The following is a 46,727-nucleotide window of genomic DNA, read 5'->3' on the forward strand; positions in this document are numbered from 1 at the left end:
TTTTCCTACACAAGGGGGCTTTTTGTCTATTGTCCGTTTTTTCTGGGGCAGTTCAAAAGCAGCCAGGCTTTGAAAGTACACCTCTATATATTAAAACATCCACCTGGCGCCGATATTCCATTGCCAGTCTTTCTTAAACTCGCTGCCGCCGCTGCGTTCCACATCAAAATAGATCTGATTGTTTTTGCCGGTCTGCAGCGCCGCGCCGATACCATACTCAAACCAGGTATCACGGAAGCTTTCGCTTACAGTCACAGCGCCGCTGCCGTCGTGCATCGCCACTTCATAACCGCCGCCGAACTCGTGCAGCAGGTTTGCTTTAGCGTAGACAACGCCCTTGCTGCCTACTTCCCTGCCAATATTGAAGCCGATGCGCCCTACAGCGCTCTTGATTCCGCTCTGGCTTACTTCGATACCATTGCTGGCTGTATAGCTGTCGCCGCCCAGATAGCCCAAAGTGAACTGTGCCTGCGGCTCGATATACCAGCCGTTGTGCAGCGCGTTTTTCCGTCCATATTCAGCACTTAACGCCACGCCTGTATTATTAAAATCGCCGGTGATCTTCTTGCTGTCAGTATCATACACAGCAAAATCACTATCCATATTGCTGATTTTTAATACGACGTCCAGATAATGGCCTTTACTGCCAAGCTCTGTATTATAGAAGCTGATCCCCTTACCGCTGTTATCGCCGCTGCCCCGGCTGTAGCCGCTGCTGCCGTCTGTATAGCTTAATGCAACGCCCTGATAACGGGTCACAGCCTCTGTCCGTTTTGTAACCTCGTCATAACCCAGCTCGTAGCCAGTATACTTATTGGCAAAATCAAACCTGCCGCTGCGGCCGATCTTACTGCCGCTGACCCTGAACCAGGCTCCTTGGGCATTCTCGCCGTTATTTCTCAGCTCACCCATACGCTGCAGCAGCTTGTCGTTTTCCGTCCGCCAGGTATGATAATTGAGCGCGTTTGCCGACAAAATCGTTTCTACGCTGGTCGTCGGCCGGTCATCCGGATCAAGCTTGATAATTTTGTCCAGATACCAGTCAAAATCATAACCGTTTGTTTCACTGGCTTTCTTCGCCAGATCGTAATGAGTGTAGAACAAATTCCCTTCTCGGTCTTTAGCCGTAAACTCACCGGCACCATTCACACTGGCCAGAACAAGACCATGCCCCTCTGTGCTGCTGCCGGCAGGAATATAATTATCCTTCTGATAAATATCGATTATCTGGCTGCCGCTGAAATTATCTTTGACCTCTATCTTGTCGCTATCATCGCTGCGCACATCGATGTCCAGCTTGATCACGCCGCCGGTACCGCTAAGTTTATTGGTCACCAAAGTACTGTAAGTGTTATTATCCGACCGCATATCGATAACCGCATTATTATTTAAAATCAAATTTCTCACATTACTGTCCCCGGCAACCTTCCATTGAGCTGCATTAGTGAAGTTCAGCGTAGTCTTACCGGTAAGCCCTTCTTTTACTGCACCCTCCAAAAATGAGTCATTAGTGCTGAAGTTGATATCCAAACTGCTTTTATCATTAGCAATATCACCCATAATCTGCACCTTATTGACAGCATTTTCATTGATCACCACCGTACTGTGGACATTACCTCCAGCATTTGAACCTAATAAAATCGCATAATTATCCTTTTTATATACAAGACCAGAACCACTGTCCACACCAGAGGCCAGTAAAGTATCGCCATTAAATTTGACTGTAGAGCCTAATACTTTCAATGCGCTGCCACCATCCGCATTGACAATTATCCGGCTGCTGCCATTAAAAACAGCATTATTTTCTCGCGAACTATTTGCTACCAACAAGCCTGCATCCTTTATGCCGGCACTATTTCCTGTATGGCTGACATTAATATTCGTACTGCCTTCAACTTTCAAATCGCCGTTCATAACTTGTATCCCAGTGTTAACTGCATTACTGCTGACAGTAACGTTAAGCGCGCCGCCAACATGAATAGTCTCTGATGAACTGCTCTGCACTCCATATACTTTGGCTGTATCAACAATATTCTCAGCAGCTACTCTAATATTGACATCCTCAGCGGCATTTAAAGAACCCCTGCTAGTCAGCGCCAGACCGGCAAGGGAACTGCCGCTTACAAAACTGCCGTCATTAACAACATTAAGATTTAAATTCCCTTTGATATCGGCATTAGCAACACCGTTTAAAGACATCCCATATACAAGTTCAGTCCCGCCTTCAATATTTACTGTTACATCATTGTTTACCAGCAATTTTCCGCTATCCTTATCGTCACTCCCTGAGACATATATTCCATATGCTTTATATTTATCGCCGCTCAGATCGATTACGATACCCTCAATATTAGCTGTGGCCTTATCAACAGACATTCCGTAAGTAGCTTCCACATTTTTTTCATTAGTATTTAAATTCTGAACACCTAGATGCAATACAGAATCTGTAATATTCAGCAAAGCGCCGTTTCGCACAAAGAGACCCTGTGAAAAATAGGTTCCTCCGGCATGATAAGCAAATATTTCTTTGCCTTTACTGCCGGTTATATTCAGCGCAGAACCAGTTCCATCAATATCTATTATCGCATTGAAGCCCGCTCCTGTGCCAATAAGTTCCAAATTTCCTGCTGCTTCAATATTTAATATGCCGCCCTCAGCAATCTGAACCAGATAATTGCTGACGCCTCCATTGGCATCCAGTTTTTCATCAGCGTCATATTTTATGGTTGTCCCGGAAGCATGGTTCTGCCCGTTTAAGACAACTTTGGCCTCAGCCACAGGACAAACACAAGTCCCCCCCATATATACACATGACATTGCCAGCAGCGACACTAATACTTTATTATTCAAACTTTTATTTTGCATTAAGTCACCTCGCATCCCTTTTATTCATCTTCAAAGATCATAATAATTGACTGTAATTCTTGCAGCGTCGGCATTTCTTCCAAAACGTTCCAACGCACTCCACCCGAAACAAAGTCCGCCTTCTTGACTATTCCTAAACCTGCCAGCTTATTGATTATCATAACTGTATACAGCATAGGAACTCTCAATACCGCATTCAGCTCCCGATAGGTAACGTACTTCTTTTTGATCAGCAGATAAAAAACAATTTTCAGCGCATAACACGATATAACTTTCACTTACAGATCATCCCCTGACTAAACCGTTTGTAAGCCTATCTTTTCTCTCTTGGATTAGGTCTTTGCTTATAACAAGAATAGCTGCAATAATATTGCCGCTTTCTGCCTATCAGAGCCGTATAAACGTGATATGCCTTGTTGCAGCCAAATTCACGGCCGCAAATCGGACAGGTCACTGTCAATCCGCTCAGCCCTCTTTTGCTTTCAATACTCAGCATTTCCTCCCCAGCCCAACTTTGCAAGCCAAACATCTCCCTTAAAACTACTCTATACAACGTATAAGTCTGTTTTTATTAGTTCCCCCGCAATAAATCCTGGCTGAAACCAGCCAGGATTTAAATGTAAAACGCTATTTATTAAAACATCCATCGTTAAAACTAATCGTCACAAAGTACGATTCTGTACTTTTTATCCTGCACTTTCGCCTCAGCCCTCTTGCTGCCGCCATCAGGCTCTACCAATTCATCTAAGGTACATTCAAAAATAGCCTTCAATCTCAAAAACCCCTTCAAACTCAGCATCACACGCCCATTCTCAGCATTGCTCAAATGAGTTTGCGATACACCGATCTGCCGCGCCAGCTCCGATTGAGATATCCTTTTCTGGATTCTCTTGATTTTGATCGTCTCGCCGATTCGTAAAATATCCAGTCCCTCCATCTTTACCACCCCCTTCTGCAGTACTCTGCCTTTTATTTTCCGCTCTGATTTTTCAGTAACGCTGCGATAGTTATCGCCTTCAATTTAGTCTCCAGCTCGTCTTGCAATAAACAATAAAAATTTCTGACCGGGCAATTATCAGCTGCAAAACGATTGCAATACTTATCCGCTTCCAAACAGCGATTGATTTTTGTCGTAGGCTCCATTAAACTTATAATTTCATACAAGTTAACGTCCTCAGCTTTTTTCGCCAGCATAAAACCGCCCAATTTCCCCACAGTTCTTGTAAAGATCCCTGCCTGAACCAGCTTCTGCGTTATTTTCAAAATATAACTTTTGGGTATCCCCATCGCCGCAGATATCTCACCGGCTGTCACAAGCTCTTGCCGCAATGCCAGATATAGCACGGCCCTTATTGCATAATCCGTCGTAATATTAAGCTGCATCATGTCCCCCTTTTTCGAAACCTTACCTGGTAAGGTTTCTTTTGCTGTAAAAAAATATTGCCTGTTTATAGCCAAAACTAAAGTATTTTGATCCCCAGCGCATCTTTTATAGCTTTTAATTAATCTTTTTCTTTATATTATCACATTTGTCCCCCCCGCAAGACATTTTGTTCTGTTTTTAAAAAATATTTGTTCGCAGGTCTTGCAACCGGGAACCTTTTATAAACCCTCTGAGGACACAAAAAAGCATAGATCTGAAAATCAGTTCTGGGCTTAAAAGCTTTCTCTGCAAAAATAAAAGCCTGGCTGTAACCAGCCAGGCTTTTGTGGGGAATATTTTCAAACAGGGTAGAGGGTTTCTGATCCCTGTTGAAAAACGAAAGAAAAATAAACTATATCTTCATGTAAAAGGAAATCCACGGCGCACTATGTTCGTGACTAAACGGCGCTCACTTAAAATTCAAAACGTACGCCGGCATTGATCTGCCATTTCTTTTGGATGTCAGCGCCAAAGCTGCGTTCAATATCGCCGTAGAAACTGCTGTTTTTACCCATTCGAATATTACCGCCCAGCCCCAGCTCAAACCAGGTATCGCCATAATCGCGGCTGTCGCTCAAGGTCTCGCCGTTAGCGGCCCGCATATAGATATCACGGTCACCGCCAAACTCGTGCAGCAGATTGGCTTTGAAATACACATCGTTACCGACAGAGATTTTCTGTCCTGCAACTATGCCCAGACGGCCAATATAGCTGTTGACTCCGCCCAGATAAACATTATTGCCCCGATCCGTGGTATAACTGCTGCTGCTCAGCCGGCCCATAATAAACTGGGCCTGCGGCTCGATAAAAGTGCCGCGCTTTTCACTCAATTCTATAGTTTTACCATATTCTATACTCAAACTGTAAGCGTGGTTTTTATTATTAGCTTTATCCGGGTAATCCCCATAAGAATTGATATCGGTATCAAAATGACCATAACGTGCCACCACGTCAGTATAAGTCCCGTTACTGCCATACCAGGTACCGTACAGGCTGCCTGTCCACAGCTTATCCTTGCTGCTTCCGGCTGCATAATCGCCCCGGCCGGTGCCGCTTTCCACAGCAATGCCATAAGTGCTTCTGGCATCGACTGCCTTATCATAACCCAACTGGTACATATTATAACGGCCATCAAAATTACCGCTGCCAAACTTGCCCCCGATATAACGGGCCCAGATACCGTCGCCGTCAGTCTGATTGCTGCGGTAACGCAAGTCGCCCAACCGCTTACGCAGAGTATCATTGCTGTTACGCCACAGGGCATAACTGTTATCAGACGCGTTCAGCAAGACTTCGGTATCGTTATTGACATTTTTCGCCAGCTTCGTCAAATACCACTCTTCCTCGCTGCCCCCTACGGCCAGACCGTTTTCGATCGTCGGCATCACGTCCCACAAACCGCCTTCATTCAGCTTTTTACCAACAAAAGTCGCATTTTTACTGGCATCAGTTATCAGCAGCAGCTTTTTCTCACCGGTCACAACCATGCCGCTGCTAAGGCTCACATCGGCAACCTGCACCAGCTGGCTCGTCCCTGCCGCCGCATCTGTAATATACAATTTATCGCCGTCTGTTTCGCTGGCCAGGTCAGTTTTCATAATAAACTCGCCGCCGCTGCCGCTCAGCTCAGCTACATCAAGCTGCTGATACGTGTCATGCTGCGACATATCGACTACTGCCCCGCCGCTCAAACCCAGTTTAGTCACACTGCTGTCGTCAGTCATCTTCCATAGGGCGTCATTAGACATAGTAAAATTGATGTCGCCGCCAGCCGCGCCGATCAACGCTGCGCCCTCAAACAGTGAACCGGCAGTATCCAGCACAGCATTGATCTTGGCGCCGCTATTGCTGTACATATCGCCGATGATCACCTTATCCTTGCCGGCAGCCACTGCATTAACAGTAGCTCCATCCGTGCTGTACAGCGAAAAATCTGTTCCATCCACGTATAAACTGCCCTCAAAATCAACTACTGAATCACTCTGATTCAAAACCGCTACGGCTAAGCCGCTTTCAGAAGTACGGGCCTGGATTTTTACATTATCGCCAAAAGTCATCTGTGAATTATCCTGATTGATAACGGCCCAGGCATTAACGTCGCTGTTAGCGGCATTACCGGCGGCAGATGTTAAGATCACAGTATTAGCGCCTGCCTTGAACTGACTTTGATAATTATATACAGCAAAACTTTTGATCTCTCCCGTAGTACCTTCAGCCTTCGCCGCTACTGCCAAATCATCACCGATCGTTGTATTTGCTCCGTACAGATTATTGATCGCATCGACCCGTGCCCTGGCACCGTCAGTCTGCGTCGTCGAAGAAGCCTCGATGTGCAGCTTGTTGCCAGCTGTCACCACATCACCCGTCTGGTTATTCAAACCCGAAACATGGTTCCTGACGCCCAGCTGTCCATCAGTTATCTCGGCCAGCAAGGCAACATTATCACCGATCTTGACATTGCTCTTAACAGCATCGCTGCCATCATGCATGATCGCGTCAGCACTGCCGCTGTTATTTTTAACTGTTACCACCGAGCCATCACCCAGGGTAATATCGTTTTTTTCATAGTTATAAATTCCGTAGACCCAATTATTGACACCGCCCTGGGCCTCGGCACTGATTACAGTATTTTTACCCAAAACGATCGTAGTCGGATAAGCATCACTGCCAATCAGATCCACGCCAAAAGCCCGCAGGTTCGCTCCATTCTCGCTTTTAATAAAAGTGGTTATCCTGATCCCGTCAGCCACCTTAACCTCGCCGCGAATAACACTCAAACCCTCGACGATATTGGCATTATCGCCGATAACAGTCGCCTTCAGCTCCTTGCTGTTAATAGTAATATCACTGCAATTACCAAGACTGATCACAGTCGCCGAGTTTGTATGGGTGATATCATAATCATCATTGATAACCTGATGGCTTTTGTCATTCCAGCTTACCCCAACTTCGTAATCCGCCGCAGCAGCTACGCCATAAGGACACGCCAGTATCAACCCTAATACTACGGCCTTTTCCAAACCCAATTTTTTTAAAACCACTCTCATCACTTCCCCTTTTCGATTTATATTGCTTTATTTAAAACTGAATTAAAGAAACTCTTCCAGTTTTAAAAACTAAAAAATCCTGCACAGCTCAGCTCACAACTTCCAGTCAGATAACGGCAGCCACCGCTTTCAACCAGTTATATCTGCGCACAACTTATTACTTTCCATAATAATTATTCCCAATATTTTAAATTTAATTATATAGATAATTTTATGCTTTATCTTTAATTTTAGTCATTATACATCATTTGTCCCCCCCCGCAAGACATTTTTGTTTTGTTTTTAAAAATATTTGTCTGACAGTCTTGCAACCGGGAATATTTACGAAGCCTCTGAACACACAAAAAAGCACAGACCTGAAAATCAGGTCTGTGCTTTTTCTAAATTTACTCTATTTATTTTCCCTTAAAAAGAAATCCACGGCGCCACTTAAAAGCTCCACCTTACGCCGGCATTAAGCTGCCATTGTTTTTGGAAATCGCCGCCAAAAGAACGCGCCACATCAAAATACAGGTCGCTCGCCTTGCCCAGCTGCATATTACCGCCCAGCGCCAGCTCGCACCACGTGCCGCCATACTGCTTACTTTCGCCATAGCTTTCGCCAGCCGAAGTCATCAGCAGATCACTGCTGCCGCCAAACTCATGCAGCAGCGAAGTTTTAAAATAAACATTGCCCTGCTTATATTGCTTGCCTACCGCCATGCCCAAACGTCCAACAGCGCTGTTGATACCGCCGCTGCGCACCGTAATACCTCTGTCGGTCGTAAAATCGCTGCCGGCGATATGAGTCAGCGTCAGCTGCACCTGCGGTTCAATAAAGATATTTTTTGTCTGTGCCAGCCGTTTATTATATTCCACACTCAGCGCCGTCGCATTGGTATCATAATCACCGCTGTCAGCGCCAATACCGTAAGTCTTGATATCGCCCTTGATCCGGCCGTGTTTCAAAATTATATCCACATTATCGCCCGACCTGGTATGTTTGGTTCCATACAGCGCCAGCGCCGTCATTTTGTTTTCGCCGCTGCCGACACCGTAACCGATACTGCCCTTGGTATATTCAAAAGCCGCGCCGCCGCGCCAGTTTTGAGCATTTTCACTGTCAGGACTGCCCGCAAAAGGCAGATCATAACCGATCTGGTAGGTCTGATAATTTTCGCTGAAATCATCACCCTTCAACCGTCCGCTATACACCCGTGTCCAAACGCCCTGCTCGGCATTATCGTCACGCAGCTCGCCCAGGCGGCCGCGCAGACTGTCGTTACCTGTTACCGCCAGCGCATAAATACCGTCGCTGACCCGCGACAGCGCCCGAACATCTTCCGTCACCCCGGCAGTTTTAAGACTTTCCAGATACCACTTAATGCCGCCGTCAGTTTCGTTAGAAATCTCAGCCTTATAATTGTAGATACCGCCGCCGTAAGCATCCTGTGCGGTAAATGTATAATTGCCGCTGGCATCGTCTACTAATAGCAAATGCAGATTATCACCAGTGTTATGTCTGGCGTCCCTGACCTGAATATTATGATGCGCGGTTCCTGACGGCGTACCGTCAGCAATAAATACCTTATCACTCTGAGCCTCGGCAATGTCAGTTCCCAAAACAAACGTACCGCCGCTGCCGGTAAATTCGGCAACCTTCAACTTCTGATAGCCGGCCTGCTGCTCCATATCGATCCTGGCATCATCGCCAAACTCCAGACTGGTCAGGTCGCTGTCAGCAGTCACATTCCACAGCGAACCCTGACGCAGTTTCATATGCAGCTTGCCATCGTTAGCAGTAGTTGCAGCGCCTTCATAATATGACTTGCCAGTACTCAGATCCAGCTCCAGTATACCTTCATTGATAGCGGTAATATCGCCTGTCAGGTAAACATCGCCGCTGCCGCTGCTGTTGACTTTCAGGCTGCTGCCATTTCCGGAAACATATAAGCTTTGGCTGCGGCCCTTATTATCCAAAACCAGACCTTTGGCAAATTCGATACTGCTGCCAGCATGGGCATAAGCGCCCATAGTGCGGTTGCCGGCAGCAGTGCCTGACGTATCGATCACCGTATCACCGGCAAAATTCACCTCGCTGTTATTACGCGCCACAACGCCAAAGGTTTCTCCGGCAGCGCGTGCTTTGCTGCCGGCTGTATTGTTGCCGACTTTGATATAAGCCGTAGCGTCAAAATTTATTGTACTGTGGCTGACCGCTGTATCATCTGAATTACCGGCAATAACGCCGACTACTTCCGTACTGCTGTCGCCCCGCACATCTACCAAAGCCGCGCCATGCAAATCGATACTGCTGTTTTTTATGGCTTGGATACCTTTGATCTCGCTGCCGCCGTTGCCGCGCACAGTGACCGCAGTAAGCGCACCTGCCGCTTCACTGCCGATCTCAGTTGCAGCGCCGTTGTGGTTATAAATGCCCCAAACCTTGCCGTCGCCATTACTGGTAACGTTGATATGGACAGCACCTTTGATCTCTGTTTTGCCTGCACTCTTACCATCTGTAGTGTCTAAATGGTAATTGGTCATACCAGTCGCATCACCGTTATTGCTTACAACTGCAATGACGGCACTGCCGCCAATAGTCACCTTACCGCCATTATCAGTCACGATACCGTTGGCTTCACCTTCAGAAGCATTTACTGTCGCACCATAATTGCCGGCAATCTCTATCTCCGCCTCAGGCACGCTGTCATCACGAATCTTATTTCTAAATGCTTCGATGCCATACGCATTTTTGCCGCTGACATTAGTCACTACATTACCGCCTATAGTCACCTTCGCGCCGCTTTCACTGGTGATGCCGCGGGCGTAATTGGCTTCTGCCGTCACATTGCCGCCTGCATCCTTAACACCAGTCATAGTAATCAACGCATCGCCGCTGATGGCGATATTTCCAGCTGTTTCATGACTGTAAATACCCTTGATATTATTGCTGGCAGCAGCAACCTCGATCTGCGCCGCTTTGCCGACAGTGATACTGCAAGCTTTATCAGCATTTAGCCCATGCGCTATAAAACTGCCTTCAGCATTTTTTACTGTTACTATGGCATTACCGCCTATCTCTACCGCACTCGTTGTAGTATCCGAAGTATTTGTCCAAGCAGAGATCCCCTTGGCACTGCTGTTATCAGCAGTAACATCAATAAAAGCATCTTCAGCGATCTTAGTTACTGAATCAGACCAGTTCTTGACACCGTTGATAAAATAAGTTTCTTTATTGATCGTGCCGCCAGTACTGCTGACCGTAACCTGTACAGACTTTTTGAGGTCAGTAGTGCCTGATATGCCATCGGCCTGGCCGCCACCCATACTGGTCGCCTTGATTATCGTATTGCCCTCAACGGTAAAATTACTCGTCTTGTCAGTAACGACGCCTCTGGTATCACCTGCACCAGCCGCCGTTATCACAGCATCGCCGCCGATAGTCGTCGCCATATTAGAATCGCCCTTGATACCTGTCGCAGTGCTTTGTTTACTGCTGACAGTGATCCGGGCTGATTTGCCGATATCAGTAGTGCTGTACCAGTTTCCGGCCAAGCCCAGTGCATTATTTTTATCAGCAGTCACGTCAATAACAGTATCACCGTCAACCTTAACATTCGTAGCCCAATAACTGTAAATACCCAGACTGTTAGCACTGGAAGCAGCCGAATCGCTGTTGACTTTGATATAAGCAGAACCCATTTTGACTGTAGCCTGCGAAGTATTGATACCATTGCCGTAGCCGTCAGTACAGCTTATATCAATAGCAGCAAGTCCACCTACTGTAACCGCAGCACCAGACTTAACATCGATGCCTTTTACACCAACATATCCAGCATAACCACTGCCATATGCTCCAACCTCACCCTTAGCCTTCAGTGTATAATTTCCAGCAATTGTAACTACACTTTTAGCAGCTGCATCCAACCCCATCGTATCTACACCAGCAAGATTGAACACCGCGTTACCGGCAATATCAACCTTACTGTTTTCTCCATCTGCAGTAACAGCACGTGTATAAAAACCCAGCTTAGGATCGGTTGCCGCCACACCCATATTGATATTCACATCACTGCCAAAAGTACCCGTACCACCGGCAGTAATATTCATGCCTTTGGCATTCCATTTTCCACCTTCGATATTGATAGTGGCCGCGCCATCTACCTGTACCCGGCCTCCGGTATCCGAATAAATCCCTGTTGCATCCCCGCCTGCCGACACATTGATCTCAGCCCTGCCGCCGATTTGTGTCAGCGAAGCATCGCCACCGATAGTGCCGCTGTAATCGTTACTGTTGATACCTACAGCCTCACCAGATACAGAAACAGCATTGATGACCGCATCGCCGCTGACATTGATACTGCCGCTGTCCCAGCTCCACAAGCCTGTTGCTTTGCCGCTTTCACTTTTGGCATTAGCCTCCAGCGTTCCTGCTAAAGCTACATCACTGCCAACCCAGCCCTGGATACCGATCCCCTGACCGCTCTTACTCTCAGCATTGATTACTGTAGCTCCTGTTACCGAAATCAAACTATTATTGCCATAGGTACCCAAACCAAAAGCTTTAGAAGCATCGGCTTTAGCCAAAACATCCATACCCTCCAATGCCGTCAGCACCGAACCACTTTCGATCTGTGCACCTACGGCAGTGCAGTCCACGTCTGTTTTATTATTAGCAGCTGTTAAACTTACATGCTCATCAAAATTTAACTTGGCACTCAATGCATTTGAAAATATGGCTTTGGAACCCAAGCTGCTGCCAGAACAGTTATTGACAGCGGAAATATCGGTCACACCGGCAAAATTGAGCGTTGTATCGCCAGTGTAATTACTGACAGCCGAATATTTACCAATAAAAATACCAAACTCACTGGCCTGCAGCGTAGTCTTATCGGCATTAAAATTAAGCAGGTTATTATCAGTATCAGCATAAGCCGTAATAGAAACAGCATTGCCGCCATACTCACCATCCTCAGACAGCAGCTTGATATTGGTTTCTTTGCCGGCAAAAGTAACGCTGCCGCCACCACCCTGAGTACTATCGCCTATGGATATACCGACATGGTCAGTAATATCACCAGCAGAGCGCACGATATTAACGATGCCATTGGCATTAGTAAATTCCAGACTGCCGTTATCAATAAGCCTGATGCCACGCGCCATATTCAGATTAAGGGTTTCGGCCTTATCGGTAAAGCTGATCTTACTGCCAGTGCCGACAACCTCCAACCCATAGCAGCCCCAATTATTGTTATTATTGACGATATTAGTGACCTTGTTATCAAAAACTATATTGCCGCCTTCACTGGCCCTTGCCACAACAACAAAAGTCTTGCTCTCATCCGTCAGATTAAGCTCGCCACCGGTAAACTTTAAATTGGCAGCCTCCGACCGGGCCAGAATATCAACGCTCCGAATAGTTGATTGAAGATTGTCTTTACCTATCAGATCCAGCTTATCGCCTACGTCGATCGCAACCTTTTCATACTCCACACTTACCGGATGGAAGATATTACCTGCACTGCTATCTTTGATCGTATTTTCACCCGCAAACGTATACCTTATCTCGCCGCTCACCGGGTCTACGACTTTGATACTGTCGTAATCGCTTTCCTGCCCGGTGATCGTTTTATTATACTCCGTGGCCCCCCCTACTCTACAAACATTCGCCAGCAGTAAACTCAAGATCACTGCCTTTTCCAAATATCTTCTCCTCATCATTTTCCTTCATTCGCTCCTTAACATAATCTATGCTTTTTTTCCCAGTATCTGCAGCATTTTTACAATCACTGACCTATCATTTTCAGGGTAAGCAGGCTGCGATTTATCTTCAAAGAAAAAATCAGGCTGAACAAAAAAATCTTCCAGCTTACATTCAAAGATATTAGCCATTTTTATCAGCAAACGCAGATTAATCTTCACTCGCCCGCTTTCGATATTGCTTAAATGCGTCTGGCTGATCCCAATCCGTTTGGCCATTTCCATCTGTGTAATGTGTCTGGCTGCACGAAACATTTTGATAGTTATGCCAATTTCTGTAAAATTGATTTCTGCATACATAGCTTCCACCCCCTGTCAGCATATTTAAAATTCTCCAAAAATATTTACCAATCCAAGACTATTTTTACTATCCATTTAAAATTATTCGTTACAGTTATACTTTTTATCATTATAGCACCAAAGTCCCCCCCCGCAAGACATTATTGTTTTTTTGTAAACTTTTGTGTGATGGTCTTGCAACAGACAACCCGATAACTATTTAGAAATTCAGCAAATCGTTTGATTATCATCTTACTTTGCACCCCTGGTACAAAATATCCCTGAATATGAAAAAAGTACTGCCAATCAACGCTGTCAGTACCACCAAAAATTTATACACCACCTGCTGCTGCAAAATCGCCTTATTAAATAGGTTTACTTTTGTTTTTTATTGCAGGACTGCATTGGCACTTTTAAATATTTTTTAGAAAAATGCTTGCATTTGTTATTTTAAAGGCGTATAATGCGTTTTAGAAAAGATAAGGCGACACTTATTTTTGCTTTAAGTGTCGCCCTATCTTTTTATTTTTCTGTGCCTTTTCTCTGCTCCGGTACGGTTATGACTGTCGCGTCATAGCCTGCCGGCTCTCAAAGGCCGTTTGTTTTATGTTCTTTGACGATGGCACTGCTCAGCTCATGCAGACAGTCACCCAGCTTGTCCAGCCGCTGCTCCATGCGCAGCAGCAGGTACCAGCTCAATACTATCGGGAAGCCAAAATTGCCAACTGCTTTGAATATTTCCTGCATATCCACTAGGCCAGCACGTCGATGGTGACTGTTTTGATGCGAGCTTCGGTAAATTCGGTCAGTTCCAAACCGCCGCTAGTAAGCACGTTGGCTTCGATGATCTTATCGGCAGCTGTTTTGGCTTCGGCAAGAGTAAGGCCTTCGCGCGGGTCGGCGATGCTGAGGGTTTTTTTGGCGCCGTCGCTTTTGGTGAAGATGAGTTCAAGTGTTTTTTCCATGGTGGTTGCTCCTTTTTTGTAGGTTTTGCGCCTACTTTATTTTTTTGTCTTTTTGGACTTTTGTATTTTAATTGTGGATTTTGGATTTTGCGTTTTTTTTGCTTTCAAATTTTGGTTCAATGTTTTAAATTTTTTTATTTTTGCTATGTACCTTTCTTGGACAAGAAAGGTACCCAAAGAACTTTGCGCACTGTGGCAAGTCCTGTTTAGCTTTGTTCGCTGTCCGGCTTCCAGGCAACTCGGCATTGTAGTGCAAAGAAAATCTTTAGCTACAAATCGTCAATGCCTCAAACAGTCCCTCCAGCACTTACAGCTCACATCGCACACAACGGACTGGACCACAATGTGCGCTCAAACCCCCTGCATCGTACAAATTACTGCAAAATTTCATGAGAAAGGTATCGACATTCTGATGTTATCAATACTGATTGACTACAGCAGTAGAACGTAGGGTGTTAGGGCACATTGAGCAGATTTTGTTATGTGCGATGCGAATAAGGCGATAGCGGAGTGACTTGTTTGAGGCATTGTTGCTCAGATGATTTATCTTCGGCAACAATGCCGAGTTTCGCGGAGCCGCCGTTGAGCAAAGCTAAATAAAAATCTGCGACGTGCCGGTTTTTCTTTGGTTCGTTTCTTTTGCCGCCAAAAGAAATGAACATTTAAAAAGAAAAGTCTTTGCTGACTTTCTTTCAAGAAAGTCGAGAAAATTCTAAAAAACAAGCGGATAATTTGTAAAATTATTCCGCTTGAGCCAGCTCGGCCTTTTCCGTCACGTAGACGTTGACTACCTCATGGCTCATCAGCTCGTTCAAGGCATTGGCGACGGCAAGGCACTTGTCGTCCTCTGCGTCCAGCTTGACGCTGCCGATAGATACAGATTTGACCTGCGCCGCTCCCAGCGCGTTGACGCCGTTTTCGACTGCTAAGGATAATTTGTAAGATGTTGCTGTTTTGGTTGTTGTTGGCATAATGATTACTCCTTTATTTTTTGTATTGGTTGCTTGTCTTGTTGTTACAGGTTTGCGTCCGGCTCAGCGGACCAGATACCACAGGGCTTTGCCTCTTAGCACCTGTCCGCCCGGTTTCATAGTGCCGTCGCCGGGTGAATCGCGCATATACCACAGGTCCCAGCGGGTCTGGGGGTCGCCGCTGTAGGGGCCGTAGCCGTCGCAAAGCGCTGCTTCGCAGTGGGTCATAACAGTACCGGGTTCGATGGTCAGATCCAGTTTGACGGCAAGTAGTGCCAGCATTTGCGCCAGTTTGTCGGTCTGCGCCGCCGTGGGGGCAAAAGGCCCCAGTTCGGCGTCGTAGCCGTGGTTGGCCTGTGCGCCCAGCCCGCCGCAGAGGGCGATGCCGATGCTGCCTGTGTTGCGCCGCCAGGTATGGCTTTTGCGTTCGGTCAGGCTGGTGCAGCTGCGGTAGATCGTACCGTCGGCATCGATGTTCAGGTGATAGTCGTCGTAGACCTGTCCATAGCGGCCTGCCGTCCAGTGCAGATAGATCTGCGCGATGCGGTTGCGTGCGCAGGCGGCCAGTTCGGCGAGCTGTATCAGTGATACTGTCTGCGGCTGTGTGATCAGCATTTTACTTCCTCCCTTCGTCAGTATTCTGCAGGGAACTGCCGGGCAGGTTTTGTTTTGGCCCTGCTGCCCTACACTTACTAAGTACATGGTTTTTTTGCTGAAAATCAGGTTGAGGGCAAAAAAAAAAATTTTTTTTATTTTTTTCGTGCGAACCTGATTTTTGCATTTTTTGCTGTGTATTTAGTAAGTGTAAAACCAAACCGTCTTTTTCTTTTAGTATTTTCTTTTTCTTAACAGGTTTCTACCTCTCACCGGGGTTCTACAGGCTCTTTTGTTTTAGTGTTAATTTATTTAGTATCAGTACTGCTAAGTACGAAAGTACAGGATCAGACGGCGGCGTTTTAACAACCTAAGGAGGCGTATTTTTTTGTATTTATCTGTTTTATTTGTGAAAGGCGGCGGTGTTGATGAGGCATGACTGCGGCGCAGAGGCACAGGAAAGGCGTTTGGCAAAGATCGAGGCTGACTGGCTGGCCGCACCGGAGGATGCGGAGCTGCTGGAGGTTTATACCTGCGGATTATGCGGCAGCCCTATTTTTGAGGGTGAGGAATATCTGGCTGTAGATAACTGCGGCGAGGTGTGCAGTGAGTGTCTGGAGGGATTGAGCGCCAAGGATTTTGCTTTGGCGGCTTTGGAGCTAAAAACCGGCGCAGCCGGAGTGAACGGGAGATAACAGGCAGATGAACGAACGATCAAATACAGAGCAGCTGGATTTTGCAGTTTTGGTGCCGCTGGCACAGTCAGGCGACAGCCGGGCCGTCAACAGGCTTTTACTGGGCTTTACGCCGATGGTGCGGGCTTTTAAATATAACAGTTATTATGTGCATTTTCTGGAACAGGAGGATACGGAGATTTTTGCTTTGATGGCGGTCAATGACGCGATCATGAGCTTTAGGCATAGTAATTTCCATTTTTTTACTTCGCACGTCAGATTTACGATCCGCCGGCAGCTGAATTTGCAGGTGCAGAAGCAAAAACTGCGGCTGGATTGCGAGCAGGCAACGCTGAACGAGGAAAAGAGCCTGACTTTGGATACTTTTGCCGCTGACCGCTATAGTGAAAGTACCCGTGCGGACGAGCTCAGCGCCGGTCTGCTGGAGCTGCTGGCACAGCTGCCCCGGCTGCAGCGGCTGGTACTCAGCGAGGTGTTCCTGGCGGGCAAAAGCCTGCGTGAGGTGGCAGCGGCGCTGGGCATTACCTGCCAAAGCGTGTTTTGTTCCAAGCGTGACGGGCTGGCCAAGCTGCGGCTGGCTTACGGCGTAGATGCGGGCGGGCTGCACTGATGGAGCGGCCGTACGTTTTTATGCAGCGGGCGCTGCTTACTTTTAAGGCGGCCGGCTTGCATCCGCCGCTGTCTGGTTTTGCCGAGGAGGATTTCTGGCTACGGCTATGGGTGGAGCGGTACGGCGCTTTGGAGCCGCAGCTTTTTAACTGCTGTGTGAAGAAGCTGGCCGGCGAGCGGTATTTTCCGCGGCTGCACGATATGGATGCGGCAGTGCTGGACGAGCAGAAAAAGCGGCAGCTGGCCCGGCGGCGCACGCAGGAGCGCCGGACAGACTGCCCTGAGCCGGATTTGTTTGACCTGGCCAACAGCCAGCGCCGGGTGCGTGAGATCATCGAGCATCTGCAAAACAGGCTGCTGCCGGTATACAAATAACAAAAGACCAGAGCAAAAATTGCTCTGGTCTTTTGTTATTACTGCTTTAACGGAGGCTTTGATTTTTAAAGCGTCTTATCTTCGTCCATAAATCCGGGCACAAATTTCATACATAAGGCCGCATATTTATCCTGCGCCGATAAAAAGGTATCGATGAGATAGCCTTTTTCTTTAGCATACTGATCCAAACCACGATAATAATAATTCTTGTGCAGGTTATCGATTATAAAGGGAACAATATTGTTCTTCAGACATTCTTTAAACATGAGCAGTCTTCCTACACGGCCGTTGCCGTCCTGAAAAGGATGGATCTGTTCAAAGCTTACATGGAAGTCAATAATCTCTGCCAGTGTTCTTGTACCCGGTGCATTATAAGCGGCAAGCAAGGCCAGGATCTGATCGGCTACCTGCCCGGGCGGCGTTGTCGCATGGCCGCTGACTATATTTTCCAGGGCTTTATATTCGCCTGTCCTGAACCAGCTGAGATCTGCATCGCTGGTACCCTGTTTCAGGATTTTATGAATTTCTTTGATAGATTTCTCGCTCAGTTCCTGCATGGTATTGAGTAAAATATAGTCAAAGGCCCGAAAATGGTTGCGCGCTTCGATCACATCATCGGCACGTATCAGTTCATCTTTAGCAGCTGTCAGCGTTTGCGTTTCAAAAAGGCTGCGGGTATGTTCTTTGGACAGCTGACTGCCTTCGATCCGGTTACTGTTATAGGCCAGGTCGATTTGAGTAAGGTAGTAAATGCCACCTTTATACTGCATCTTCTGTTCCTGGCTGAGCTGCTTTAATATATTTTCCGCTTTCATTTTCCGCACTCCTTTTAGCTTTCTCTGCTACTATATTATACCACAAGGGCATGTATGAGTACTAAGTTCGAAAACACCTCACTAAGTACTCAAACGATACCACAAGGGTATGTATGAGTACTAAGTTTGAAAATACCTCACTAAGTACTCAAACGATACCGCATCATAATTATAAAGCAGGTTTTAAGTATCTGCTTTGAAGCAAAAGCAAGGGCCCGCTTTGATCAAAGCAGGCCCTTTCAGGGAAATATTTCAATCAAGATAGAGGGTTAGAGTATCTTGACGAAAAGCAAATTTAGTTATGCCGGCAGTTTTGCCGGGCTTAGAAGGTCCAGCGGGCGCCGACGTTCCACTGCCAGTTTTTGGTGAAGTCGCTGCCGGCGCTGCGTTCTACATCCAGATAGATGTGGCTGTTGTCGCTGGTTTTGAAGGCGGCGCCGACGCCGTATTCAAACCAGGTGTCGTTGAAGGTGTCGCTGACTTTGAGGCTGTCAGTACCGTCGTTCATCGTTACGTTATAGCCGCCGCCAAATTCGTGCAGCAGGTTGGCTTTGGCGTAGACGATGCCCTTACTGCCGATCTCACGGCCGATGTTGAAGCCGATGCGGCCAACTGCGCTTTTGATGCCACTTTGGTCGATATCGATGCCGTTGCTGGTGCTATAATAGTCACCGCCCAGATAGCCCAGGGTGAACTGAGCCTGAGGCTCGAAATACCAGCCGTGTTCCAGCGCGTTTTTACGGCCGTATTCGGCGCTCAGCGAGATGCCGGTGTTGTTAAAGTCGCCGGTGATCTTGTTGCTTCTGGTATCGTAAACGGTAAAGTCATTGTCCATAGTGCCGATCTTTAAGATCATGTCCAGATAATGGCCTTTGCTGCCGATCTCGGTATTATAGAAGCTGATAGCTTTGCTGCTGTTGTCGCCGCTGCCGCGGGTATAACTGCTGTCGCCGTCGGTGTAGCTGAAGGCTACGCCCTGGTAACGGGTCTTGTCTGCTGTTTGTTTGGTCACAGCGTCGTAGCCCAGCTCGTAGGCGGTGTATTTGTTTTCAAAATCAAAACTGCCGTCGCGGCCGATCTTGGCGCCGCGGATACGGAACCAGACGCCCTGGGTATCTTCGCCATTCAGGCGCAGTTCGCCCATGCGCTGCAGCAGTTTGTCATTTTCGTTGCGCCAGGTGTGGTAGTTGAGCGCGTTGGCGCTCATTACTGTCTGGATGCTGGTAGTAGGCACGTTGATCTTGACGACCTGTTTCAGGTACCAGTCTTTGGTGTAGCTGCCGCTGAGGTCAGCGGTGTCCTGCTTATCCAGTTCATAGCGGTTCCAGTACAGAGTGCCTTCGCCGTCGACGGCTGCAAAGCTGCCGTTATGGTTGTTGACTGTTGCCAGCACTGTGCCGACGCCTTCTGCTCCGATCGGGGTGTGGCTGTTGACATCGTACAGGTCGATGTACTGGGTACCGGTGAGGGTATCGGTTATATACAGCTTGTCGCTGTTGTTAGCGCTCAGACTGGTGTCAACATGCATTTTGATGACGCCGTCATTGCCGCTGAGGTTTTCGACCATCAGTGCAGTAAATTTGCCGTTGTCCTGCGTCATGTCGATGGTAGAATGGTCGTTGACCAGATGGTTGAGATAGGAATGGTCTGTTACTTCCCAGACAGAGTTTTCAGTCAGGCTGAGGTCGGTTCTGGCGCTGTTATCTGTTTCGATCTTGCCGTGCATATAGGAGGCCGAGTTCATGGAAAGATCGACCTGCCCGCCAAAAACATTGAGGATATTGCCGACGATATTGTATTTGCCGGCGTTACCGGTGATCTTGCCGCCATCATAAAGATAAAAGGCATAGCCGTTTTCGTTGTCGCTGCCGGCGTTTGTCAGGATGGTTGCGCCGTTGAGTACGGCTTCCGAGCCCGCGTCTTTGACGAGGATGCCCATAGCCCATTTGCTGCTGCTGTCGTTGCTGGAATTGATGGTCAGGCCGCTGCCGAATTCTATTTTACCGGTTAGGGTAGCAAAGGCGCCCAGGGACGCGGCGTCAGTACTGTGAACACTGATATTGGCATTTTTGCCGATGTTCATTTGGGCGCCGTTCCTGCCTGCTTCTACACCTCTGGCTTCGTCTTTAGCGTTTACCGTAACTTTCAGATTGTCGCCGACTGCAGCACTGGCGCTGTCACCGGCCAGAATGCCATAGGCATAGCCAGTGCCTTTATTGGTGATATTGATTTCCAGATCATTCCCGCCCAGGATCGTACCGGGACCGCCGTAGGAGTTGTTGCCGGCATACATTCCGTAAATGCTTTCGCTGGAGTTGCCGCTGACGGTGATCTTCGATGCGTCGCCCAGTTTTACTGTCGCGCCGGCAAAAGTCTGCAGACCGTATACCCGATGGTCGATAGCGGTATTGTCGATCATGGTGAGGTTGATTTTTTGCAGGTCGCTGACGCCGGAGGTCAGCCAAAGTCCCGTTGCTGTGGCATTGTGATTGTTAGCGTCTGTAAAGCCGTTGATCGTCAGGTTGATAGGATCGCCGTAAACAAGGCCGCTGCCGGAGGTATAGTAAACGCCTATGACGCCCTGGAAGCTGTTGTTTTGGTTACTGCCGATGATTGTTGCCGTGCCATTGACTGCCGCCAGCGCCGCTGCGCTGGTAAACGGTTCATCAACACCCTCTGTGGCACCGGCAATATTGGGACTTGCCAGCAGCAGCCCCAAAACTACTGCTTTTTCCAAAAGTCTTTTGTTGTTGGTCATTGTAAATCATTCCCCTTTTTGATTTTATTAAAATTAGACCGACTGCAGAATAAGCTCAGTCCATCTAGATTTTTCCAGATAATTTCCAACTATCAGGGTTATTCTTTCGCGATACTTAAGCTTTAATTACATAGATAATTTTCATCTATATAGATTAACCCAAGCCATTATACACTATCTGTCCCCCCCGCAAGACTTATTTACTTTTTATTTATTACAACTTGAGCTTAGTCTTGCAAAAGCTTACGCCGCCGCTGATTTTGGAAACACAAAAAGCCCGGTTCAAAAACCGGGCCTGCAATTCATACTTTTGGTTTTTTTATTGCGTTAAGCTATGTTTATTTTGTCAACTGCTTCCGATTGCAGTATAATGTTAGTCAATAAATAAATTTATACGGAGTTGATGATGATGTCTGAAATAAAAGCTTTGAGCCCGGAGATCAAGCACAGGGTACTGAAGATGCAGCAAAACGAGCTGACGGAATACCATATTTATACGAAGGTAGCAGGCTTTGTCAAAAACCCGGACAACAAGGCCACGCTGCTGAAAATAGCCAATGAGGAGCACCGTCACTGCCAGATCTGGGAAAGCTTTACTAAGGAAAAGGTGCAGCCTTTACAATGGAAGATCTGGTGGTATACCCTGCTGTCGGTGATCTTTGGTTATACCTTTGCCCTGAAGCTGATGGAGGGCAACGAGGGCGACGCGGCTTATAATTATGAGGAGATCGCCGCCGAGATACCGCAGGCGCAGAAGATCGCCGAGGATGAGGACCGGCACGAGCAGCAGCTGCTGGCCATCTTGGACGAGGAACGCCTGCAGTATGTGGGGTCGATGGTGCTGGGGCTGAACGATGCCCTGGTAGAGCTGACAGGTACTTTGGCCGGGCTGACGCTGGCGCTGCAGAATACCAAGCTGATCGCTTTGTCGGGGCTTATCACCGGCGTTTCGGCAACTTTGTCGATGGCTTCGTCCGAGTTTCTTTCGGCCCGCAGCGAAGGCCGCGAGGATGCTTTGAAGTCGTGTACTTATACTGGTATCGCTTACTGCATCACGGTGGCGCTGCTGGTGCTGCCCTATCTTATTTTTGATGATGAGCATTATCTGCACGCTTTGGGAACGATGCTGCTGACGGTGGTGCTGATAATTTTGGTGTTTACCTATTATATTTCGGTCGCCAAAGACCTGGATTTCAAAAAGCGCTTTTGGGAAATGGCGATCATCAGTCTCAGTGTAGCGGCATTTTCCTTCGTTATCGGCCTGCTGGTGAAAGAGGCTTTGGGAATAGATATTTGATTTTGACGTCATTGTGCCCGCATAGCGGTGCACAGCAAAAAGACGCAGCTTATAAAAGCTGCGTCTTTTTTTATAGCTGTATTCAGTTCAGTTTTCCAAGTCTGCGTACTGCGTTCTTTTCAGACCAGTCCCAGCCATTTCCAATAGGTAGCGCCCAGGATCATGATCAGGGCGAAAGCAATGATGGTGATCGGGATACCGGCACGCACGAAGTCATGTACTTCAAAGGTATCGGTGCCGTAAGCGATCATGTTCTGCGGCGCGTTGACCGGCAGGATAAAGCCGAAGCTGACGACGTATTGCAGGATCATGGTCATACCGACGATATTGACGCCCGGAGTTTTGAGATGCTGCAGCACGGAAATAACGATCGGGATAATGGCTGCCGCCAGACCTGTGGCGCTGGCAAAGCCCATGTGGATAACGATGAGGAACAGGGACATGATCGCCAGGACCATCAGAGTAGTCGAGTTTTCGAGCCCAAAGCCGACAACGATCTCGTTGGCCATCCAGGTGGCTGCTTTGGTAGAGAGCAAAGCCGTGCCCAGTGAGATGCCGACGCCGAACAGGAGCACTGTGCCCCAGTTGATCTTATGCACGACGTCGTTCCAGTTCATGACGCCGATCTTGGGCAGCATCAGCAGGGTGACTGCGACCATTGTCGTCGTGGAGGTATCGATGGGATGCAGTTTCTTTTCGGTGGTCCAGAAGATCAGCAGGAAAATGGAGATGACTAACAGCTTCATTTCATCGACGCTGACCTTGCCCATTTCTTTGAGCAGGCGGGCCACTGTTTCTTTGCCGCCTTTGATCTCGTCGATTTCCGGCGGCATCAGATGCATCATCAGCTTATACAAAATGATGGACATCAAAAGTGAAAACGGAGCTGCTGCGACGAACCAGTCGAGCCAGGAGATATCGACGCCCAGCTGGCTGCTGATAAAATTGACGGCGACCATGTTCTGCGCGGCCGCAGTTTTGATACCGACGTTCCAGACGCTGTCGACCTGAGCGACAGTGATCATCAGCATACCGGCAAACCTGCTTTTCAGCGGCACATCGAAAGCTTTGATCATGCCCATAACAATCGGTACCAGACAGGCTACACGGGCCGTGGTACTGGGTACGAAAAAGCTGAGGAAAAGCCGCAGAGGATGACGCCGATGACGACGCGGTTCGATTTTGCGCCCAATTTGGAGAGTATCACCAGCGCGATACGTTTATCAAGGCCGGTCTTAGTCATGGCCACAGCCAGGAACATGGCTGCCGCTACCAGACAGAAGGCTGTGGAGGCAAAGCCTTTCAGCCCGATGCCGAGGCCTGCCGCCGTCCCAAACAGCTTACCGGTTGCGGGATTGGGAGCAAAGCCGATGAGCAGCGCCATCAGGGTCATGATAACGCCGGCGCTGACCGGGTAGGAGATCGCCGTTGTCGCCCAGACGATAACTGAAAAGACCATGATGCCGATCATTCTCTGGCCGGCTACGGAGAGCCCTTCGGGGTTAGGCAGCAGTACAATAGCTGCTAACGCCGCCAGTGCCAGATAAAAACCGTACTTTTTGAAAAATCCCACTTCTGCTGTTGTTGTTTTTTTGTCCGTTTCCATAATTTCACATCCTTTGCATTAGAGTTGCATATAGAAAATGCTACGGGCCTGGCGCCCTGCATCAAAGCGGTTGCGAGGCTGCAAAGTGCAGCTATAGATACCAGAAAAAATAATCGTAGATATAAACAGAAAACTCCGATATGTACCGTCATCGGTATATCGGATTTCTTCTTTGCTTTCTCTACCCTGATTATACAGGCTTTGCAGCGATTTTTCAACCGTGCTTCTGTTTCATAAGTTACACTTATGAAAATTTGCCTGAACTTTTTATACTTTCAAAATATTATCTATACTTTACAAACTAATTTCTATAATTATATTTGCTTGACATATAATCTTCTGCACTTTTTTTCACTTTTGCTGTAGTCTTTCTGACCATTCGGCTTCTTTGAAACCGACCAGTACTGCATCGTCCGTTATCAAAAGCGGCCGCTTGACCAGCATACCGTCGGTCGTCAAAAGCTGCAGCTGCTCTTCCTCGTTCAGCTGCGGCAGTTTATCTTTCAGTCCCAGCGCTTTATATTGCAGGCCGCTGGTATTAAAAAACTTTTTCAGCGGCAGTCCGCTTGCCTGCTGCCAGCTGCGCAGTTCTTCGGCAGTAGGATTGTCGGTTTTGATGTCGCGTTTAGTGTATTCAAGGTTCTGCGTCTGTAAATATCTTTCGGCTTTCAGGCAGGTGCTGCATTTGGGATAACAAATAAAAAGCATGCTCTCACTCCTTTGTTTTTGTTATTATAGCATGTTTTATCAGGTCTGTGGCAGTATTTCATAAAGTCCATTATTTATCACGATATTTTTATCGTCATAGCTTAAATTTTATTTTTCTTATTATCAAGGATAATAAATTAATTATTTTTTCATTATATTATATTGCAGGAATATTCACAGCAGATAACGAATATATAAAGTTACTATATATATGAAAGGAGCTGAGCATCAAGTGGAACTTCACTTTAGACGCAGAGAGAATTTTAAAACCTAGATAAGGAGGAACCCCTATTGATTCAATTTATCAACGTAAGTAAAGCTTACAAACAGCACAATGTTTTAGAGAATATCAACTTTTCGATCAACGAGGGCGAACTGGTGGTGCTCATCGGCCCTTCCGGCTGCGGCAAAACTACTTTGCTGAAGATGATCAACCGTCTGATCGACCCTACCGCAGGTCAGATCCTGATCAACGGAACTGATATTATGGCGCAGGACCCGATCGAGCTGCGCCGGAATATGGGTTACGTGATCCAGCAGACCGGCCTGTTCGTACATATGACGGTGCGAGAAAATATCGAGATCATTCCGCAGCTGGCCAAACTGCCGCGGGAAGAGATCGTTGAACGTACAGTAAACCTGATGGAAATGGTGGGCCTGCCGCAGGAATTCCTGGACCGCTATCCCAACCATCTTTCCGGCGGCCAGCAGCAGCGTATCGGCGTAGCCCGCGCTTTTGCCATGGACCCCGGCATCATTTTGATGGACGAGCCGTTTTCGGCGTTAGACCCTATCACCCGCAGTCAGCTGCAGGACGAGCTGGTCAATCTGCAGGCGAAGCTGCGCAAGACTATTGTCTTTGTTACTCATGATATGGACGAAGCGGTGAAGATCGCTGACCGTATCTGTATTTTACATTCCGGCGCTATTTTGCAATACGACACGCCGGAAAATATCCTGAAGAACCCCGCTGACGGTTTTGTCAGCGAATTTGTAGGTTCTAAGCGCATTTGGAGCAGTCCCGAACTGATCAAGGCCAAAGATATCATGATCCGCACGCCGAAGATCACCTACCCCGATGTGCCGATGCTGAAATGCATCGAAAAAATGCGGATCGAAAATGTCGACAGCCTTCTGGTCGTCGACGAAAGTGAACATTTATTGGGGATCATCCGCGCCCGTTCTATCCATGCGGCGCCGGATAAAAGCGAGCCGGTGTATACGGTGATGCAGCCGGCACAGGCAACGGCCGCCCCCAACGAGAACATTGTGGCCCTGCTTAAAAAGGTCAACAGCAATCATATTTCCAATGTTCCCGTAGTAGACGAAAATAAGCGGCTGCTGGGCCTTATCACTCATTCCAGCCTCGTGACGACGATGAGTCAGCAATTTATTGACTTTGAGGAGGGCGGAGCATGAGCGGATTATTAGCATATGTGCAGGACCAGCAGCAATATATAGGACTTTTACTGCTCAGTCACATCCAGTTGACTTTGCTTTCGGTAGCTATCGCTGTTTGTATCGGTGTGCCGCTGGGTATTTACATTTCTGGGCGTGAGCGTTTGCTGCGCCCGGTAATGGGTTTTGCCAATCTGGCCCAGGCTATTCCCAGTCTGGCGCTGCTCGGTTTTCTGGTTCCTTATATGGGTATCGGCGCCGTCACCGCTGTAGCGATGGTCGTTTTGTATTCGCTGCTGCCTATTTTGAAAAATACCTGTACCGGGCTGCGCAATATCAGCGCCGATACGCTGGAGGCAGCAAAAGGTATCGGCATGACGGATATGCAGATACTGTTCAAGGTGCGCCTGCCGCTGGCTCTGCCTGTGATCATGGCGGGCATACGCATTTCCAGCGTTACTGCCGTAGGGCTGATGACAATCGCGGCTTATATCGGCGCAGGCGGCCTGGGCACACTGGTGATCAGCGGTATCCAGACCGATAATGCCAATATGATCCTGGCGGGCGCGATCCCTGCCTGCTGTCTGGCGCTTTTGATGGACTTTTTGATGAGCAAGGTCGAAACTGCGGTAACACCTGTCTCGCTGCGCCCTGCTTCGAAAAAAATGTCCAAGGAAAGCCTGGAACGCACCCGGCAGCACCATAAACGTATTCTGGCAGTTGCCGGCATGATCGTTATTATCAGCAGCGGTTATCTGCTGAGCCACGAGTTTTTAAATAAGCCTGATCTCCGCATCGGCTCCAAGGATGCGACGGAAAGCGTGATCGTCGGTAATATGCTGGCCGACCTGATCGAGGCCAAAACTGACCTCAAGGTCGAACGTAAGCTTGCTTTAGGCGGCACGATGATCGCTTTTGAAGCGCTGCGTTCGGGCGAGATCGACCTGTATCCTGAATATACGGGCACCGGCTACAGCACGATCTTAAAAAACAAGCTGAGGCCCGGTTTTACACCGGAGGAAATGTATCTGCTGGTTCAACAGCAGATGCGTGACACACATCAGATCGAGCTGCTGGAAAGCTTCGGGTTTAACAATACCTACGTTTTGGCGGTAACACAGGAGACCGCGGCTAAATATCATCTCAAGACGATGACCGATCTGACCCGAGTCAGTCATAATCTGCGTTTCGGCTGCTCGCCGGAATTTGCGGCCCGTGACGACGGTTTGCCGGGCATCGAAAAAACTTATGGTATGACCTTCAAATCGGTCAATAATTTCTCCGGTACGCTGATGTATACGGCGATCACGTCTGACAATGTCGATGTGATCACAGCTTTTTCGACAGACGGACTGCTGCAGAAATATGATTTGGTACTGCTGGAAGACGATAAAAATTTCTTCCCGCCCTATTATATGCTGCCTTTCGTCAACGGTAAAACCAACGCCGAGCATCCTGAGATCGCTCAGGCTTTGTCTGCGCTCAGCAGCGCCATTGATGACACAACGATGCAAAAGCTGAATTATGAAGTAGTTGAAAAGGGCCGCGACCGGGCAGAAGTAGCCCGCACCTTCCTTTTGGAGCGTGGTCTGGTAAAACCGGAAGATTTTAAAAACTAAAAATTTTTAGCGGCGCTTGCCCCCGTTGGCAGCGCCGTTAAGTTTTTCCTGGTACCGGAAGCCTGCTTTTATTTGATTGACAAGCTCTGCTATTATCTTTAAAATGGTTATACCAGCATTAATTAAGGAGTTTACCATGAGTGAGAACACTAAAAAATATATTCTGATCACCGCAGCTTTGATCGTTATCGGCGCGGCCCTGTACTTTTTTTACTGGATGCGCACGCCGCAATATACCTTCACCCAGATCCATGAGGCCGTGCAGCAGCATGACCTGAGCAAATTTGAAAAGCATGTCGACCTTAATTCACTGTATGCCCATGCGTATGACGATGTGGTTTATTACGCCTTCGGCGACCCAAAAGAGGCCAATCCCTTTTTACTGGGTATCGTCCAGAGCCTGAAAAGCGCCGTTGTGCCGATCATGACCGAACAGACCAGACATTATGTAGAAACAGGCACGCTGGAGGATCACAGCGAAGACAGCAGTGATCCAGACGCCACGGCCTCAGTGCCGGCGCCTGCCCCCAGCCCCAAAAATGAAGGCCAGCAGCTGGCCGAGCAGCTTAAAGACCGTACCGGCTTTGGCACGATGCGTTACGAGGGCGTGGAAAGCAGCGAGCAGGTGGGCAAAACTGCCGATGTGGCTGTGAAGCTGTATGATAAACAGCTGGAGCATAATTTTATCCTGCACGTCAAAATGTACGAACTGGACGACGGCAGCTGGCGCCTGACAGAGATCACCAACCTGAAAGAACTGCTGAAGGAACGTGAGCAGGCTACGGCGGCAAAGCTCCAGCAGCTTAACAGCAAGGTGCAGGCCGAACTGGATGCCGCCATTACTTCTGCGCCGGGAACGATCTCGATCGCTTCCAGCGGCGGCTGGTTCCCCTCTTACACTATGCAGGCTGCTTTTACCCTGCGCAATATCTCCGGTAAAACCATTACAGGCCTGCAGGGCTTTGTGGAAGTGTTGGATAACGACGGTATGCTGCTGCAGCGCTGCCGTTTCAACGAATATCTTACTTTGGCGCCTCAGGGCAGCATCAGCCTGAACAAGCTGTTCAGCCTCAACCAGTTCAAGCCTGAGACCGTGCGTTTGCTGCGCAGCGATCTGAAAACGGTCAAATGGCAGCCCGTTATCAGCAGCGTCAGCTTCGGCGACGGCAGTAAACTGCAGCTGCTGACGGAAATACCTAAAAACAAATAAAGCGCATAAAAAATAGACACGCCTGAGCGTGTCTATTTTTGTTTTCTTCAGTTCATATCATAGCTGATAATATCAGAAATAGTGTCGATAGGGATGAAATATTTAACGATGCCTGCCGACATGGGCGCAACTTCGCCCGGATTGTAGACGATATAAAAACCAAAATTCTGCAGATCGGAATCTACATAGAATTTTTCGTTACCAGTAATGGTAACTTTCTGGTAAGCAACTGCCGGATCTTTCATTTGTGCTTTCAATCTGTTATCGCCTTTTTGCTGAATGGCGATCAGCATTTCCAGGCGTTCTTTGTAAGCGTCGCCGGGAATGAACATATCGGCCAGAATATAGATCTTACCGGTTTTCGGATTAACGGTCAGCGTTGTGACCGACTGGTTATCGTGAGCGCCGCCGGTATAAGCGGAAGCGTGTTGTTCAAGCGATAACAGCTCGTCGCCGGCAGTATAGACCGTATAGTCGATGTCCAGTTTATACTTTTCATCAGCTTTAGTTTTGCCAAGCTCCTTCTGTTCTTTGTCAAAGCCGGCGTTTACCAGAAAGGCACTGCCTTTCACAAGCGCAAATCCTTCCTGCACCGGGTCAGAAGCACCGTTGGTAAAGTCCAGGTAGTTGTCTAAAGTTATTTTCTGACTGTCGCTGGGCAAATATTTATAGATCTCAGCTACAGTATTTTTTGTGGTCATTTGCGTCAGCAGCGTGTCCATCTTGGCGCCGCCGACAGAACCGGTAATGACAGGAGTAGCTGTCTTGACCTGTCCTTCGTTGATTTTTTTAGTTTTAACAGTCAGCCCTGCCGCAAAAGCCGATGCCGCAACGCTCAAAGTCAGCGCGGCAGCAATGCCTGCTGTAAGGAATTTTCTGGATATTTTCATAAAAGCACCTCCTAGTTTCTTTAATACAAGTATAGCATTTTGTATAATAAAGTCAACTATAGTAAAACTTTTTCAACATTTAGTATATTTTAAGCGATTTCAATTTTTACAAATGCTACTTTTAAAAACATTAGTTTAGCTCAAATATTTACCGTTGTTTTTACAACTGTCACGGCACAAAAAAATGCGACCTTCGGCTTGCTGCCAGGGTCGCATTTTATGATAAATTTTAAATTGAATGCAATTGGTGGAGATGAGGGGAGTCGAACCCCTGTCCGAAAATATTGCAATATGACTTTCTCCGAGCGCAGCCGTTATTTTAGCTTTCGCTTCCTTGACGCCCAGCGGCAGGCTTCGCGGTCGCTATCTCGATGAGCTTCCCCTGCCGGCCTCCGAGAATTGGCCTGCGGGTATCCCACTGTTTGCGTCTTTTCCGTTCCCATGGGAGGAGGATCGGAAAGACGTTAGCATTAAGCTGCTAAAGCGTAATCAGTTTTTGCGTTTACTTTAAACGTCCGCCGTTTAACGTGCTGACGGAACCACGGCTCGCTTATCATACCACACCTACCCCCGTCGAAACCAGTACATCCCCGGTTAAAGTATGGCCTGTAAGGCTCTAATTATTCTAACACAGGCGCCTGCTGCTTGCAAGCGCTGCCCTGTGAAGAATCTGCAACTTTTAGCGGTTTCGCTCCTTCATGGCGCGTTCCATTTCACGTTTGGCGTCTTTATTGGCCAGGTCCTGCCGTTTATCATACAGCTTTTTGCCTGTGGCCAGCGCCAGCTCCATTTTTACCAGCCCGTGGGTAAAATACATTTTCAAAGGCACCAAAGCGTAGCCTTTTTCCTTTACCTTGCCGATCAGGCGGCGTATTTCCTCGCGGTGCAGCAGCAACCTGCGGTTGCGAAGCGGGTCGTGATTGAAGCGGTTGCCCTGGTCATAAGGACTGATGTGCAGGTTATAGACATAGACCTCAGCCGTCTTGGTGATCTGGGCATAGCTGTCTTTCATATTGGCTTTGCCTGCCCGCAGTGATTTTACTTCGGTGCCTGTCAGCTCGATACCGGCTTCGTAGGTTTCATGGATCGTAAAATCATGCCGGGCTTTTCTGTTTTCCGCAATGATCTTGATTTTCTTTTCTGCCATTATTGTTCACCTGGTCATGATTATTTTTTCTTGCGGCCTTTTTTCCTGTTTTTGGCATGGTTAGCGTATTTATTACCGCCAATGCCGCCTTTGCCGCGTTTTTCCAGCGGCTTTTTGCGGGGGCTTTTTTTGCCCTGTTTTTTGCCGCCGCTTTTTTCGACCGCGCTGCGGGCCGAAGCATGGCTGCGCTGGCCTAAAAGCTGTGCTTTGATGCGGTCACGGGCAGCGTCGTTTTCGCCGGCCATGATAAAATCGATGTTCCTGTCGGCGATATTGACCTGTAAGACCTCGATCCGCACCGGGTCACCCAAACGGTAGACCTTGCGTGTATGCGAGCCTACAAGGGCATATCTGTCCTCGTAGAACTCATAATAATCGTCCATCAGGCTGGAAATATGCACCAGACCTTCGACGCCGTTTTCCAGCTCGATAAACATTCCGAAAGCTGTGACGCCGGAAATAACGCCGTCGAACTCTTCGCCGATATGACCGCCCATATATTCCGCCTTTTTCAGGTCAACGGTAGCCCGCTCTGCTTCTGCGGCCGCCCGTTCGCGGATCGAGGCATGCTCGGCGATCGCATCCAGGTTCAGCTCCAGTTTTTCGCTTTTCCCGGCGTTCATCGTCGGGTCGCTGATCCAGGCATGCAGCAGGCGGTGGACGATCAGATCAGGATAGCGTCTGATTGGCGAGGTGAAATGGGTATAATATTCTGCCGCCAGGCCAAAGTGACCGATATTCTCGGTCTGATAAACAGCCTGTTTCAGCGAGCGCAGGGCCACGGTAGCCGCCAGGCGTTCTTCCGGCTTGCCGGACATTGCTGCCAGGGCCTTCTGCACTTCGATCGGCTTGGTTTCTTCGCTGACCTTCAGCTTGACATTAAAGTTAGCCAGAAGCTTGGCTAAATCTTTCATTTTTTCTTCGTTGGGCAGATCGTGGACCCGGTAGATAAAGGGCCACTTTTGATTGAACATATGGCGCGCCACGGTCTCGTTGGCGGCCAGCATAAATTCTTCGATCACAGACTCGGCAATACTGCGGACACGCTGCACGATTTCCACAGGCCGGCCCTGTTCATCTAAAATGACCTTCTGTTCCGGCAGGTCAAAGTCGATAGCGCCGCGCGTGGTACGTTTTTTGCGCAGCACCAGGCACAGCTCCTCCATCAGTTTCAGCATCGGTACTACGTCTTCATATTTCTGCGTCAGTTCCGCATCGCCATTGACGAGTATCTCACGCACGATACGGTAGCTGATACGGTGCCGAACGTGGATGACGGACGGGAATATCTCGTAGCTCAGAATGCGCCCCTTACGGTCGATCCGCATCTCACAGGACATGGTCAGCCGGTCTTCACCGGCATTAAGACTGCAGATACCGTTGGATAAGCGTTCCGGCAGCATCGGCAGCACCCTGTCTACCAGATAGACGCTGGTGCCGCGCTCACGGGCTTCTTTATCCAGAATAGCGTTTTCTTTGACATAATAGCTGACATCGGCGATATGTACGCCCAGTAAAAATTCGTCTTTACCAAGCTGCTTCACATAGACGGCATCGTCCAGATCCTTGGCGTCATCGCCGTCGACAGTCACGATCGGCAGCTCGCGCAGGTCGCGCCTGCCTGCCAGTTCGCTTTGCTTGATGCTTTTCGGCACCCGCTTCGAGGCTTCAAGGACCTGCGGCGGGAATTCCAGCGGCAGGTCGTTCTGCTTGATGATCGAAAGGATCTCCAGCCCCACGTCGCCCACATTGCCCAGGATCTCAATGACCTTACCTTCGGCATTGCGGCGTTCTACCGGCCATTGGGTGATTTCTGCCACGACCTTCTGATTGGTCTTGGCGCCGCCGAAATGACGTTTCATGATATAAATGTCCTGCCCGATCCGTTTGTCGTCAGGCGTGACAAAGCCAAAATCGCCGCTTTGATGAAAAATACCGACGATCTTGTTGTTGGCATGGGTGATGATACGAATGATCTCACCCTCCGGCTTCTTGCCGCCGCTGGAGCTTTCCACACGTGCCATGACGCGGTCGTTGTTCATGGCGCCGCCCAAAGCACGGGGCGGAATGAAGACATCGGGGCGCTCGCCCTTGTTGTCAGGGATCACGAAGCCAAAGCCCTTGCTGGTGAGCTGAAAACGCCCGACTACCAGACCCATTTTTTCAGGCAGTCCATAGGTACCGAAGCGGGTCTTGATAATATCGCCGTTTTCTTCCAGTTCCAGCAGGTCCTTCCAGAAGTGATCAAGATTGCCCGTAACGGGGATCGTTTCGATCAGTTCTTCCGCTGTCTGCGGCGCATACGAGCTGCCCCGCATAAAATCTAATATTGTTGTTTTACTGCTTTTCGCTTGCATTGTTGTCCTCCAGCATCATTTTAGCTACTGCTTCAGCAGCTACGATGCCGTCTTTCGTAATTATTTGGCCCTGCATTTCTACCAGGCGGCCTTTTTGTTTCAAACGCCGGCCCACGCATTTTACCGTTTCACCGATCATGACCGGCTGGCGGTAACGCAGTTCCATTTTTGCCGTATAGGCAGGTTTTCCTTCAGTTGTAAACAGATAATGGCCCATGATCTCGTCCAGCAAGACGCTGATCAGCCCGCCATGCATTCTGCCGTCATAGCTTTGATGTTCTTTTTGCGGCGTAAAATAAGCTACGCACGCTTCGGCATCCATCGTAAATTCCATTTTTAAACCAATAGGGTTATCTTTGCCGCAGGCAAAGCACCAGGTATATTCTTTTTCCTGCATTTTCTTACTCCATTAAAAATTCATAAATTTTTGCAAAAACATCGTCCCGTTCATTATCCAGGGTCAGGATATGGCCGGAATGATGATACCAGACAAGTTTTTTGACAGCCGTGCCCAGATGGTCGTAAATATATTGAGCGCTGGCAGGTTTTACCGTATGCTCTACTTTAGACTGCATCACCAGGCAGGGTATTTTGATGGCCTTTAAATACTTCTTTTTGCATAGATCGACCAGCTCAAAAAGGCTGCTCAGCGGTTTGACCGGCATCAAGTGGTAACAGACGCTGTAGCTTGCCGGCACCTGATACTGGCGCTGCCGCTTTTTCAGGTAACGGATAAAAAAGCGCAGCAGCGGCAGATAAGGTGCGCGCCTGTCACAGACATAGATTGGCGCGGCCAGGATTGCGGCTTTACTGACCGGCAGTTCAGCCGCCGCCTTGATCGTCAGCAGTCCGCCCATGGACAGCCCGACTATCGCAACGCTGTCGCAAATTTCCCACAGCCGCTGCACACCGTCCTCTACAGCCTGATACCAGTCCTGCCATTTCGTCTCGTTCAGCTCCTGCGGCGTAGTGCCGTGTCCTGCCAAACGCACGCCCAGCACCGTCAGTCCCTGCAGCCGGAGATATTCGCCCAGCAGGCGCATCTCACCCGGAGCCCCTGTATAGCCATGTACCAGGACTACGCCCTGTTTACTGCCCTGAAAGAAAAATTCTTCATTACCGCTGAATGACTGCACTGTCTTACGCTCCTAATCTTACTTATACTATAATATTATATCACACTGATATGTGTTTTCACTAGGCTTCAAAATACCATCGCCAGTTTTGCCGACTTCGTCGGAATAGGTAATCCACAACGCTCCTTATTCAGTCGCGTCTTTTGGATAGTTTGCCGTCACGTTTATTCACTTCGTGACTAAACGGCGCTCACTAAAAAAATCCCACATCCGAAGATGTGGGATTTTACAAACAACTTACAATTCTTATTTAAAGAAGCCCAGGAGGATACCGCCATGAGCAGCCAGAACCGGTGCAAATACCAGGGAAACGATCGTCATCAATTTGATGAGGATGTTCATTGCCGGGCCGGAAGTATCTTTAAACGGATCGCCTACGGTGTCGCCGGTAACAGCTGCTTTATGAGCTTCGCTGCCTTTACCGCCATGAACGCCGGATTCGATGTATTTTTTAGCATTATCCCAGGCGCCGCCTGCGTTAGCCATCAAAATAGCTACCAGTACGCCGGCTGCCAAAGAGCCGCCGATCATGCCGCCCAATGCTTCGGTACCAAAAAGGAAACCGATCAGCAGCGGAGCAACGATTGCCAGCACGCCGGGCAGAACCATTTCGTGCAGGGCAGCAGCAGTAGAAATATCTACGCATTTACGATAGTCAGCTTTGCCTTTGCCTTCCAGCAAGCCGGGGATCTCACGGAATTGACGACGAACTTCTTCGATCATTTCATAAGCGGCTTTACCAACAGATTCCATGGTCATAGCGCCGAAAACGAACGGCAGAGTTGCGCCGATGAAGAGACCTACCAGAGTTACAGGGTTCAGCAGGTCGATATTAGTGAGGTTAACGGTGTGCGCATAAGCAGAGAACAGAGCCAGTGCGGTAAGCGCAGCGGAACCGATAGCAAAACCTTTACCGATAGCAGCAGTAGTGTTGCCAACGGAGTCAAGTTTATCAGTGATCTCACGAACTTCAGGAGGAAGCTCGGACATTTCAGCAATACCGCCGGCATTGTCGGCGATTGGGCCGTAAGCGTCAACAGCAACGGTCAAGCCGGTAGTGGAGAGCATGCCTACAGCAGCCAGAGAGATACCGAACAGGCCCATGCCGCCGTTAGTAGCGCCGCCCATAACAAAGAAGGATACGATTACACCGATGCAGATGAAAAGCATAGGCCAGAAAGTAGAATACATACCTACTGCCAAACCGGCAATAATAGTAGTTGCCGGACCGGTTTCGGATTGCTGAGCGATTTTCTTGACGCTGCCGTAATCAGCAGAGGTATAGATCTCGGTGATCTTGCCGATGATCATACCAACCAGAAGACCGGCTGCGATAGCCCAGAAAGCACTCAAAGAACCGAACAGATTGCTGGAGAGATAAGCGGCAGCAGCGATAACGATAGCACCGCCGATGTAAGTACCGCTGTTCAAAGCAGCCTGCGGGTTTTGAGATTTGCTGGAACGGGCAAACATAACGCCGATGATAGAAGCAAGGATACCTGCAACAGCCAGCATGAAAACAAATTCTACGCCTTCGCCGCCGGGATATGCCACAGCGCCCAGAGTCAGAGCGGAGATGATCGCGCCTACATAGGACTCGAACAAGTCAGCGCCCATACCGGCAACGTCGCCTACGTTATCGCCTACGTTATCAGCGATAGTAGCAGGGTTACGCGGATCGTCTTCCGGGATACCGGCTTCAACTTTACCAACAAGGTCAGCGCCAACGTCAGCAGCTTTGGTATAAATACCGCCGCCAACACGGGCAAACAAAGCGATCGAGCTTGCGCCCAGACCAAAACCGGTAACGATATCGATGTTACGGTCAAAAACAAAATAAGCTACGGAAAGGCCGGCAATACCAAGGCCTACAACGCCGAGACCCATTACAGCACCGCCGGAGAAGGCGATTTTCAGAGCTTCGCTCATGCCGTGACGGGCAGCTTCAGCCGTACGGACGTTAGCTTTAGTAGCTACGGTCATGCCCAGGTAACCTGCGCAGATGGAGAAAACAGCACCGCCGATAAAGCAGAGTGCAGTGCTTACGGATAAGAATGTAGCGATAATTGCAGCAACAACAACGATGAAGACAGCAAGATATTTGTATTCTCTGTACAAGAATGCCATTGCGCCTTCATGGATATAGCCAGCGATCTCCTTCATACGGGCAGTACCGGCATTAGCAGCGCTGATAGCGTTGCTGAGCATTACTGCCACGCCGAGGGCAACAAGACCGACGACTACAGATAAAATTAAATAAGTACTCAAAACATTGATCCCCTTTCTGTTTCTTTTGAGTTTTTAAAAATTAAGAACGCAAAGCGTTCTTTTTAACCAAATTAACCGTTGATTTTTGCCAGAGCAAGCGTAATGATACCAAAAGCAGCACCCAAACCAATCGTAACTTTAGCCATTAAAGTATCAACATCATTACCCTTGCCGAAGAAGGCGCCACCACCGCCTCCGCCGAACGCATCTGACAAGCCTGAGCCCTTCCCGGACTGCATTAACACAGACGCTATCAAGGCGATACAGACGATTACGTCTAATACCATTAAGACAGTTGCAATCACAAAGCTTACCTCCTCTTTTACTTAGTACCTAACTATTCTATCATAATGTCATACAGCTTACAACGGTAAAATATAAAAAATTGTACAAAATTTACCAAAAAACAGGGCAAATACACGTCCGGTATCTGCCCTGCTCCAAAATAGCCGTTCTGCCGGTTATTTATTGATATTGTAGAATACAGCCTTGCCTTTATATTTAGCAGCGCCGCCCAGGTCTTCCTCGATGCGGAGCAGCTGGTTATATTTGGCAACGCGGTCGGTACGCGCCGGCGCGCCGGTCTTGATCTGTCCGGCATTGACAGCAACGGCGATATCGGCCAGAGTAGTATCCTCGGTCTCACCGCTGCGGTGCGAAATGATGCAGGTATAGCCTGCGCGTTTCGCAGTTTCAATAGCGTTGAAGGTCTCGGTCAAAGTACCGATCTGATTGACTTTGATCAAAATAGCGTTGGCGGTAGCGTTTTTGATACCTTCAAGCAGGCGCTGCTCGTTAGTAACGAACAGGTCGTCGCCCACCAGCTGCACTTTGTCACCCAGTTTCTTCGTCAGCGCTTTCCAGCCCTTCCAGTCATCTTCTGCCAGGCCGTCTTCGATCGAAACGATAGGATATTTTGCGCACAAAGCAGCCAGATAATCAACCATTTGGTTGGAGGTTTTGACTAAACCTTCGCCTTCCATCTGGTATTTGCCGTCTTTATAAAATTCGCTGGCGGCTACGTCCAAAGCGATCATAATATCTTCGCCCGGCTTGTAGCCTGCTTTTTTGACAGCTTCCAAAATAACTTCGATAGCTTCTTCATTGGATTTCAAGTTCGGTGCAAAGCCGCCTTCGTCGCCCAGACCGGTCCCCAGTCCTTTAGCGTTCAGCAGTGCTTTCAAGCCATGATAGATCTCAGCGTTCATCCGCAGCGCCTCGCTGAAGCTTGCAGCGCCGACAGGCATGATCATAAATTCCTGGATATCGACATTATTGTCAGCATGCTGACCGCCGTTCAGGATATTCATCATCGGCACCGGCAGCTCCTGCGCCACAACGCCGCCCAGGTACAGATACAGCGGCAGGCCTACAGAAGCAGCAGCGGCTTTGGCAACAGCCATGGAAACGCCCAAAATAGCATTGGCGCCTAATTTACCTTTATTCGGGGTCCCATCCAGACGGATCAGCATCTCATCGACTTCTACCTGACGGGTCGCTTCCAGGCCGATCAAAGCTTCGGCGATAACATCGTTGACATTATCGACAGCTTTGGTGACGCCTTTGCCCAGATAACGGGTTTTGTCACCGTCACGCAGTTCTACCGCTTCATGCACACCGGTAGACGCCCCGGAAGGAACAGCTGCGCGGCCGATAGAACCGTCTTCCAGACAAACCTCGACTTCGACAGTCGGATTGCCGCGGGAATCCAAAATCTCTCTTGCATATACTTCAGTAATCATTGCCACTCTAACTTCACCTCATCATTTATTTTTATCTGTTAACAGACTTTTCCCTGTCATCGCAGCAGGCTGCCTGATCTGCAGCAGCTCCAGCAGCGTCGGCGCAATATCCGCCAAAATGCCTTCGCGCAGCGTGTGCTTTGCCTTGCTGACTACTAAAAACGGCACCTGGTTCGTCGTATGGGCCGTATAAGGCTGCCCCGTCGTTTCATCCAGCATCTTCTCCAGATTGCCGTGGTCAGCCGTAATACAGGCCGTTCCCTGCAGCGCCAGTATTTTTTCAATAATGCGGCCAACGCAGGTATCGACGGTTTCCATGGCTTTGACAGCAGCCTGCAGCACACCTGTATGCCCTACCATATCGGGATTGGCAAAATTCAGGATCACTACGTCATACTTATCTGCGTCCAGCAGTTCCAGCAGCTTGTCCGTCACCAGCTCCGCACTCATTTGCGGCTGCAGATCATAGGTTGCCACCTTAGGCGAAGGGATCAGGACCCGATCCTCACTGGCGTTAGGTTCTTCCTCGCCGCCGTTAAAGAAAAAGGTCACATGAGCATATTTTTCAGTTTCGGCGATCCGCAGCTGCTTAAGCTGCCGGCCAGCCAGCACCTTGCCCAGAGTATCCGCCAAAGCTTCCGGCGCAAAAGCCACCGGCGCTTTGATAGTTTCATCATACTGAGTCATACAGACAAACTTTACCGGGCGTGCCGTCTGCGGCCGTGCAAAATGAGGAAAATCCTCATCTACAAAAGCCCTGGTCAGCTGTCTGGCCCTGTCGGGACGGAAATTGAAAAAGATCATCCCGTCACCGGCTTTGACGCAGGCTTCTGCTTCAGGCGCGGTTATGAACGGCACTACGAATTCATCTGTAACACCCGCTGCGTAAGACGCACGCACGCCGCTGACAGCGTCGGTGCAGACAGCGCCTTCATGGCTCACCATAGCGTCATAGGCTTTCTGCACACGTTCCCAGCGTTTATCACGATCCATAGCATAGTAACGTCCTGCCACAGTTGCTATCTTGCCTACGCCAAGCCGCTGCAGCTCCGCTTCCAGCTCTGCCAGATAGCCATCGGCAGTCTGCGGGCCCACGTCACGCCCATCTAAAAAAGCATGGACATAGACCTTAGTCAGGCCCTGCCGTTTGGCCATTGCCAGCAGTGCGAACAAATGCCTGATATGGCTGTGCACACCGCCATCTGAAACAAGCCCCAGCAGATGCAGCGCGCTGTCGTCAGCTTTCACGGCCTGCATCGTTCTGCTTAAAACGTCATTTTCAAAAAAATCGCCGTCTTTGATAGCTTTAGTGATCCTTGTCAGTTCCTGATAAACGATGCGTCCGGCGCCGATATTCAGGTGACCGACCTCAGAATTGCCCATCTGCCCGTCCGGCAGGCCCACGGCTTCGCCTGAGCAGGATAACCGCGTATGCGGATATTGGTCAAACAAAGCATCCAGATTAGGTGTTCTTGCCAAAGCAGCTGCGTTATACTGCCCTGCCGGGGCAATACCCCAGCCATCTAAGATCATCAGTAAGAGCGGCTGTTTTGCCATTTCCGCCACCCCTTATATACTGCGCGCGATAGCCGAAAATGCCTGCGCATCCAGGCTCGCTCCGCCCACAAGTACTCCGTCGATACCACTGATAGCGAAATCGGCGGCATTTTTAGCATTGACGCTGCCGCCATATAAGATACGTACCTTACGCGCGATCTCGGCCGAGAATAATTTTTCCAGCCTGGTCCTGATCAGCTGGCAGACCTCCTGCGCATCTTTGGCAGTTGCTGCCTGGCCGCTGCCGATTGCCCACAAGGGTTCATAAGCGACTACCAGGACCTCTGCTTCCTCAGGCGTGATTCCCTTGAGCGCACTTTTCAGCTGCATGCTGATCTTGCGCGAGGTCTTGCCTTCGGCACGTTCCTGGGCATTTTCGCCCACACACAGCATCGGTTTCAAACCATTACGATAAGCGGCGCGCATTTTTTTAGCAATAGCCACTTCATTATCACCAAACATGGTGCGGCGTTCAGAATGACCAACTAAAACATATTCGGCACAGATGTCGGCGATCATTTTACCGGAAACAGCCCCGGTATATGCTCCTTCATCTTCCCAGTGCAGATCTTGAGCACCATAGCCTACATGCTTGCCGTCAATAGCCTCAGCCACGCTTTCCAGCGCTGTAAACGGCGGGAAAACGACAACTTCATTCAAAGTCCCGTTAGTATCGCTAACGATATCTTCAGCCAGTTCCACAGCTTCGTTCACATTTTTATGCATTTTCCAGTTGCCGGCCACGATTTTGCGGCGGACATCGTCCAAAGCCGCAACACCCGGCAGGACTTTGCCTTCCAGATATTCCAGCGAAGCGCCGCCGCCGGTGGAAATATGGGTGATTTTTTTAGCCAGCCCCAGCTTTTCAATAGCAGCTACCGAATCGCCGCCGCCTACAATACTCACGGCACGGCTTTTGGCAACGGCCTGTGCAACGGCTTCGGTGCCTTTACAGAAAGCATCCATTTCAAAAACGCCCATCGGGCCGTTCCATACAATCATTTTAGCGTCCTGCAGCGCGTCCTGATATAACGCGCTGGTCGCAGGGCCAATATCCAGGGCCATATAATTTTGGTCAAGCTTCGCTACTTTTTCAACTTTATGAGCGGCATCGGCAGCAAAAGCCTCCGCCATGACCAGATCTACCGGTAAAAGCAATTTTACTTTACGTGCTTTAGCCTTTGCCAGCAGTTCTTTTGCTAAAACGATCTTATCTGCTTCGACTAAAGACTTGCCCATTTTATGGCCTTGCGCAGCTAAAAAAGTATTGGCCATACCGCCGCCGATCAGCAGTGCGTCGACCTTCTCCAGCAGATTTTCGATCACGCCGATCTTATCGGAAACTTTAGCGCCCCCGATGATCGCCACAAAGGGATGCAGCGGATTTTCCACAGCCTGACCGACAAAACGGATCTCTTTTTCCAGCAAAAAGCCTGCTGCCGAGGGCAGAAAATGCGTAACACCTTCTACCGAGGCATGCGCGCGGTGTGAAACACCGAAACCGTCATTGACATATAAATCTGCCAGCGCAGCCAGTTTTTCAGCAAAATCCATATCGTTCTGCTCTTCTTCCTTATGGAAGCGCAGATTCTCCAGCAGTAAAACCTTGCCGGGTTTAAGCTTCTGTACTGCTTTTTCGGCCTCTGCGCCAATGCAGTCGCCGGCAAAAGCCACAGATACGTTCAGCAGCTTCGCTAAATGCTTGGCCACCGGCGCCAGGCTGTATTTGATATTCACTTGTCCTTTTGGACGCCCTAAATGCGCCATCAAAATAACCGCAGCTTTATGCTCCAGCAGATATTTAACCGTTTCCAGGGAAGCACGGATCCTGGTATCGTCAGTGATCTTGCCGTTTTCGTCCATCGGCACATTATAATCGACGCGTACCAGTACTTTTTGCCCGGCAACGTCTAAATCACGCAGGTTCTTTTTATCCATTAGAATGACATACTCCTTTATTACAGGCCTTGTTTAGCAATGTAAGCGGCAAGATCTACCACACGGTTGGAATAACCCCATTCGTTGTCATACCAGCTGACAACTTTAGCCATTCTTTTACCGACCATCATCGTAGACAGGCCGTCAACGATAGAGCTCAGCGGGCAGCCGTTGTAATCTCTGGAAACAAGCGGCAGCTCATTGTAACCCATAATGCCTTTTAATTCACCTTCAGCAGCTTTTTTCAAAGCAGCGTTGATCTCTTCGGCAGTAGTGTCTTTTTCTAAAACAACCGTCAGGTCAGTAATGGAAACATTCGGTGTCGGTACACGCATAGCGAAACCGTTCAATTTGCCTTTGACTTCCGGCAGTACCAGCGAAACTGCTTTAGCTGCGCCGGTAGTGGTAGGAATAATAGACATGGCGGCAGCACGGGCGCGGCGCAGATCCTTATGTGGCAGATCAAGGATCTTCTGATCATTGGTATAAGAATGGACTGTAGTCATCAAGCCGCTTTCGATACCGAAGTTTTCCAGCAGTACTTTCGTGAACGGCGCCAGACAGTTCGTAGTGCAGGAAGCATTGGAAATGATATGATGCTCGGCAGCGTTATATTTTTTCTCATTAACGCCCATAACGATAGTGATATCCTCACCTTTGGCAGGTGCGGAAATAATGACTTTTTTAGCGCCGGCGGTCAAATGGGCCTTTGCTTTTTCACCTTCAGTAAAACGTCCGGTAGACTCAACTACGATCTCTACGCCCAATTCACCCCACGGCAGTTTAGCCGGGTCGGTTTGCGCGATAACTTTAATTTTTTTGCCGTCAACAACGATATTATCGCCATCAACAGTTACTTCATGCGGAAAAGTGCCATGTACAGAATCATATTTCAAAAGATGAGCCAAAGTTGCAGCGTCAGTCAAATCATTAACAGCAACCACTTCTACCTCAGGATTAGTAAAAGCAACACGGAAAACCTCGCGGCCGATGCGGCCAAAACCATTGATACCAATTTTTGTCATAATAAAACTCCTCCTTGTTATGCTTTAAGCAAATTATATGTTTGCACTAATGTGCCTTGTAACCTTAATCATTTTCCAGCATCTTCACTATATCGTGAGCCGCTGCTTCGTCAGTGATCAATATATCCTGACGGGAAGCCCTGATGACCGACAAAATGGCCGCTGCTTTAGACCGTCCTCCGGCTACGCCGATAACGGTGCCGATCTTAGGCAGATCCTGCAGCATCAGGCCGGCATTATTAGTCATATAGATTTGCCTGCCATCTAAAGCGCAGTACTGACCAAAGGCTTCGCCTACAGCGCCGTCATCCAGCAGCTTTTTGATAAACTCCGGAGGCAGCCTGCGGTGCCGGGCCATTACCGAAGCCTGTCCTACGCCATGCACCAGGATATCGGCCCGTTTGATGATATCGACAACGGCTTTGACCCCAATATCCTCTGCCAGGATACTGTTCAAAATTTCTTCACTGACACTGTCAGGAACATACAGCTGCCTGTAGGAAGCTCCCAGCCGCTGCGCTAAAACCGTGGCTATCGTATTCGCCTGCAGTTCGACATTGTCACCCAGCCCCCCCCGGGCAGGCACAACAACTGTTTTAGGCTCATTGCCGCTCACATTGGCAGCCAAAGCAGCCATCGTTGTCCCGCCGCTGACGGCAACGATGTGTTCCTTACCGTCATTCAGCAGATTTCCAAGTATCCGCGCTGCCGAACGGCCAATTTCACGCTTAACTACCTCTTCCTGATCGGAATCTCCGGGAATGATAACAACACGGCCAATATCCAACCGGTCACACAAAAACTGTTCCAAAGAATTCAGATCCTGCAGTTTGCGCACATAATCAGCCAGTTCTTTCAGAATATCAGCACCTTCTTCTGTCACCGACATTCCGGCAGAAGAAAACGCCAGTAAACCACCGTTTTTCAGAAAATCCACCTGCGCCCGCAATACTCTTTCGCTCAAGCCCAGTCTGGCCGCTAAAGCCCTGCGTCCTATCGGATGCTCATGGCTCACCTGCCGCAGGATCTGGTATCTCTGAACTAAAAGATTCGTAAGCTCGGGAACGATTTTCTTCTGTAAATTAATAATACTGTCCATAGTGATCTCCCAGCATATTTTGTCCCTCGTGGTCCATTTTAAGTCCCACTAGCTCTAAAAATAAATTTTCAGAAATCTTCATTTAGTCTATTGTAGCACAAGGCATAAAAGAAAAAAAGTGCTATCGTGTTAAAAATAGCAACAAATCATAATTTATTTGTTAAATCATGCTCTAAAAGTAAAAAGCCGAAGAAACTTCTTCGGCTTCAAAACAACATATTTTTAACGGTAACTTACATTTTCAGGATACAGATCATGCATCATCAACCGCTTTTTAGCTGCTGCTTCCCATTCTGTTCCCGGCTTGCCATAGTTGGCATAAGGATCGATCGCCAGACCACCGCGCGGAGTAAATTTGCCCCATACCTCTATGTATTTAGGCTCCATCAGTCTGATGAGGTCTTTCATAATGATATTCACACAATCCTCATGGAAATCACCATGATTGCGGAAGCTGAACAAATACAGCTTTAACGACTTACTCTCAACCAGTTTCTGATCCGGCACATAAGAGATATAGATCGTAGCAAAATCAGGCTGTCCCGTCATCGGGCACAGGCTCGTAAATTCCGGGCAGTTAAATTTAACAAAATAGTCATTGCCTGGATGCTTATTCATAAAAGCTTCCAGTACTTCCGGCGCATAGTCTGTAGGATAATTGGTTTTATTCCCTAACAGGCTCACACCTGTCAATTCTTTTTGGTCTCTTCCCGAAGTCATAAATCCTCCTTATTTCTTTGCTGAAGCAAAATTAAATATTTCGCAGCGTTCCAAAGCCGTTACCAGTACCATACCAACGATACCGGAAATAAACTGACCTACCAGAACAGTAGAAGCCAGCAGCCAATACGGCAGATCCAGCAATACGGAAAGCCAGACCGGCACACCCAGCCCCGGCACTAAAGTAATAGCCAGCATAACTGCCCAATTACCTAAATTATGGCGTTTAGCATAAACGATCACCAAACTGGTCAGAATGCCGACTAAGCCTCCGCCCAGCATATCCAAAGGTCCCAAACCACCCATCAGAGTATTAGCCAGTACATTTACTACGCCAAAGGGAATTACCAGAAACGGAAAAATAGCGCTGAGGCCATATAAAGCCGTGGCAATCCGTACCTGATACTGCCCAAAAGCAAAACTTTGCGTACACATCATCACTGCCAGATATAAAGCCATACATAAGGCGGAAATAGTCAATTTTTGTGTTTTAGTAAGATTTTTCATAAAGCTGATGCTCCTTTCTTGCCAGTGACCAAGAACGGAACTACATAAAAAAGGACGAAAATAAAAATTTTCGTCCCATCCATGTTAAAACAGTTCTGCCTGAAGCAGAACACCCGTAGTTTTATTTTGAGACAGGATGGTCACGAACTGTCTGTTATTTGATTACTTACGCATTATAACAAAGTTCCGGCAGTTTTGCAAGTGCCGGAACTGTCTGCAACCAGAAAATCTTAATTAGTAACAACCTGTATTTCAATACCATGCGGTACATTAGAAGTCATAACCTCTTCTAAGTTCTCCTGAGTAGCTTGTAAGTCAACATTCTCCCTAACTTCAACTTCAAAATCAGTTCCTGCAGGATAGTCAATATTGCTGCCTTTCATAAACAATCCACCAACCAAGCTTACTGCAGCAGCAACTGCAACTGCTCCCCCATCAGTATTGCCCATACCTATTATACCCTTTTTTAAAGGTACAGCGATATTATTCACGGTTTTAATTTCTTTACCGGCAATTTTTAAAACGCCTTTTCTGCCAAACCCACCAGCTTTCTGCGCTTCATAAACATATGCCTTGCCAAGTGTATCTTTAGGTATTACAACAACACCATTAACAATCAAATTATCAATGATTTTTATATCAACCTCCTGATTTTTCTTATGCGTTTTAGAATTTGCAGCATTCACTAACTCAACCTTGAGTTTAGTTCCTTTCGGAATATAAACATGTCCTGGCAAGACACCATCGATCGTAGATCCCGAAATCTTCTGCCTTTCCTCCTCTTTAATTTTAGCCAATCTTTCTTTCATTGTAAGATTATCTTCCACAACTACTTCATCATCGGCAAAAGGATCATAGGCATTCATGTTACTTCTTGTTATTTCTTGCGCTGCAACGACATTCAAAAACATTGTATTACATAACATCGAGGTGCAGATCATTAAAACGGCACTACTTTTCTTCCAATTCATCATATCAAACTCCCTTCATGGTCATTATATTAAGTCATCAAATACGTAAAGTCAATTGCAAAAATATATACACCTATGTAGCGACGTTCTACCTAGAACACCGGCGGTCAGAGGATGTTATCTCGCTGCGCAATACTTCTGCTACAAGAGCTTTCTATCACACGCGCATGCTCCTCTTCGTCGCCTGCTATGTGAAAGCTCTCTGTCTCGGTCGTTCACTTCTCTTCGCTCGTGAGCCGACCAGCGATTCGCTTTTCCCAGGTTCCCTGGTCGGTTAAAAGTCACCACATAGCAAAAAGACCTATACCAAATGGTATAGGTCTTTTTGCTAACCGGCAACTTTCTATCCTCCCAGGCCGCTTCCAGCCAAGTACTTTCGACGTTTAAGGGCTTA

36 protein-coding genes, 1 other RNA gene and 1 pseudogene are annotated in these 46,727 nt (G+C 48.4%); 7 read left to right on the forward strand and 31 right to left on the reverse strand.

Annotation, left to right across the window (positions count from 1 at the left end; all coding sequences use genetic code 11):
* Positions 1 to 90 precede the first annotated feature (90 nt).
* The 11 genes from Q4G98_RS10625 to Q4G98_RS10675 all read right to left on the reverse strand — a co-directional run bounded on the left by Q4G98_RS10625 (position 91) and on the right by Q4G98_RS10675 (position 15,994).
* Complete coding sequence (locus Q4G98_RS10625) at positions 91 to 2,865, reverse strand: autotransporter outer membrane beta-barrel domain-containing protein (protein WP_298564287.1); 2,775 nt, start codon at positions 2,863 to 2,865, stop codon at positions 91 to 93.
* A gap of 20 nt (positions 2,866 to 2,885) precedes the next feature.
* On the reverse strand, positions 2,886 to 3,143 hold the full coding sequence (locus tag Q4G98_RS10630) for a hypothetical protein (RefSeq protein ID WP_298564288.1): 258 nt from the start codon (positions 3,141 to 3,143) through the stop codon (positions 2,886 to 2,888).
* Between the two features lie 377 nt (positions 3,144 to 3,520).
* On the reverse strand, positions 3,521 to 3,802 hold the full coding sequence (locus Q4G98_RS10635) for a helix-turn-helix transcriptional regulator (protein ID WP_177559972.1): 282 nt from the start codon (positions 3,800 to 3,802) through the stop codon (positions 3,521 to 3,523).
* A gap of 32 nt (positions 3,803 to 3,834) precedes the next feature.
* On the reverse strand, positions 3,835 to 4,251 hold the full coding sequence (locus Q4G98_RS10640; protein ID WP_298564290.1) for an Rrf2 family transcriptional regulator: 417 nt from the start codon (positions 4,249 to 4,251) through the stop codon (positions 3,835 to 3,837).
* Between the two features lie 450 nt (positions 4,252 to 4,701).
* A complete protein-coding gene (locus Q4G98_RS10645; protein ID WP_298564291.1) occupies positions 4,702 to 7,335 on the reverse strand; it encodes an autotransporter outer membrane beta-barrel domain-containing protein in 2,634 nt (877 codons plus the stop codon).
* A 429-nt stretch (positions 7,336 to 7,764) separates the two neighbouring features.
* Entirely contained in the window at positions 7,765 to 13,038 is a 5,274-nt protein-coding gene (locus Q4G98_RS10650; protein ID WP_301961977.1) for an autotransporter outer membrane beta-barrel domain-containing protein, read from the reverse strand.
* A gap of 27 nt (positions 13,039 to 13,065) precedes the next feature.
* Entirely contained in the window at positions 13,066 to 13,377 is a 312-nt protein-coding gene (locus tag Q4G98_RS10655) for a helix-turn-helix domain-containing protein (RefSeq protein ID WP_298564295.1), read from the reverse strand.
* A gap of 567 nt (positions 13,378 to 13,944) precedes the next feature.
* Complete coding sequence (locus tag Q4G98_RS10660) at positions 13,945 to 14,103, reverse strand: YvrJ family protein (protein WP_301961978.1); 159 nt, start codon at positions 14,101 to 14,103, stop codon at positions 13,945 to 13,947.
* A 5-nt stretch (positions 14,104 to 14,108) separates the two neighbouring features.
* Positions 14,109 to 14,321: a DUF2922 domain-containing protein gene (locus tag Q4G98_RS10665; protein ID WP_293546195.1), complete on the reverse strand. Its 213-nt coding sequence runs from the start codon at positions 14,319 to 14,321 to the stop codon at positions 14,109 to 14,111.
* Between the two features lie 740 nt (positions 14,322 to 15,061).
* A complete protein-coding gene (locus tag Q4G98_RS10670; protein WP_298564214.1) occupies positions 15,062 to 15,292 on the reverse strand; it encodes a DUF1659 domain-containing protein in 231 nt (76 codons plus the stop codon).
* 63 nt (positions 15,293 to 15,355) lie between these two features.
* Complete coding sequence (locus Q4G98_RS10675; protein ID WP_301961979.1) at positions 15,356 to 15,994, reverse strand: N-acetylmuramoyl-L-alanine amidase; 639 nt, start codon at positions 15,992 to 15,994, stop codon at positions 15,356 to 15,358.
* Positions 15,995 to 16,314: 320 nt separating this feature from the next.
* On the opposite strand from Q4G98_RS10675, the gene Q4G98_RS10680 reads away from it, so the two are divergent.
* Genes Q4G98_RS10680 through Q4G98_RS10690 form a run of 3 tightly spaced genes read left to right on the forward strand, consistent with a single transcriptional unit; the run spans position 16,315 to position 17,565 of the window.
* Positions 16,315 to 16,581, forward strand: a complete 267-nt coding sequence (locus tag Q4G98_RS10680) for a hypothetical protein (protein WP_293547201.1) — start codon at positions 16,315 to 16,317, stop codon at positions 16,579 to 16,581.
* 7 nt (positions 16,582 to 16,588) lie between these two features.
* Positions 16,589 to 17,191 (forward strand): sigma-70 family RNA polymerase sigma factor, encoded by a 603-nt coding sequence (locus tag Q4G98_RS10685; RefSeq protein WP_298564209.1) that lies wholly within the window; start codon positions 16,589 to 16,591, stop codon positions 17,189 to 17,191.
* Positions 17,191 to 17,565, forward strand: a complete 375-nt coding sequence (locus tag Q4G98_RS10690) for a hypothetical protein (RefSeq protein ID WP_298564206.1) — start codon at positions 17,191 to 17,193, stop codon at positions 17,563 to 17,565. The genes Q4G98_RS10685 and Q4G98_RS10690 overlap by 1 nt, the downstream gene beginning before the upstream one ends.
* 65 nt (positions 17,566 to 17,630) lie before the next feature.
* On the opposite strand, the gene Q4G98_RS10695 is transcribed toward Q4G98_RS10690, so the two are convergent.
* On the reverse strand, positions 17,631 to 18,380 hold the full coding sequence (locus tag Q4G98_RS10695) for a Fic family protein (protein WP_298564205.1): 750 nt from the start codon (positions 18,378 to 18,380) through the stop codon (positions 17,631 to 17,633).
* Positions 18,381 to 18,702: 322 nt separating this feature from the next.
* Positions 18,703 to 21,138, reverse strand: coding sequence for an autotransporter outer membrane beta-barrel domain-containing protein (locus tag Q4G98_RS10700; protein WP_298564204.1), 2,436 nt, complete (start codon positions 21,136 to 21,138; stop codon positions 18,703 to 18,705).
* 409 nt (positions 21,139 to 21,547) lie between these two features.
* Here Q4G98_RS10700 and Q4G98_RS10705 point away from each other — a divergent pair, with 409 nt between their 5' ends.
* A complete protein-coding gene (locus Q4G98_RS10705) occupies positions 21,548 to 22,435 on the forward strand; it encodes a VIT1/CCC1 transporter family protein (RefSeq protein ID WP_301961980.1) in 888 nt (295 codons plus the stop codon).
* A 119-nt stretch (positions 22,436 to 22,554) separates the two neighbouring features.
* Here the strand turns inward: Q4G98_RS10705 and Q4G98_RS10710 are convergent.
* Positions 22,555 to 24,041, reverse strand: a pseudogene (locus Q4G98_RS10710) (DASS family sodium-coupled anion symporter).
* A gap of 351 nt (positions 24,042 to 24,392) precedes the next feature.
* Positions 24,393 to 24,749: an arsenate reductase family protein gene (locus Q4G98_RS10720; protein WP_298564196.1), complete on the reverse strand. Its 357-nt coding sequence runs from the start codon at positions 24,747 to 24,749 to the stop codon at positions 24,393 to 24,395.
* Between the two features lie 291 nt (positions 24,750 to 25,040).
* Between Q4G98_RS10720 and Q4G98_RS10725 the strand changes: the two genes are divergently transcribed.
* The 3 genes from Q4G98_RS10725 to Q4G98_RS10735 all read left to right on the forward strand — a co-directional run bounded on the left by Q4G98_RS10725 (position 25,041) and on the right by Q4G98_RS10735 (position 28,976).
* Positions 25,041 to 26,168, forward strand: a complete 1,128-nt coding sequence (locus Q4G98_RS10725) for an ABC transporter ATP-binding protein (protein WP_293719774.1) — start codon at positions 25,041 to 25,043, stop codon at positions 26,166 to 26,168.
* Positions 26,165 to 27,766 (forward strand): glycine betaine ABC transporter substrate-binding protein, encoded by a 1,602-nt coding sequence (locus Q4G98_RS10730; protein ID WP_298564194.1) that lies wholly within the window; start codon positions 26,165 to 26,167, stop codon positions 27,764 to 27,766. The genes Q4G98_RS10725 and Q4G98_RS10730 overlap by 4 nt, the downstream gene beginning before the upstream one ends.
* A 136-nt stretch (positions 27,767 to 27,902) precedes the next feature.
* Positions 27,903 to 28,976, forward strand: a complete 1,074-nt coding sequence (locus Q4G98_RS10735) for a hypothetical protein (RefSeq protein ID WP_298564192.1) — start codon at positions 27,903 to 27,905, stop codon at positions 28,974 to 28,976.
* 47 nt (positions 28,977 to 29,023) lie between these two features.
* Here Q4G98_RS10735 and Q4G98_RS10740 read toward each other — a convergent pair whose 3' ends face one another.
* The 16 genes from Q4G98_RS10740 to Q4G98_RS10815 form a co-directional block, all read right to left on the reverse strand.
* Positions 29,024 to 29,866, reverse strand: coding sequence for a DUF3298 and DUF4163 domain-containing protein (locus Q4G98_RS10740; protein ID WP_298564191.1), 843 nt, complete (start codon positions 29,864 to 29,866; stop codon positions 29,024 to 29,026).
* Positions 29,867 to 30,111: 245 nt separating this feature from the next.
* Positions 30,112 to 30,458: a transfer-messenger RNA gene (ssrA, locus tag Q4G98_RS10745) on the reverse strand.
* A gap of 87 nt (positions 30,459 to 30,545) precedes the next feature.
* The gene (gene smpB, locus Q4G98_RS10750) at positions 30,546 to 31,013 is read right to left on the reverse strand and encodes an SsrA-binding protein SmpB (RefSeq protein ID WP_177559366.1); all 468 of its coding nucleotides are present in this window, start codon (positions 31,011 to 31,013) and stop codon (positions 30,546 to 30,548) included.
* A 20-nt stretch (positions 31,014 to 31,033) separates the two neighbouring features.
* A complete protein-coding gene (gene rnr, locus Q4G98_RS10755; RefSeq protein WP_298564188.1) occupies positions 31,034 to 33,370 on the reverse strand; it encodes a ribonuclease R in 2,337 nt (778 codons plus the stop codon).
* Positions 33,351 to 33,767, reverse strand: a complete 417-nt coding sequence (locus Q4G98_RS10760) for a PaaI family thioesterase (RefSeq protein ID WP_177559370.1) — start codon at positions 33,765 to 33,767, stop codon at positions 33,351 to 33,353. Before Q4G98_RS10760 ends, rnr begins: the two co-directional genes overlap by 20 nt.
* Positions 33,768 to 33,771: 4 nt before the next feature.
* Positions 33,772 to 34,506, reverse strand: coding sequence for a carboxylesterase (locus Q4G98_RS10765; RefSeq protein WP_298564186.1), 735 nt, complete (start codon positions 34,504 to 34,506; stop codon positions 33,772 to 33,774).
* 246 nt (positions 34,507 to 34,752) lie between these two features.
* Positions 34,753 to 36,774, reverse strand: a complete 2,022-nt coding sequence (locus tag Q4G98_RS10770; protein WP_177559375.1) for a sodium-translocating pyrophosphatase — start codon at positions 36,772 to 36,774, stop codon at positions 34,753 to 34,755.
* Positions 36,775 to 36,845: 71 nt separating this feature from the next.
* Entirely contained in the window at positions 36,846 to 37,079 is a 234-nt protein-coding gene (gene secG / locus Q4G98_RS10775) for a preprotein translocase subunit SecG (protein ID WP_293547243.1), read from the reverse strand.
* A 156-nt stretch (positions 37,080 to 37,235) separates the two neighbouring features.
* Positions 37,236 to 38,522, reverse strand: a complete 1,287-nt coding sequence (gene eno / locus Q4G98_RS10780) for a phosphopyruvate hydratase (RefSeq protein WP_298564183.1) — start codon at positions 38,520 to 38,522, stop codon at positions 37,236 to 37,238.
* A 15-nt stretch (positions 38,523 to 38,537) separates the two neighbouring features.
* Entirely contained in the window at positions 38,538 to 40,073 is a 1,536-nt protein-coding gene (gene gpmI, locus Q4G98_RS10785) for a 2,3-bisphosphoglycerate-independent phosphoglycerate mutase (RefSeq protein ID WP_298564181.1), read from the reverse strand.
* A gap of 12 nt (positions 40,074 to 40,085) precedes the next feature.
* On the reverse strand, positions 40,086 to 42,011 hold the full coding sequence (gene tpiA / locus Q4G98_RS10790) for a triose-phosphate isomerase (RefSeq protein ID WP_301961982.1): 1,926 nt from the start codon (positions 42,009 to 42,011) through the stop codon (positions 40,086 to 40,088).
* Between the two features lie 20 nt (positions 42,012 to 42,031).
* Positions 42,032 to 43,039 (reverse strand): type I glyceraldehyde-3-phosphate dehydrogenase, encoded by a 1,008-nt coding sequence (gap, locus tag Q4G98_RS10795; RefSeq protein WP_177559404.1) that lies wholly within the window; start codon positions 43,037 to 43,039, stop codon positions 42,032 to 42,034.
* 61 nt (positions 43,040 to 43,100) lie between these two features.
* Positions 43,101 to 44,135, reverse strand: coding sequence for a sugar-binding transcriptional regulator (locus Q4G98_RS10800; protein WP_177559387.1), 1,035 nt, complete (start codon positions 44,133 to 44,135; stop codon positions 43,101 to 43,103).
* 222 nt (positions 44,136 to 44,357) lie between these two features.
* The gene (gene queF, locus Q4G98_RS10805; RefSeq protein WP_177559390.1) at positions 44,358 to 44,855 is read right to left on the reverse strand and encodes a preQ(1) synthase; all 498 of its coding nucleotides are present in this window, start codon (positions 44,853 to 44,855) and stop codon (positions 44,358 to 44,360) included.
* A 9-nt stretch (positions 44,856 to 44,864) separates the two neighbouring features.
* A complete protein-coding gene (locus Q4G98_RS10810) occupies positions 44,865 to 45,362 on the reverse strand; it encodes a QueT transporter family protein (protein ID WP_177559393.1) in 498 nt (165 codons plus the stop codon).
* Between the two features lie 230 nt (positions 45,363 to 45,592).
* Positions 45,593 to 46,336, reverse strand: coding sequence for a hypothetical protein (locus Q4G98_RS10815; RefSeq protein ID WP_177559395.1), 744 nt, complete (start codon positions 46,334 to 46,336; stop codon positions 45,593 to 45,595).
* Positions 46,337 to 46,727 lie beyond the last annotated feature (391 nt).

The organism is uncultured Phascolarctobacterium sp., assembly GCF_958349595.1.
GTDB lineage: Bacteria > Bacillota > Negativicutes > Acidaminococcales > Acidaminococcaceae > Phascolarctobacterium.

What these genes read in the sequence shown, in the direction of transcription:
- Q4G98_RS10705 (WP_301961980.1), top strand. Translation starts at nt 21,548, where the DNA reads ATGTCTGAAATAAAAGCTTTGAGCCCGGAGATCAAGCACAGGGTACTG.
- Q4G98_RS10650 (WP_301961977.1), bottom strand. Translation starts at nt 13,038, where the DNA reads ATGATGAGGAGAAGATATTTGGAAAAGGCAGTGATCTTGAGTTTACTG.
- Q4G98_RS10685 (WP_298564209.1), top strand. Translation starts at nt 16,589, where the DNA reads ATGAACGAACGATCAAATACAGAGCAGCTGGATTTTGCAGTTTTGGTG.
- Q4G98_RS10740 (WP_298564191.1), bottom strand. Translation starts at nt 29,866, where the DNA reads ATGAAAATATCCAGAAAATTCCTTACAGCAGGCATTGCTGCCGCGCTG.
- Q4G98_RS10680 (WP_293547201.1), top strand. Translation starts at nt 16,315, where the DNA reads ATGAGGCATGACTGCGGCGCAGAGGCACAGGAAAGGCGTTTGGCAAAG.
- rnr (WP_298564188.1), bottom strand. Translation starts at nt 33,370, where the DNA reads ATGCAAGCGAAAAGCAGTAAAACAACAATATTAGATTTTATGCGGGGC.
- Q4G98_RS10700 (WP_298564204.1), bottom strand. Translation starts at nt 21,138, where the DNA reads ATGACCAACAACAAAAGACTTTTGGAAAAAGCAGTAGTTTTGGGGCTG.
- Q4G98_RS10810 (WP_177559393.1), bottom strand. Translation starts at nt 45,362, where the DNA reads ATGAAAAATCTTACTAAAACACAAAAATTGACTATTTCCGCCTTATGT.
- gpmI (WP_298564181.1), bottom strand. Translation starts at nt 40,073, where the DNA reads ATGGCAAAACAGCCGCTCTTACTGATGATCTTAGATGGCTGGGGTATT.
- Q4G98_RS10720 (WP_298564196.1), bottom strand. Translation starts at nt 24,749, where the DNA reads ATGCTTTTTATTTGTTATCCCAAATGCAGCACCTGCCTGAAAGCCGAA.
- Q4G98_RS10640 (WP_298564290.1), bottom strand. Translation starts at nt 4,251, where the DNA reads ATGATGCAGCTTAATATTACGACGGATTATGCAATAAGGGCCGTGCTA.
- Q4G98_RS10695 (WP_298564205.1), bottom strand. Translation starts at nt 18,380, where the DNA reads ATGAAAGCGGAAAATATATTAAAGCAGCTCAGCCAGGAACAGAAGATG.
- Q4G98_RS10730 (WP_298564194.1), top strand. Translation starts at nt 26,165, where the DNA reads ATGAGCGGATTATTAGCATATGTGCAGGACCAGCAGCAATATATAGGA.
- Q4G98_RS10690 (WP_298564206.1), top strand. Translation starts at nt 17,191, where the DNA reads ATGGAGCGGCCGTACGTTTTTATGCAGCGGGCGCTGCTTACTTTTAAG.
- Q4G98_RS10735 (WP_298564192.1), top strand. Translation starts at nt 27,903, where the DNA reads ATGAGTGAGAACACTAAAAAATATATTCTGATCACCGCAGCTTTGATC.
- Q4G98_RS10760 (WP_177559370.1), bottom strand. Translation starts at nt 33,767, where the DNA reads ATGCAGGAAAAAGAATATACCTGGTGCTTTGCCTGCGGCAAAGATAAC.
- Q4G98_RS10665 (WP_293546195.1), bottom strand. Translation starts at nt 14,321, where the DNA reads ATGGAAAAAACACTTGAACTCATCTTCACCAAAAGCGACGGCGCCAAA.
- tpiA (WP_301961982.1), bottom strand. Translation starts at nt 42,011, where the DNA reads ATGGATAAAAAGAACCTGCGTGATTTAGACGTTGCCGGGCAAAAAGTA.
- queF (WP_177559390.1), bottom strand. Translation starts at nt 44,855, where the DNA reads ATGACTTCGGGAAGAGACCAAAAAGAATTGACAGGTGTGAGCCTGTTA.
- Q4G98_RS10625 (WP_298564287.1), bottom strand. Translation starts at nt 2,865, where the DNA reads ATGCAAAATAAAAGTTTGAATAATAAAGTATTAGTGTCGCTGCTGGCA.
- Q4G98_RS10800 (WP_177559387.1), bottom strand. Translation starts at nt 44,135, where the DNA reads ATGGACAGTATTATTAATTTACAGAAGAAAATCGTTCCCGAGCTTACG.
- Q4G98_RS10675 (WP_301961979.1), bottom strand. Translation starts at nt 15,994, where the DNA reads ATGTACTTAGTAAGTGTAGGGCAGCAGGGCCAAAACAAAACCTGCCCG.
- Q4G98_RS10645 (WP_298564291.1), bottom strand. Translation starts at nt 7,335, where the DNA reads ATGAGAGTGGTTTTAAAAAAATTGGGTTTGGAAAAGGCCGTAGTATTA.
- Q4G98_RS10815 (WP_177559395.1), bottom strand. Translation starts at nt 46,336, where the DNA reads ATGATGAATTGGAAGAAAAGTAGTGCCGTTTTAATGATCTGCACCTCG.
- smpB (WP_177559366.1), bottom strand. Translation starts at nt 31,013, where the DNA reads ATGGCAGAAAAGAAAATCAAGATCATTGCGGAAAACAGAAAAGCCCGG.
- Q4G98_RS10660 (WP_301961978.1), bottom strand. Translation starts at nt 14,103, where the DNA reads ATGCAGGAAATATTCAAAGCAGTTGGCAATTTTGGCTTCCCGATAGTA.
- Q4G98_RS10635 (WP_177559972.1), bottom strand. Translation starts at nt 3,802, where the DNA reads ATGGAGGGACTGGATATTTTACGAATCGGCGAGACGATCAAAATCAAG.
- Q4G98_RS10655 (WP_298564295.1), bottom strand. Translation starts at nt 13,377, where the DNA reads ATGTATGCAGAAATCAATTTTACAGAAATTGGCATAACTATCAAAATG.
- Q4G98_RS10670 (WP_298564214.1), bottom strand. Translation starts at nt 15,292, where the DNA reads ATGCCAACAACAACCAAAACAGCAACATCTTACAAATTATCCTTAGCA.